Annotated in this window: 60 protein-coding genes and 6 pseudogenes (2 of these 66 running past the window's edge); 14 read left to right on the top strand and 52 right to left on the bottom strand. The window is 55.3% G+C overall.

The genetic code is table 11. From position 1 onward, the window contains the following. From tnpC to H7R56_RS19250, 9 genes and pseudogenes are all read right to left on the bottom strand, one after another. A protein-coding gene (gene tnpC, locus H7R56_RS19290) for an IS66 family transposase (protein WP_003843773.1) crosses the window boundary here: on the bottom strand, window positions 1-1517 show its 5' portion. Its footprint begins 22 nt before the window's first position; only the first 1517 of its 1539 coding nucleotides appear in the window; it begins with the start codon at window positions 1515-1517; its stop codon lies beyond the left edge, outside the window. Between the two features lie 49 nt (window positions 1518-1566). Then, window positions 1567-1914, bottom strand: coding sequence for an IS66 family insertion sequence element accessory protein TnpB (gene tnpB, locus H7R56_RS19285; protein WP_003843771.1), 348 nt, complete (start codon window positions 1912-1914; stop codon window positions 1567-1569). Continuing rightward, window positions 1911-2291 carry an IS66-like element accessory protein TnpA gene (gene tnpA / locus H7R56_RS19280; protein ID WP_032939119.1) on the bottom strand — a complete coding sequence of 127 codons (381 nt, stop codon included), beginning with the start codon at window positions 2289-2291 and terminating at the stop codon, window positions 1911-1913. Before tnpA ends, tnpB begins: the two co-directional genes overlap by 4 nt. Window positions 2292-2513: 222 nt before the next feature. Beyond that, a pseudogene (yfjT, locus tag H7R56_RS19275) lies at window positions 2514-2983 on the bottom strand (protein YfjT). Between the two features lie 23 nt (window positions 2984-3006). Beyond that, window positions 3007-3447 (bottom strand): YfjS/YafY family lipoprotein, encoded by a 441-nt coding sequence (locus H7R56_RS19270; protein WP_106930872.1) that lies wholly within the window; start codon window positions 3445-3447, stop codon window positions 3007-3009. After that, entirely contained in the window at window positions 3437-3682 is a 246-nt protein-coding gene (ypjK, locus tag H7R56_RS19265; RefSeq protein WP_106930874.1) for a protein YpjK, read from the bottom strand. The genes H7R56_RS19270 and ypjK overlap by 11 nt, the downstream gene beginning before the upstream one ends. Window positions 3683-3722: 40 nt before the next feature. Further along, window positions 3723-4424, bottom strand: coding sequence for a DeoR family transcriptional regulator (locus tag H7R56_RS19260; RefSeq protein WP_003847795.1), 702 nt, complete (start codon window positions 4422-4424; stop codon window positions 3723-3725). A 216-nt stretch (window positions 4425-4640) separates the two neighbouring features. Further along, on the bottom strand, window positions 4641-5462 hold the full coding sequence (locus H7R56_RS19255) for a DUF932 domain-containing protein (protein WP_003847794.1): 822 nt from the start codon (window positions 5460-5462) through the stop codon (window positions 4641-4643). 92 nt (window positions 5463-5554) lie between these two features. Continuing rightward, window positions 5555-6418 carry a GTPase family protein gene (locus H7R56_RS19250; protein ID WP_003847792.1) on the bottom strand — a complete coding sequence of 288 codons (864 nt, stop codon included), beginning with the start codon at window positions 6416-6418 and terminating at the stop codon, window positions 5555-5557. A gap of 429 nt (window positions 6419-6847) precedes the next feature. On the opposite strand from H7R56_RS19250, the gene H7R56_RS19245 reads away from it, so the two are divergent. Continuing rightward, window positions 6848-7099 (top strand): hypothetical protein, encoded by a 252-nt coding sequence (locus H7R56_RS19245; protein ID WP_003847791.1) that lies wholly within the window; start codon window positions 6848-6850, stop codon window positions 7097-7099. A 15-nt stretch (window positions 7100-7114) separates the two neighbouring features. Here the strand turns inward: H7R56_RS19245 and H7R56_RS19240 are convergent. After that, a protein-coding gene (locus tag H7R56_RS19240; protein ID WP_106930876.1) for an IS3 family transposase occupies window positions 7115-8262 on the bottom strand; the annotation gives its coding sequence in 2 pieces (ribosomal slippage) (window positions 7115-8025 and window positions 8025-8262; 1149 coding nt in all). A gap of 56 nt (window positions 8263-8318) precedes the next feature. On the opposite strand from H7R56_RS19240, the pseudogene H7R56_RS19235 reads away from it, so the two are divergent. After that, window positions 8319-9159, top strand: a pseudogene (locus H7R56_RS19235) (IS5 family transposase); the annotation flags it as partial. 224 nt (window positions 9160-9383) lie between these two features. On the opposite strand, the gene H7R56_RS19230 reads toward H7R56_RS19235, so the two are convergent. The 16 genes from H7R56_RS19230 to H7R56_RS19155 form a co-directional block, all read right to left on the bottom strand. Then, on the bottom strand, window positions 9384-10535 hold the full coding sequence (locus tag H7R56_RS19230; RefSeq protein ID WP_003847784.1) for a S1C family serine protease: 1152 nt from the start codon (window positions 10533-10535) through the stop codon (window positions 9384-9386). A gap of 24 nt (window positions 10536-10559) precedes the next feature. Next, window positions 10560-11525 carry a zinc metalloprotease HtpX gene (locus tag H7R56_RS19225; RefSeq protein WP_003847782.1) on the bottom strand — a complete coding sequence of 322 codons (966 nt, stop codon included), beginning with the start codon at window positions 11523-11525 and terminating at the stop codon, window positions 10560-10562. Further along, on the bottom strand, window positions 11503-12000 hold the full coding sequence (gene psiE-GI / locus H7R56_RS19220) for a heat resistance protein PsiE-GI (protein WP_003847780.1): 498 nt from the start codon (window positions 11998-12000) through the stop codon (window positions 11503-11505). The genes H7R56_RS19225 and psiE-GI overlap by 23 nt, the downstream gene beginning before the upstream one ends. Next, window positions 11997-13712, bottom strand: coding sequence for a heat resistance system K+/H+ antiporter KefB-GI (kefB-GI, locus tag H7R56_RS19215; protein WP_032948597.1), 1716 nt, complete (start codon window positions 13710-13712; stop codon window positions 11997-11999). Before kefB-GI ends, psiE-GI begins: the two co-directional genes overlap by 4 nt. 3 nt (window positions 13713-13715) lie before the next feature. Further along, on the bottom strand, window positions 13716-14156 hold the full coding sequence (trx-GI, locus tag H7R56_RS19210; RefSeq protein WP_000786814.1) for a heat resistance system thioredoxin Trx-GI: 441 nt from the start codon (window positions 14154-14156) through the stop codon (window positions 13716-13718). After that, window positions 14146-15291: a hypothetical protein gene (locus H7R56_RS19205; RefSeq protein ID WP_003847774.1), complete on the bottom strand. Its 1146-nt coding sequence runs from the start codon at window positions 15289-15291 to the stop codon at window positions 14146-14148. The genes trx-GI and H7R56_RS19205 overlap by 11 nt, the downstream gene beginning before the upstream one ends. Window positions 15292-15370: 79 nt before the next feature. Beyond that, the gene (gene hdeD-GI, locus H7R56_RS19200; RefSeq protein WP_003847772.1) at window positions 15371-15982 is read right to left on the bottom strand and encodes a heat resistance membrane protein HdeD-GI; all 612 of its coding nucleotides are present in this window, start codon (window positions 15980-15982) and stop codon (window positions 15371-15373) included. Window positions 15983-16071: 89 nt separating this feature from the next. Beyond that, the gene (gene yfdX2 / locus H7R56_RS19195; RefSeq protein ID WP_003847770.1) at window positions 16072-16959 is read right to left on the bottom strand and encodes a heat resistance protein YfdX2; all 888 of its coding nucleotides are present in this window, start codon (window positions 16957-16959) and stop codon (window positions 16072-16074) included. A gap of 102 nt (window positions 16960-17061) precedes the next feature. After that, window positions 17062-17976 (bottom strand): heat resistance protein YfdX1, encoded by a 915-nt coding sequence (gene yfdX1 / locus H7R56_RS19190; protein WP_003847769.1) that lies wholly within the window; start codon window positions 17974-17976, stop codon window positions 17062-17064. Window positions 17977-17998: 22 nt separating this feature from the next. Further along, window positions 17999-18457: a small heat shock protein sHSP20-GI gene (hsp20-GI, locus tag H7R56_RS19185; RefSeq protein WP_001275372.1), complete on the bottom strand. Its 459-nt coding sequence runs from the start codon at window positions 18455-18457 to the stop codon at window positions 17999-18001. 87 nt (window positions 18458-18544) lie between these two features. Continuing rightward, a complete protein-coding gene (gene ftsH / locus H7R56_RS19180) occupies window positions 18545-20350 on the bottom strand; it encodes an ATP-dependent zinc metalloprotease FtsH (protein ID WP_003847766.1) in 1806 nt (601 codons plus the stop codon). Between the two features lie 60 nt (window positions 20351-20410). Next, on the bottom strand, window positions 20411-20602 hold the full coding sequence (locus H7R56_RS19175) for a hypothetical protein (RefSeq protein WP_001446316.1): 192 nt from the start codon (window positions 20600-20602) through the stop codon (window positions 20411-20413). Further along, a complete protein-coding gene (gene clpK, locus H7R56_RS19170; protein WP_003847763.1) occupies window positions 20602-23451 on the bottom strand; it encodes a heat shock survival AAA family ATPase ClpK in 2850 nt (949 codons plus the stop codon). The genes H7R56_RS19175 and clpK overlap by 1 nt, the downstream gene beginning before the upstream one ends. A gap of 105 nt (window positions 23452-23556) precedes the next feature. After that, window positions 23557-24126 carry a small heat shock protein sHSP20 gene (gene hsp20, locus H7R56_RS19165; RefSeq protein ID WP_003847761.1) on the bottom strand — a complete coding sequence of 190 codons (570 nt, stop codon included), beginning with the start codon at window positions 24124-24126 and terminating at the stop codon, window positions 23557-23559. A 34-nt stretch (window positions 24127-24160) separates the two neighbouring features. Continuing rightward, a complete protein-coding gene (locus H7R56_RS19160) occupies window positions 24161-24442 on the bottom strand; it encodes a helix-turn-helix domain-containing protein (RefSeq protein ID WP_003847758.1) in 282 nt (93 codons plus the stop codon). Between the two features lie 230 nt (window positions 24443-24672). Then, window positions 24673-24936: a hypothetical protein gene (locus tag H7R56_RS19155; protein ID WP_003847756.1), complete on the bottom strand. Its 264-nt coding sequence runs from the start codon at window positions 24934-24936 to the stop codon at window positions 24673-24675. A 222-nt stretch (window positions 24937-25158) separates the two neighbouring features. On the opposite strand from H7R56_RS19155, the pseudogene H7R56_RS19150 reads away from it, so the two are divergent. From H7R56_RS19150 to H7R56_RS27735, 4 genes and pseudogenes are all read left to right on the top strand, one after another. Further along, window positions 25159-25245 (top strand): annotated as a pseudogene (locus tag H7R56_RS19150) (transposase domain-containing protein); the annotation flags it as partial. Window positions 25246-25317: 72 nt separating this feature from the next. Next, a pseudogene (locus tag H7R56_RS19145) lies at window positions 25318-26006 on the top strand (IS3 family transposase); the annotation flags it as partial. 672 nt (window positions 26007-26678) lie between these two features. Then, window positions 26679-28187 (top strand): group II intron reverse transcriptase/maturase, encoded by a 1509-nt coding sequence (ltrA, locus tag H7R56_RS19140; RefSeq protein ID WP_001189111.1) that lies wholly within the window; start codon window positions 26679-26681, stop codon window positions 28185-28187. An 80-nt stretch (window positions 28188-28267) separates the two neighbouring features. Then, window positions 28268-28455, top strand: a pseudogene (locus H7R56_RS27735) (DDE-type integrase/transposase/recombinase); the annotation flags it as partial. 165 nt (window positions 28456-28620) lie between these two features. On the opposite strand, the gene H7R56_RS19130 reads toward H7R56_RS27735, so the two are convergent. From H7R56_RS19130 to H7R56_RS28060, 6 genes are all read right to left on the bottom strand, one after another. Continuing rightward, the gene (locus H7R56_RS19130) at window positions 28621-29625 is read right to left on the bottom strand and encodes a LacI family DNA-binding transcriptional regulator (RefSeq protein ID WP_003029591.1); all 1005 of its coding nucleotides are present in this window, start codon (window positions 29623-29625) and stop codon (window positions 28621-28623) included. 29 nt (window positions 29626-29654) lie between these two features. Continuing rightward, window positions 29655-31055 (bottom strand): sucrose-6-phosphate hydrolase, encoded by a 1401-nt coding sequence (locus H7R56_RS19125; RefSeq protein ID WP_003029589.1) that lies wholly within the window; start codon window positions 31053-31055, stop codon window positions 29655-29657. After that, window positions 31055-32425 carry a sucrose-specific PTS transporter subunit IIBC gene (locus tag H7R56_RS19120; protein ID WP_000345204.1) on the bottom strand — a complete coding sequence of 457 codons (1371 nt, stop codon included), beginning with the start codon at window positions 32423-32425 and terminating at the stop codon, window positions 31055-31057. Before H7R56_RS19120 ends, H7R56_RS19125 begins: the two co-directional genes overlap by 1 nt. A gap of 137 nt (window positions 32426-32562) precedes the next feature. After that, complete coding sequence (locus H7R56_RS19115; RefSeq protein ID WP_003029587.1) at window positions 32563-34080, bottom strand: carbohydrate porin; 1518 nt, start codon at window positions 34078-34080, stop codon at window positions 32563-32565. 165 nt (window positions 34081-34245) lie between these two features. Next, window positions 34246-35169 (bottom strand): aminoimidazole riboside kinase, encoded by a 924-nt coding sequence (locus H7R56_RS19110; RefSeq protein ID WP_003029584.1) that lies wholly within the window; start codon window positions 35167-35169, stop codon window positions 34246-34248. Window positions 35170-35397: 228 nt separating this feature from the next. Next, the gene (locus H7R56_RS28060; protein ID WP_223870241.1) at window positions 35398-35541 is read right to left on the bottom strand and encodes a helix-turn-helix domain-containing protein; all 144 of its coding nucleotides are present in this window, start codon (window positions 35539-35541) and stop codon (window positions 35398-35400) included. Between the two features lie 536 nt (window positions 35542-36077). On the opposite strand from H7R56_RS28060, the gene H7R56_RS19100 reads away from it, so the two are divergent. Both H7R56_RS19100 and H7R56_RS19095 read left to right on the top strand, forming a co-directional pair. After that, window positions 36078-36386 (top strand): maltose acetyltransferase domain-containing protein, encoded by a 309-nt coding sequence (locus tag H7R56_RS19100; protein ID WP_003029582.1) that lies wholly within the window; start codon window positions 36078-36080, stop codon window positions 36384-36386. 28 nt (window positions 36387-36414) lie between these two features. Continuing rightward, window positions 36415-37071, top strand: a complete 657-nt coding sequence (locus tag H7R56_RS19095; RefSeq protein ID WP_003029581.1) for an ATP-binding protein — start codon at window positions 36415-36417, stop codon at window positions 37069-37071. Between the two features lie 55 nt (window positions 37072-37126). On the opposite strand, the gene H7R56_RS19090 is transcribed toward H7R56_RS19095, so the two are convergent. From H7R56_RS19090 to H7R56_RS18990, 20 genes and pseudogenes are all read right to left on the bottom strand, one after another. Continuing rightward, complete coding sequence (locus H7R56_RS19090; protein WP_003029579.1) at window positions 37127-37747, bottom strand: inovirus Gp2 family protein; 621 nt, start codon at window positions 37745-37747, stop codon at window positions 37127-37129. 461 nt (window positions 37748-38208) lie between these two features. Further along, complete coding sequence (locus H7R56_RS19085) at window positions 38209-38973, bottom strand: hypothetical protein (RefSeq protein WP_003029576.1); 765 nt, start codon at window positions 38971-38973, stop codon at window positions 38209-38211. A gap of 134 nt (window positions 38974-39107) precedes the next feature. Next, entirely contained in the window at window positions 39108-39329 is a 222-nt protein-coding gene (locus tag H7R56_RS19080; RefSeq protein ID WP_003847740.1) for a helix-turn-helix domain-containing protein, read from the bottom strand. Then, the gene (locus H7R56_RS19075; protein WP_032296090.1) at window positions 39326-39775 is read right to left on the bottom strand and encodes a hypothetical protein; all 450 of its coding nucleotides are present in this window, start codon (window positions 39773-39775) and stop codon (window positions 39326-39328) included. Before H7R56_RS19075 ends, H7R56_RS19080 begins: the two co-directional genes overlap by 4 nt. 105 nt (window positions 39776-39880) lie before the next feature. Continuing rightward, window positions 39881-41220: pseudogene (locus tag H7R56_RS19070) on the bottom strand (tyrosine-type recombinase/integrase). A gap of 230 nt (window positions 41221-41450) precedes the next feature. Beyond that, on the bottom strand, window positions 41451-42608 hold the full coding sequence (locus H7R56_RS19065) for a site-specific integrase (RefSeq protein ID WP_227658530.1): 1158 nt from the start codon (window positions 42606-42608) through the stop codon (window positions 41451-41453). Then, window positions 42491-42838: a helix-turn-helix domain-containing protein gene (locus H7R56_RS19060; protein ID WP_072011928.1), complete on the bottom strand. Its 348-nt coding sequence runs from the start codon at window positions 42836-42838 to the stop codon at window positions 42491-42493. Before H7R56_RS19060 ends, H7R56_RS19065 begins: the two co-directional genes overlap by 118 nt. A gap of 41 nt (window positions 42839-42879) precedes the next feature. Next, on the bottom strand, window positions 42880-43119 hold the full coding sequence (locus tag H7R56_RS19055) for a DUF4060 family protein (protein WP_063922850.1): 240 nt from the start codon (window positions 43117-43119) through the stop codon (window positions 42880-42882). 2 nt (window positions 43120-43121) lie between these two features. Continuing rightward, window positions 43122-45692 carry a Dam family site-specific DNA-(adenine-N6)-methyltransferase gene (locus H7R56_RS27565; protein ID WP_197974892.1) on the bottom strand — a complete coding sequence of 857 codons (2571 nt, stop codon included), beginning with the start codon at window positions 45690-45692 and terminating at the stop codon, window positions 43122-43124. Continuing rightward, window positions 45689-45847 (bottom strand): DUF1317 family protein, encoded by a 159-nt coding sequence (locus tag H7R56_RS19040; RefSeq protein ID WP_182928362.1) that lies wholly within the window; start codon window positions 45845-45847, stop codon window positions 45689-45691. The genes H7R56_RS27565 and H7R56_RS19040 overlap by 4 nt, the downstream gene beginning before the upstream one ends. After that, window positions 45844-46575 (bottom strand): single stranded DNA-binding domain-containing protein, encoded by a 732-nt coding sequence (locus H7R56_RS19035; RefSeq protein ID WP_182928361.1) that lies wholly within the window; start codon window positions 46573-46575, stop codon window positions 45844-45846. The genes H7R56_RS19040 and H7R56_RS19035 overlap by 4 nt, the downstream gene beginning before the upstream one ends. 16 nt (window positions 46576-46591) lie before the next feature. Beyond that, window positions 46592-47260, bottom strand: coding sequence for a DEAD/DEAH box helicase family protein (locus H7R56_RS19030; RefSeq protein ID WP_000537165.1), 669 nt, complete (start codon window positions 47258-47260; stop codon window positions 46592-46594). Beyond that, window positions 47260-47931, bottom strand: coding sequence for an exodeoxyribonuclease X (gene exoX, locus H7R56_RS19025; RefSeq protein WP_021242891.1), 672 nt, complete (start codon window positions 47929-47931; stop codon window positions 47260-47262). Before exoX ends, H7R56_RS19030 begins: the two co-directional genes overlap by 1 nt. After that, complete coding sequence (locus tag H7R56_RS19020) at window positions 47915-48079, bottom strand: hypothetical protein (protein WP_021242892.1); 165 nt, start codon at window positions 48077-48079, stop codon at window positions 47915-47917. The genes exoX and H7R56_RS19020 overlap by 17 nt, the downstream gene beginning before the upstream one ends. A gap of 53 nt (window positions 48080-48132) precedes the next feature. After that, complete coding sequence (locus H7R56_RS19015; protein WP_182928360.1) at window positions 48133-49731, bottom strand: leucine-rich repeat domain-containing protein; 1599 nt, start codon at window positions 49729-49731, stop codon at window positions 48133-48135. A gap of 107 nt (window positions 49732-49838) precedes the next feature. Beyond that, window positions 49839-50644 (bottom strand): IS5 family transposase gene (locus H7R56_RS19010; RefSeq protein ID WP_171763699.1). Its coding sequence is split into 2 segments (ribosomal slippage): window positions 49839-50291 and window positions 50294-50644, totalling 804 coding nucleotides; the frame shifts between segments, so codons are not numbered across the junction. 158 nt (window positions 50645-50802) lie between these two features. Then, window positions 50803-51063 (bottom strand): hypothetical protein, encoded by a 261-nt coding sequence (locus H7R56_RS19005; RefSeq protein WP_224776435.1) that lies wholly within the window; start codon window positions 51061-51063, stop codon window positions 50803-50805. Window positions 51064-51085: 22 nt separating this feature from the next. Then, entirely contained in the window at window positions 51086-51283 is a 198-nt protein-coding gene (locus H7R56_RS19000; RefSeq protein WP_182928359.1) for a DUF1482 family protein, read from the bottom strand. After that, the gene (locus H7R56_RS18995) at window positions 51283-51483 is read right to left on the bottom strand and encodes a hypothetical protein (protein WP_182928705.1); all 201 of its coding nucleotides are present in this window, start codon (window positions 51481-51483) and stop codon (window positions 51283-51285) included. Before H7R56_RS18995 ends, H7R56_RS19000 begins: the two co-directional genes overlap by 1 nt. A gap of 227 nt (window positions 51484-51710) precedes the next feature. Next, complete coding sequence (locus tag H7R56_RS18990) at window positions 51711-52343, bottom strand: LexA family protein (RefSeq protein WP_182928358.1); 633 nt, start codon at window positions 52341-52343, stop codon at window positions 51711-51713. 98 nt (window positions 52344-52441) lie between these two features. Here H7R56_RS18990 and H7R56_RS18985 point away from each other — a divergent pair, with 98 nt between their 5' ends. The 6 genes from H7R56_RS18985 to H7R56_RS18960 all read left to right on the top strand — a co-directional run. Further along, a complete protein-coding gene (locus H7R56_RS18985; protein WP_048219634.1) occupies window positions 52442-52657 on the top strand; it encodes a helix-turn-helix domain-containing protein in 216 nt (71 codons plus the stop codon). Between the two features lie 51 nt (window positions 52658-52708). After that, window positions 52709-53029, top strand: coding sequence for a CII family transcriptional regulator (locus H7R56_RS18980; RefSeq protein ID WP_114675778.1), 321 nt, complete (start codon window positions 52709-52711; stop codon window positions 53027-53029). A 3-nt stretch (window positions 53030-53032) separates the two neighbouring features. Beyond that, entirely contained in the window at window positions 53033-53182 is a 150-nt protein-coding gene (locus H7R56_RS18975; protein WP_182928357.1) for a hypothetical protein, read from the top strand. Window positions 53183-53366: 184 nt separating this feature from the next. Beyond that, on the top strand, window positions 53367-53531 hold the full coding sequence (locus H7R56_RS18970; protein ID WP_021241755.1) for a hypothetical protein: 165 nt from the start codon (window positions 53367-53369) through the stop codon (window positions 53529-53531). After that, on the top strand, window positions 53518-54408 hold the full coding sequence (locus H7R56_RS18965; protein ID WP_182928356.1) for a replication protein: 891 nt from the start codon (window positions 53518-53520) through the stop codon (window positions 54406-54408). Before H7R56_RS18970 ends, H7R56_RS18965 begins: the two co-directional genes overlap by 14 nt. Continuing rightward, a protein-coding gene (locus H7R56_RS18960) for a DnaB-like helicase C-terminal domain-containing protein (RefSeq protein WP_182928355.1) crosses the window boundary here: on the top strand, window positions 54405-54508 show its 5' portion. The gene runs 1294 nt beyond the window's last position; the window shows 104 of its 1398 coding nt (coding positions 1-104); the start codon lies at window positions 54405-54407; its stop codon lies beyond the right edge, outside the window. Before H7R56_RS18965 ends, H7R56_RS18960 begins: the two co-directional genes overlap by 4 nt.

Below are 54508 nucleotides of genomic sequence, written 5' to 3'. Positions count from 1 at the left end.
CGCCAGGGTAACAGTTCGCTGACCTGATTGACCGGCCAGTCAGCTATGACGTTGAGCACATGACAGAGATACCTCTCTGGCTCCACGCCGTTCAGTTTGCACGTCCCGATCAGGCTGTACAGCAGTGCTCCGCGCTCACCACCGTGGTCAGAGCCGAAGAACAAGAAGTTTTTGCGGCCCAGGCTGACCGTCCGCAGCGCATTTTCAGCGATATTGTTATCGGCTTCAGCCCAGCCATCGTCTGCATAGTACGTCAGTGCTGGCCACTGGTTCAGTGCGTACGCGAACGCCTTCGCCAGCTCTGAGTGTCGCGACAGCGTTTTCATCTTTTCACGCAGCCAGCTTTCCAGGGATTTCAGTCGCGGTTTAGCTTTCTGCTGACGCTCACCAAGACGCTGCTCTGCCGGCATTCCCCGTATTTCAGCCTCGATAGCATACAGTTCGCCTATCCGTTTCAGGGCTTCCTCCGTCAGCACTGATGGAGTACGAACGTGCACATCATGGATCTTGCGGCGGGCGTGAGCCCAGCAGGCTGCTTCAGTTATCTGTCCATTGCGGTACAGCTCGTTGAACCCGGCGTACGCATCCGCCTGCAGAACACCGCTGAAGCCCGCAAGATGGCTCTGCGGATGGATGCCTTTTCTGTCCGGGCTGTAAGCGAACCACACGGCCGGCGCCAGCGCTGACCCGGCGTTGCGGTCGTCGCGAACGTACGTCCACAACCGCCCGGTCTTCGTCTTTTTATTACCTGGTAACAGTACCGGGACGGGCGTGTCATCGGCGTGGAGTTTGCCACCCATCAGGACATAGTCCTGAAGCGCCTCTTCCAGCGGCGACAGTAGCCGGCAGCATGCATCCACCCAGCCCGACAGCAGTGAGCGACTCAGTTCCACGCCCTGGCGGCCGTATATTTCAGACTGGCGGTACAGTGGTGTGTGCTCTGCATACTTTGAGGTCAGCACGCGGGCCAGCAACCCCGGGCCGGCGATACCCCGCTCAATGGGCCGTGAAGGCGCCGCTGCCTGCACGATCGCATCGCACTGAGTACAGGCATGTTTTTCACGTACTGTCCGGATAACCCGGAAGGCGCTGCGCATCAGCTCCAGCTGTTCGGCGGCATCTTCACCCAGGTAACTCAGCGAACCACCGCACTCCGGGCAACAGGATTCTGCCGGAAGCATACGCTTTTCATCACGCGGGAGTGATTCGGGGAACGGTCTGCGGGTGCGGGTCTGACGCAGCGAGCGCTGCACTTCCGGGTCATCCACACGACCGGTCAGCGTATCGCTTTCTTTCTGAAGCACCTTCAGGTCAGCTTCCATCTGTGCGATACGACGGGATACTTTTTCGGAACGGCTGCCGAAGTTCATCCGGCGGAGTTTATCCAGCTGCGCCTGCAGGTGGTCTATTTCGCGCTCACGGTCGGCCAGCTTTTCCAGCAGGGCGCGGTTCAGCGCTTCCTGTTCGGCAAGCCGCTGTTTCAGCAGAAGGATTTCGTCAGAAGAGGTGTCGTTCATAAGCCCGTATTTTACCAGGCTTATTCAGCAACAACCAGGATAAAGAGGCCTACAACATGGTCAGAGATGTCAGCAACCGTTTAGGTTGTCGCCAGTCGATGCCTTCCATCAGCATCGCCAGCTGGGCCGGGGTCAGGAACACTTTGCCATCACGGGCAGAGGGCCAGGCGAAGCGACCACGCTCCAGCCGTTTGGTCAGCAGGCACAGCCCGTCGCCGGTGGACCACAGCAGTTTGACCTGGTTGCCGCTGCGACCCCGGAAGATGAAGACGTGGCCGGACATCGGATCGTCTTTCAGCGCCGTCTGTACTTTTGCGGCAAGACCGTTGAAGCCATTTCTCATATCAGTGGTACCGGCAACCAGCCAGATTTTGGTACCTGTTGGTAACGGGATCATCGCTTCAGCTCCTGTATCAGCAGAGCCAGGAACTTTTCGCTGACAGTGCCGTTGAGGCGGAGCGTCCCGTGCCGGAACGTTATCTCACAGCTGATACTGAGGGCTTCCGGGCTCTCAGTGGGCGGCTCTGGCTGTACGTCAGCGGCATCGAGAGTCACAGGAAGTAGCTGCGGGTTCTCTGAAGAAGGTAATAGCAGCTTTCCCTCGCGCCATTGTTGGCGCCATTTGAACAGCAGATTGGCGTTAATGCCATTTTCAAGCGCCAGTTTTGAGATGGATGTTCCTGGTTCGCAGGAGGCAGCAACGAGTTGTTGCTTAAACTCAGGAGAATAATTAGGGCAGCCTTTTCGCCTGCCGGGAGTCACATTTTTCTGCATATCTGACACTTTGGTTCCCACTACTTATTTGGTGGACACCACTTTGTCGGATGCTTCGGATTATGACCAGACGGTTCACGCTGTACGCTTACAACTAAAACTGGCCACTGCGCTCATTATTCGGAAGTGCCTGGACTAATCGGTGGAAATAAAAAATGAAAAAAATAAACCCTGACTGCTCCTGGCAGTCAGGTATGTTGTTATGGATGGAAAGCACAACTGTCACTCGTTAGTGCAGTCTGCTAATGTTGGCAGTGCCTTCGTAGCGTTCGTCAGGTCAACGCTGAAGGTCCCCGCTTTGCGGTCATTGACGTAGACGTCGAACTGCCTGGCCTTACGGATATCCATGATGAAACTAAACCAGGCATTATCCCCGTTACGCCAGCCAAGGGTTGAGGGAATGGCGTATTGCTTATGGGGCCCATCACCACTGTGATGTCGGTACTGTCATCATGCGAGCTGATCGTTTTATCCCCTGCGAGGGTCAGAAAAACCGATTGCTGGTAAATACCGTTCTGGTCCGGATTTTCCGTGCAGTTGATGGTAAACATCTTTCCGCTGCTATCCGTCACACTGTATTCCGCATTGCCCTGACCGTACCCCTGTTGCCAGAGTCCCGAAACCGCAGAGGCATTGAAGCTGACAAGCAGCACGCCAGCGAGCATGAGCCGACTTAAAGAATTTATTTTCATTTCTGTCTCCTTTGTCTTTGTATTTATTCCCGGTTATCAGGATTTGAGGGTATCAGCAGCCGTCCCATCAGTTTGCCGTCATGGGAATATTCAAGGAAACGCTCCCGGGTGCGCGGGGCCGTTTTCTCGTGGTATTCCAGGCTGATGTTGTCGGCAATACACAGCGCATTCATCAGCGGCTGCACGGTTTTCTCCTCCATATCCACGAGGTAGTAGTAACAGCCACCCTCGCAGCCATCGGGCGACTGACGGGTACGTAAGACCTGCATAGTGGGACCAGAAAGAGCAATCTGCGACCACTCTTCCCTGACATCATCCTGACGGCTCACCACATCGCTGAAGCGCGGAGGCGTGAGGTCCTTAAATTTACTGATAGCTTTCAGGTCATCACTCCTGTCATCGCAAGCGCTCAGAAACAGAGTGGAGGCAACCAGCGCCAGTAGAGGTAGTGTTTTACGTTTCATTATTTTTTCCTGAAATCAGACGAACCACTTTGGTAAAGACATAAATCCCCACGAAAATACCCACCGGCACGCCGACGAACGGCGTCAGCGCGACACTGGCAGCACCGGCTGCGCCACCTCCCGTCAGTAGTGCGGCAACGGTTGCAAGTGTCAGGGCCGTGAGGCTGTCGGACACTCCAGTTTTGTTCAGAATGATGGCGATGATAACAATGGCGATAATGGCAATAACAGGCACTGGGCTCCTCCCTGTTGCCGGGTTGATAACAACGCCTGCGCTATTCCGGTGGGCTGTCAGCCGGAACAAACGTAAGCAGTGAATGCTGGATAAAGCGAAAATGGGGTAAGGCCTGAATGAAGACCGGGTCTTCAGTCAGGCGGCACAGACTGTCATTCCGGCGAAAAGTCTCCTGCAAAGGCTGAATCAGATGGATTTCATCAAGTGTGAATAAGGCGATATGCCCTTCGTGTTCAGCCACCAGATACCAGGTCTGCTGGTGGATGAGTAACCGGCAGGGAGCCAGGCGCTCACAGCGTCGCCCCTCCGCAATCAGCGTCACCCGCCTGCGCCCGGTAATGGCCTGAATCAGTCTCCAGAAAGACAATGCTCCTGAAGGCGAAGGCACCGGATTGGCTGGTGCTATCATGCAGGGAGACTCATCGCACATCAGCAGAGCATTCACCAGACGGCGGTCAAGGCCGGGAAAAAGCCCGGCCAGCCCGCTGCGGTGGGCAAAGATAAGCACGTCGGGCACCATCTGCATCTCGCTGCCAGCAGTGCGTAAGCGGCAGTATCCGGATTGATACTCCAGGTCCAGATACATCAGCCGCTCACGAAAATCACGCCGCAGCGTGCGCACCGACACACCAAACTCAGCGGCCAGTTTGCGCACACTCAACGTTTCACCCGCCACCAGACGGCTGATTATCAGTGACAGCCTGACAGCCAGCCGGTCATGGCGGCGTTCTGCCTGTGTCATGAGAGGTTCTCCAGGAAAGTTAACTGACTGAAAATGATGTGATTACTTTAAAGAGGGGGGCGGACAGGGTATGGACAACGCAGAAACTATTTTTTATTTCTGCAAAAGCCAGATGTAATGGGGGTTAAAGGCTATAACCGGAGGATTGAGGCACACGAGCACATAGCGATGCGGACAGGTGGTGTCCGATATTAACAACGCGGTAACATCAAGCAGCTACTGCAGCTGCGTGAGCAGCGTTTCCGCCATCACCCACAGTGCCCGGTTAAGCTTCACGTCCCCGTCAATGCCACGCACAGCACGGGTATGCGACCGTCCGCCTTTGGCATTACGGCCACTGAGCCCACCTTTAATCAGGTTCTCCTGAATACGCTGCCAGGTAGTCCACAGGTCGTTGCTTTCGTCCTGCCAGCGGCGCGGGGAGAGTATCTGCGATTCAGTAACCGGCTGGTGGTCCTCACCAAAGCGATACGTCAGCGCGGCTTTTGCCAGTGCCTGCTGCGCAGGTGGTGGTAACAGCAACGACTGCATGGCATCCCGCTTTTCTTCCACGCGATCAAAAATCCCCAGCACTTCATACGCTCCCTCAATCACCTGGCTCACCACATCCCCCTTGTGCGGCACCCGTACCTCGCCAAAGGATTCGCCGCAGACAAGACCGTTTTGGCACACAGCCCTGAACAGGCCCGGCAACATCTGGTAAGAACTTGTGCCATCATGGGAGTTAAGCAGGATAATTTCAGGCACCTGTTTACCGGTAATCTGTCCCTCCCGACGCAGGCGCAACATATGCTTCGTATGTTCACGACGACCAGGGTCACGAACACGGGTCTGACAGGCAAAGAACGGCTGAAAGCCCTCCCGATGCAGACTGTCCAGCAGAGAGATGGTGGGAATATATGTGTAACGTTCACTACGGGATTCGTGTTTGTCCTCGCTGAATACGCTGGGTACCACGCGAAACAGCTCTTCACGGGTTAACGGACGGTCACGACGAATAAGATTTGCAGCGCCAAAGCGCGAAGCCAGACGGGTCATAAGCAGATTCCTCATAATGGGGAAAACAAACAAAAGAAAGCCCTGTCGCACTAGCGACAGGGCTCGGGAAAGAACAGACAGGCGTTAAACGTTCAGAAGAAGAAATTCCAGACAGCCCGGGCAACGGACACCACGGTGTCACGGACGGCCTGTATTACGGCCCGTACCGGAGCCGGTATCAGTGGGAAAGCACTTACCGTGTCCAGTACCGCGCCGACCGTTTCACCAAAATCGTCACGTGCTTTTTCCTGGACTGTCGTTGTGCGAAAGGGAGACTGCAGTTGCGCCACCACCGGGCTACTGGCTTCACGTGGCAGACACTTTATCATCCGCTCGGCCATCACCCGTAACCCCCACTGCAGACGGACCGACACCGCACACACCGGATGTACAGGTTGAAACAGCTCGTGCAGCAGGCAGATTTTGCGGCTGAGATTCTGCTTCTGCGCCGTGGACAATTGACCACTACCGCTGGTGGGTTCAGTCTTGTCCGACTGGCTGATAACAAACAGCACCTTATGCCGGTATGACTCACCAATTACCTGATGATAAAAATGCTCATCCACCGCCAGCGCCCGATCATCGGCCTTGATCAGCCACAATACCAGGTCAAGTCGGGGAAGTTGCTGACGGTAAAGTGCAGCGTATTCCGCATCCCTGCGTTCACTTTCACCGACACCCGGCAAATCAACCAACGTCATAAAACGCTCGCCCAGTTGCAGCCGAAAACTCAGCGGATTACGGGTGCAGGCTGTGACATCGCTGACCGGGGATACATCACCAGCAAAAAGGGCATTGCAAAGGCTACTCTTTCCCGCTCCGGTTTTACCCAGAATACCTATCACTGGCTCGTAGTCTGTTAACTGGTTTATTTGCTGTAGAATCCGCTCTGATGCCCATTGTGGCAGACCAGAAAGCGATTGCTGAAATGACTTCAAACCTTCAGAATTGTTCATTACTACTCCTCTGAAAAATAATACAAAAACGGCAGAATCGTGAGATTCTGCCGTTAACCAGGTATGTTCAGAAGAATGATATCTATCTGAAAATAATTTGAATTAAGGTAGATGACGAGCCACTGCCGCCTGTGCTCTCGGTCCCTGAGTCGTTAGGTAATTCTGGTATCGCTCATCCCCAGACCAGAACAGTAGATAAGGGCAAATTGCCTGAGGGGGCTATATGGCATTGGGCAGCAAGGTTTTATAGTTGGATGGCATAAATATAACGGTATAGAAGCATCAGCCTATACGATGACTGCCTACGTTTAAGCCATAAATTCTAGCTGTTACATAAGTATTAATGCTGATTATCATCAATTTGATTATAACCATGGCATTTTATGGATTATCATATTAAATATTCATTTTTTCCTATAGTGATAATTCATGCTTGGTTCCCCTTCTAAGCGGCTTGAGGACTTGAGTCTGGTCCAGCGCGATCGGCTGGCCTACATAGATTTTCGGCTCTACTTCTTCGGTGAGATCGGTCGCCCAGATCTGATTGAGCGCTTCGGCGTGGCTCCAGCAGGGGCGACTCGCGATTTGGCTTTGTATCGGGAAATCGTGCCGCATAACATCACCTTCGATGGTAGCAACAAGATCTATCGCATCGGGCAGGCGTTTTCCCCGTTGTTCTGAATCGCCACGGATAATCTAGACACTTCCGAGCCGTTGATAATACTGGTTTTCATATTCTGTCGGTGACATCTGATCGCTGGAACCATGCCGACGCTTACTGTTATAAAACATTTCGATGTAATCAAAAATATCGCTGCGGGCTTCCTCCCGCGTTCCGTAGATCTTTTTCTTTATCCGTTCGCGTTTCAACAACTTGAAAAAGCTTTCTGCAACCGCATTATCGTGGCAGTTACCGCGACGGCTCATGCTGCCCTCCAGTCCGTGTGATTTCAGGAACGACTGCCACTCATGGCTTGTGTACTGACTGCCCTGATCCGAATGAACCAGCACCTGTTTTTGGGGATTACGCCGCCATACAGCCATCAGCAGTGCGTTCAGGACAATGTCCTTTGTCATCCGGGATTGCATGGACCAGCCGATAATTTTGCGTGAGAACAGATCAACAACCACAGCAAGATACAGCCAGCCTTCTTGGGTCCTGATATAGGTTATGTCGGTTACCCAACGCTCATCCGGAGCATCCGGATTGAACTGTCGCTGGAGCCTGTTGGGCGACACGATACTGGCCTCGCCTTTACGTGCCCACGGGCTCCGGTATCCGACCTGAGCCTTTATCCCGACACGTTTCATCAGTCGCCAGACTCTGTTGACTCCGCACTGTTGCCCGCTGTCCCGCAGATCCAGATGGATCTTGCGATAACCATAGACGCATCCCGATTCCAGCCAGAACTGTTTAATCTGTCCTGTCAGTCTCAGGTCTGCCCGATGGCGTTGTGACTGCGGCTGCTGAAGCCATGCGTAAAAGCCACTGGGATGAACATCCAGCACCCGACAGAGCAGGCGAACAGGCCAGCAACGGGCGTTGTCACGGATAAAGGCGTACCTCAGTCGGACAGTTTTGCGAAGTACGCCGCGGCTTTTTTTAATATGTCCCGTTCGTCAGTAACCCGCTTCAGCTCTTTCTGGAGACGGCGGATCTCGGTCTGAGCATCTGACTGTTCTTTATGAGTGGAGGAATCCGGCCCGTACTTCTTTATCCAGGCGTAAAGGCTGTGGGTGGTGATATCGAGACGTGTTGCAACGCTGGAAACAGAATAACCACGATCAACAACCTGTTTGACTGCTTCAATTTTAAACTCTTCGGGATAACGCTTACCGCTCATGGCACCTCTCTTTAAGCCATCTTAAATGACTCTGAGGTGTCTGTTAAACCCGTGTCGATTCAGGTCGCCCGGCGTATCCCTTGATGGCGATGCTGCGTATCCATCTGATGCAGAACTGGTTCGGCTACAGCGATCCGGCCATGGAAGAAGCGCTGTACGAGACGACCATCCTACGTCCGTTAGCCGGGCTGAGCATGGAGCGTATTCCTGACGAAACCACCATCCTCAACTTCCGTCGTCTGCTGGAGAAACATGAGCTGGCAGCCGGCATCCTCTGCGTGATCAATGGCTACCTGGGGGATCGCGGTCTGTCGCTGCGCCAGGGCACTATCGTCGATGCCACGCTGATCCACGCGCCCAGTTCAACCAAGAACCAGGACGGCAAGCGCGACCCGGAAATGCACCAGACCAAGAAGGGGAACCAGTATTACTTTGGCATGAAGGCGCACATCGGCGTTGATGATGAATCGGGGCTGGTACACAGCGTGGTGGGCACGGCAGCCACCGTGGCGGATGTCACCCACGTCGACAAGCTGCTGCACGGCGACGAGAACGTCGTCTGCGCCGATGCCGGCTACACCGGCGTCGAAAAGCGCTCCGAGCATGCCGACCGAGAAGTGATCTGGCAGGTCGCAGCACGCCGCAGCACCTACAAGATGCTCGATAAACGCAGCGCCCTGTACAAAGCCAAGCGCAAGATCGAGAAGGCCAAGGCGCAAGTGCGAGCGAAGGTAGAGCCCCCGTTTCGCGTGATCAAGCGGCAGTTTCGGCTACACCAAGGTACGTTTCCGAGGGCTGGTGAGGAACACTGCACAACTGGTGACGCTGTTTGCCCTGTCGAACCTATGGATGGCCCGCCGACATTTGCTGGCAAGCGCAGGAGAGGTGCGCCTGTAATGCGGAAAATGGCCGTCGCAAGGTGCTCGCGACGGCTGAAAGCACCGAAATGAGCGGGTGATCCGATCGTTTTTGATCGGTTCACCGCTTTCAAAATCAGCAGTGGCTGAAGTCAGCCGGAAATACAGGGCTACTTCAGACCATCCCTAGCTAGGGCTCGTAGTTCGGCGCAAGGCTGAAGTCGCTTGGCTGCTTCGCTGTGCAGATCCATGACCCACTTTCCATCAAACTCCCGGTTGTAGTTCCACAAGCATCTCGCGAGTCTTGCCGGCCCGCTCCACTAACAAGACCACAACATCTCCAACGTTCTTGTCGTCTAGCCGGGCCTGTAATGTGGTGACGTCGTCGACGGCGATACCGTCGATGCTGATAACGCGATCGCCGGGCACGATGCCGCCTGCGGTGACCTCGACGCCGACGAGCCCGGCCCTGTGCGCCGCCGAGCCCGGCGTCACGCGCAATACGAATACGCCCTTACTGCCGGTCAGCGCCTGCAGACGCGCGTTGAGCTGCTCATCCACCTCGATGCCCAGCGCCGGACGGATGTACTTGCCGGTCTTTATGAGTTGCGGCACCACGCGCATGACGGTATCGACCGGCACCGCAAAGCCTATGCCGGCCGAGGCGCCAGACGGACTGTAGATGGCGGTATTGATTCCGATCAGCCGCCCAGCCGAATCGAGCAGCGGGCCACCGGAATTGCCGGGGTTGATGGCGGCGTCGGTCTGGATCAGGTGATCGATGGCCGGGCCGCCCGCTTCTCCCGGCAACGAGCGGTCGAGCGCGGAGACGATACCAGTTGTGAGCGTCCAGTCCAGGCCGAAGGGGTTGCCGATAGCGAACACCTTCTGACCCACCTTGAGGTCGGCACTGGTGCCGACCGGCACGGCCGGCGGGCGCTTGAAACCGACGCCGATCTTGAGCACGGCGATGTCGTGCGCGGGGCTCGTCCCCACCAGCGCGGCCTGGTAGTCGCGGCCGTCGGCCAGTTTGACGGTGGCTTCGGACGCGCCCTGGATGACGTGGAAGTTGGTGACGACGTGGCCGGCGTCGTCCCAGATGAAGCCCGATCCAGTGCCGCGCGGCACGGAGAACACGTTGCGCGTCCAGACATCGCGTACTAATTGCGCGGTGGTGATGTAGACCACCGAGGCGCGCGATTTTTCGAACAGTTCGATGGTGGTTTTCTCGTCCGCCGCCAGATCGCCACGCGCCATCACGGTGCGTTCTGCTGCCTCGCGCGGACTGAACCATGCTTCGATGGCGGGCAGAAACTGCCACAGCAGCATGAGCGCGGCAATGCAGGCGGTGATGAAGAGCCCGCGCCGGACGAAGCGGTCCGGCGCGGGGCGTTGGTACGGGTCGAGATAGGCCATGAGACGTCTCCTGTTGATGGGCAATCAGCGCCACAGCCCGCTCGGGCGCCAGCGCGGTGGGCGCGTCGCCAAAGCGGATTCCGGCAAAAAATGGGGCGCGCGGAGTGGCAACGCTGATGCTGGCCCAGGCGCCAACGTCAGCAGGCGTGCGATGCGCTCTTGCGTTGCCGGACGCGTGCGCAAGCAGGAGGGCTCGGGATTGCCCCATCCCGGCCATAGCCAGGCACGCCAGGAGCGGCTGACCCGCTCGATTTTCGCCAGCGCGGACGCCAGCCCCTGCGGGTCGCCAGTCAGTTCCGCCGCAAGGCGGTCAGCGTCGAACTCACGCACGCGAGACAAGCCGAGCAGTGCGAGCAGAGCCAGCTGGGGCGATGCGGCCAATAACAATAGACCAGGCCAATAGACCTCCGCCGCGCCAACCAGCTGCGCGGGCAGGCTGAGCAGGATCGCGATCTGTCCCATAAGGGCCAGTAGGCTCGTGAGGCGACTGTCGGAATCCGCCAGCCCCATGACACGCAGATCCTCATTAGCGATGTGCGCGACCTCGTGCACGAGCACACCCGCCAGCTCGCGTGGGCTCAGGCTGCGCAGCAGGCCATCGGTGAGGGCGATCGATGCCTCCTGCTTCGATCCGGTGGCGAAGGCGTTGACGACGGCACTGGGCACATAGTGCGGCACCGGCGTGGCGGGCAAACCGGCACGGGCGGGCAGCTCGCGCAACCGGGCCCACATCTCGTGGGCTTCTTGCGGGTGCAAGGCCCGTACGCGGTACAGGCGCAAGCTCAGCGCCGACGCGGCTACCGGTTCCAGCAGCAACGCACCTGCAACGGCAAACAGCGCGAGCCACAGGCAGCCTTCCCCAAACGGCAGTCTCCCTGCTGCGGCTGCGATCCCGACCAGGGTCAGGACCAACAGCCCGGTCTGCAGGCGGTTGAGCCAGCGGTGTTGCAAGAGCGCCGTGCGCGGATCACTGGGATGATGACGGGTCATGCTCAGAGGTCTCGGCGGCGCGGTCGCCGCGCTTGCGCAGCAGCCAGTAGGTCGCACCCAGAGCCAGCGTGGCGCTTGCCAGCGCGGCTATCTTTGCGGGGCTCGCGTCGGAGTCGAGGACCACGAACTTGCGGGAGAGTGCGATCAGCGCGATCAGGACCACTGTCTTGACCTGGATGATGCTGTCCCGACGCAGCGCCACGCGCACGATGGAATGCTTGAACTCCATCGCGATCAAGAGCGTCATGATCATACCGAACACGCTCTGGAATACCTTGTGGTCCAGGGGATTGAAGGCATCGAGAACCAGCAGCGTGAAGACGATGGAGATGAGCTGGAACAGCGACACCACGATGATGACGGCGATCACCGCCGACAGCACGAGCGCGACGACCTGCTCGAAGCGCTCGTAAAAACTCATGATGGCTAATTGGTCACGCAAGACCTGAAATGGGTTAAGGCGTGTTGATTTCATGACGATGAACTCCCTGGAAAACGGCTGCTGTCGAGACGGCGGCGCATTGCGTTGATGTGTCCTTCAATCAGCTCGGTCGACATGCCAAGCGTCGACATCACCTGTTCCGCCAGCCCAATAGCTGCGGCAAAGGATTGCTGATACACGCGCACGTTGGGCATGGCGCGAAATGCATCGGCCGCGGTCGTACTTCTGCATGACACCCACAAGGTCAGCGCCGGACGGCGCTCGGCAATCGCCTGGGCGATGCGCAACGCTTGCTGGGCATGGGCGAACGTCAGCACCACCAAGTGCGCATGCGTCAAGCCGGCAGCCAGCAAGGTATCGGGCCGACTGGCATCGCCATGGAACACCGGCGCGCCGGCGGCACGCGCGGCCTCGACCTTCTGCGCGTCCGCCTCCAGCAGCAGATGCGCCACGCCGGCGTGGCGAAGAATCTCGCTGACTGTAAGGCCAAGCTCGCCCGCGCCGCAAACGATGACATGGTCTCGATATCGCGTCGTCTGCGCGGCGATCTCGACTTCTTCAGCCTGGGGTGGCTGAATGACGCCGCCGGTGCGGCTCAAGAACCGGGCAAGTACATCGTGATGGCGGATCAGTAGCGGTGCCAGAGCCATGCTGAGCACCAGCGCGACCAGCATGGGTTGGACGACGGTCGCGGGGATCAGATGCTGCTGCAAGACCGTGCCCAACAACAGCAGGGCGAACTCGCCGCCGTGCCCCAACGCTATGCCCGCGCGCCAGGCATCGAGGGCGGACAGGCGCGTCGCCCGCAAGGCCAGCGTATTGAGCAGGATCTTGACTGGTACCAGCACCACCAGCCACGCCAGCACCGCCAGCGGTGCCGAAATAATCTGTGCTGCGTCCAGTTGCAGGCCGATGGTCACGAAGAACACGCCCGACAACACATCGCGAAAGGGCCTGAGGTGGCTTTCCATGTGGTGCCGGAAGTCGCTCTCGCCCAGGACCATCCCGGCGAGGAAGGCCCCCAGGGCGGCGGATACGCCGACCGCGTGCGCAGCGGCGGCGGCAGCCACCACCACGCACAAGGAGACGAGCACGAACGATTCCTCGTGGCCCCGCCGCGCCACCCAGCCCAGCAGGCCATGCAACAGACGGCGCGAGGCGAGGGCCGCTGCCGCGAACAGCAGCAGCACACCGAATACTTCGAGCAGCACATGCTCGATCTTCGGCGACTCGCCGCGCGCCCAGATCGCCAGCAAGGCCAGCAGGGGCACGCTGGCCAGGTCCTGAAAGACCAGCACGGCGATGGCACTGCGGCCGTGGCGGGTGGTGAGCTCGCCTTGGTCGGCCAGTTGTCGGCTGACCAGCGCCGTGGACGACATGGCCGCCGCAGTGCCGAGCAGCGCGGCGCTCTGGCCGGGCTGCCCCAGCCACATCAATAGCAGGATCAGCGGCGGGGCCACGGCGATCATCTGCAGAGCGCCCGCCATCAGCACCGTCCTGCGGGCGAGCCAGAAGTGTCCGAGGGAGAATTCCAGTCCGACCATGAACAACAGCAGCGCCACGCCCAGCTCGGACAGAAAGCTCAGCGTCTCCCCCGGCGCGATCACGCTGATGACTGAGGGGCCCAGTACAACGCCGACAGAGAGATACCCCAGCAAGGCGGGCACTCTGAACGCCGCCGTCGCCATCGACGCCAGGCTGCAAGCCGCCAGCAGGATTAGCGTATCGCCGAGTAAGGCCTGCATCGGTCAGCGTCCCACTTGCGTCGACGTCCAGCGCACGATGTCCTGCGCGCCCATCGCGCCGGCCTGACGGGCGATCTCCCGCCCACCCTGGAACAGGGCGAGCGTCGGGATGCTGCGGATACCGAACTGCGCGGCCAGGTGGGGCTCAGCCTCGGTATTCACCTTCGCCAGCCGGATCCTCGGTTCGAGCTGGTGCGCCGCTTGCTGGAACTGTGGCGCCATCATCTTGCACGGCCCGCACCATGGCGCCCAGAAATCGACCAGTAGCGGCAGATCGCTGCGCTCCACGTGGCGCGAGAACGTCGCCGTGGTCAACTCGATGGGCTCGCCCGTGAACAAGGGCTGCTGGCAGCGGCCACAGTTGGGATGTTCCGATAGCTTCGCAGTCGGTACGCGGTTGATGGACTGGCAATGCGGGCAGACGAGGTGAAGATCATTCTTCATGGTTCGCCTCCTTGGACCACAGTGAGGCTGCCTCGCTTCGGGTCACAGACAATGCCGACCAATCAACGCCTTGGAGCCAATCGTTCCCGTTTTTGCTTACTCCGGCCTCTTCCAGATGAGCAGCGATGAATGCTTCGGCCTGCATGAGCCACCTTCGGACAGCATCTTCCTTACTAGGAATCAGCAGGATTTCAGAGACGCTGCTGGCATTCAGCCCGTCCACACGGATAAGCAGAAAAATGCGCCGCCACAAACGCGGCATGTCCTTCAGCAGGTCAAATGCAAAAGCGAGCTCGCTCGACCGATCAATCAGCTCCTCCTGTTCCGCGATCGTTGCGACATCGGGATGCTGACTGCCAGCGAAGATATCGGCCAGCTTGAGTGTGTCATCGGGCTGATAAAATTCGAAGATTTCCTCTTCCACCATGGCCTCGGCCACGTCTTGGGCATCCGGTTCGACCGGCGCGTCCAGAGAAACGAATTCGCCAAATTGCCGGCTGCTTGCCACTTCGTTATCCAGGACGGCGAACAGATGCTTCAAAAGATCGGTGTAAGCCTCTTTTTCCCCCGGCACGGATTGCCATTCCACCTCAGCTCGGACAATCGCTTCATCCACCACGTCGCGCAGCGTCGGATAATCGCGCGGTAAATCGCCGACGGCCCGCAGATAAGCCAGCTCACGCCTTGCGACAGCCTCAAGTTTCGACAGTAGAGGCATTCGGGTCACCTCGGCCTCATGGGCGGCTGATGCGGGTTTTGCGGCAATCCGCACCTTGAGCTCGCGCAAGCGCTCGCGTCGTGCTTTGCGCTTGATTTGATCCTGAGCATGCAGTCGGTCAAAATGCTTCCTGGCCTGACGGAACAACGACTGTGCGAGCATCTTCGCGAGGGGCGTCAGCTCGTCATGTGATGCAGTAACGCTGACAATCTTTTTGCCGGGCAGGTGCATATAGCCACTGGCCAGAAATTGCCGCTTGATCTTGTCGCGATCAAGGACGATTTGAAGTTGCGCTGAATCTTTAGTGTGTTTGTCGAGCAATGGCTTGAGGGCGTGCTCGATCACATTTCCCAAAGTTCTCTGCCAAGGTTCATGAAACTCTTTGTCGATAGCTCGATAGCTATATTGCATCTGCATGTATGACTCCTTCGATGTCATTTCTATGGAGGTATGAATCGAGGATGCTCATATCCATAGATTTTGGTTTGGCACGCTCTTACCCCAGGCGCGTTTTGCGAAGACTCCAACTCAAGAACAAAAGCGTGACGCCATAGACTGCCGCATGGAAACCCAACAGCCAGCCTGCGGCCACGAATGACTCGACCGGACGGGTAAAAAATATCCACAAGACGATAGCGCCAAGGATAATCGAGAGCAGTCCACTGAGGGCAAGCCAGATTTCACCCTTGATTTCCCGACGCAGCCGAACGGCGGCGGATATCTCCAGCACACCGGTGAAAATCGCCCAGAAGCCCACGCTAGCCCATAAAAAAGAAGCCAAGACTATCGTGGCGGCCCAAGGAGCAACCAGGACGACGACGCCCGTAAGTATGCCGACAATGCCGCTGAACAGCAGCCAGCCCCAGCGCTCTTTTTTCTGTATATGGCGCACCGCTGCAAACAAGTTGAACGCGCCATTGACCAAGGAAAATGCGCCGAACATGATGGTCATGGCCAACAGAGCCGATTGTGGCATCCAGAACGCGAGGGCTGCAAAAATCAATGCCAAGACACCGCGCAGCACAAAAAGCCACCAATTTTGGCTCAGCGAACACAGTGCTTTGGTGGGGTCATCCGCATTGGAATTAGCGATGGTGTCTGTGTTCATGCAATATCTCCTAAAGATCTATACAGAATAAAAAATCAAACACTCATGGAACAAGAGAGGGGGCGCTATGCGCCCCCTATCCAGGGGTTTCAGAACAACTTGGACAGTTTTGCCTTGACTTCATCGAGCCAGCCTTTTCCGCAGCCTCCCCCTCCCGTCTTTTCCTTGATTTTCTTGAGTTCAGCGTACAGGGGCTCAAAGTCCTTCCTTTTTCCATAGCCCAGCAGTTCTGCCATTTCCAATTGCTGCCGGGCTTCGTTCAACAATGTCTCCAGGCGCTCATTGGATGCTTCGCTGCGCTGACCATCTTCTACCAGGGGCTCGGCGCGCTTCAGGAGCAGCTTCGCACGCAGGACGGGCAGCGGAAGCACGCTGCGCTCCTCGACCAGCGTGCTGAGCGCTGACTGCAGCGCGGCTTTGGCTTCTTCGATCTTGCCCTGATCGATCAGCGGCACGACTGCCTTCACGGCTGCGGGATAGGACGCCAAAGGGATGCTGGTGACCGTGATCACGATTTCACTGGCCAGCAAAGCCAGCACGTGGCGAGCCTGTTGCACCTCGCCATGTTTGAGGGCATCCAGCGCCTCGTCGGTCATCGCCTCAATGGTTTCCGTGTTGGCGAACAAGTCGTGCACGATGGTGCGCACATCAACGCCGGCCAGGGCGAGCGTGGGTTCGCGCGCGACGATCAGCTCCAGCTTTCCCGTCACTTCGGCCAGCGTTGCCAATGCGCGTGCAGTGTCCTTGCCGTCAAGTGCGGCCAGCGCGGATTTGGTCAGCGACAAGGCCGAGACTGCCTCATCGAGGACTTGTTTACGTTTGTCTTCCGCCTGCGAGTCCGTTTCTTTCTGAACCTCAGGCTGTACCTCCGTGACGACTTCAGGCTTGGACTCTGGACTGACAGGAAGGCTGCTTACCGCGGCCTGTTCGTTTATTCCTTCGTTCGTCGCATTGGGATTCGGTGTTTGCTCATTCATGGTGATATGCCTCGTATGAGATAGTGAAAATAGGCGAATCTATTGGGGCTGAATGCGAACATCGCGAGACTGACCGACAGAGCAGTCAGCCCCTTCATCACCTCAAAACAGCTTTTGGATGCGCGTCTTCAACTCGTCGAACCATCCCTTGCCGCTTTTGCCACCAGCCGACTTTTGCTCAATGGACTTCACCTGATCGAAGATGGGTTTGAAGTCCGCCTTCTTGCCATAACCCAGGATCTGCGCCATCTCGATCTCCGTGCGCACGGACGACAGCAAGGTGCTGAGCTCCTCGTTCTGCTTGGCATCGCGCCTGTCGGTCTCGGCCAGCTTTTCAGCTTTTGCCATCGCGGCTTCGGCCCGTAGCACGGGCAGAGGAAAGGCGACCGAGGTCACCACCAGCGTGTTCAGTGCTCGGGCGAGTTCCGCTTTGGCGTTGTCGATCTTGCCGCTGTCGATGAGCCGTGCGGCCGACTTGATCGCTGCCGGGTACGTTGCCATCGGAAGGTTGTCGGTTTGGATTACGATTTCGCTGGCCAGATTGGCAACGATGGGCCGGGCCTTTTGCACCTCGCCATCACCCAACAACTCCCGAGACAACTTGACCGCTTTCTTTACCGATTCCACGTTGGCGTGGATATCGTGGGTGATGACGCGTACATCGACCGGCGCCAAAGCAAGTTTGGCGTCGCGTGCCAATACCAGTTCCATCTTTCCGCTGGCCAGTTCCAGCGCAGCAAGCGCCTCCTTGGTCTTATTTGCATCAAGGAGGGTCAAAGCCTCCTGGGTCTTGGTGAGCGCCGTGATGGCGTCTTGAGTGAGCTCGGCACGCTTTTTATCGGCTTCCCGGGCGGCCTTGTCATCTACCTGTGGCTGTGCCGCCTTGGATGCGGCAGAGGGTGCTGCAGCACCTGGGCTAGAACCTGCCGCCGATTGGGCCAGAGCCGGTCCGCTCAGTCCGACGACGACCGCCAGGGCAAGTGCGGAGAAGGTGTATTGTGGCTGTTTGATATTCATGATCTTGGGCTCTTGATTGAAGTTAGTTGACTGAGATTTCAATCTGTTTCGGTTTGGCTTGCTCGGCCTTGACAAGCCGCACTTCCAGCACGCCGTCTTTCATGGAAGCCGTCACCTTGGTCGGATCAACGTTGTCAGGCAAGACAAAGCTGCGCACAAAGCGGCCATACGCACGTTCGATGCGGTGGAACTTCTTGCCCTGCTCCTCTTTTTCCAGTTTGCGCTCGCCGCTGATGGTGAGCACACCGTTTTCCGCGCTGACGCGCACGGCATCCTTGGGGACCTCCGGCAGATCCAGCTTGAGGAGGAATGCGTTCTCATCCTCGCTGATGTCCGCCATTGGTGCCCAGTCCGCCGTGGTCATGGCTTCGTTGCCGGTACGGGCGCCCTGTCGCTGGGGTATTCGTCCGAACATCGTCGCCAGGCGGTTTTGCAATTCATCCAGTTCCCGGAAGGGGTCCCACGGTGTCAATGCAGACATATCGGTTCTCCTTGAACAATGCCGACGAATTGGATGACGCACTGAACAGAGCCGTCGGTTTACTCTGAATGGCACCTACTACTGTTTTCAGTTCCGAACAAGTCCTTGAGTCAATTGACGGATATCGCTTTCGTCGAGCGTTTCCCGCGCCAGCAGCTCGCGCGCACAGCGCTCCAGCACCGCGCGGTTGATGTCGAGAATCCGGTAGGCGCGCTCGAACACGCCCATCACGATGTCGCGGATAGCCTGATCGATGCGCGCCTGGGTCGATTCGGCCAACCGGCAACCGCCGTGGGCCAGTTCAGGTGTATCGAGAAAGCGGGGCCGCTGCGCCTCGAAGGCGATGTAGCCCAGGCCCTCGTCCATGCCAAAGCGGGTGATCATGTCGCGGGCGATGTCGGTGGCTCGCGCCAGATCGTCCGCCGTCCCGGTAGACAACTCGCCGAACACCAGCTTTTCGGCGGCACGCCCGCCCAGCAGTACGGCGATCTTGTGCTCGAGATCGGTACGCGTCATCAGGAAGCGGTCTTCGGTGGGGCGCTGCAAGGTGTAGCCCAGCGCGCCGATGCCGCGCGGGATGATCGAGATCTTGTGTACGGGGTCGGTTTCGGGCAGCGCCAGCGCCACCAGCGCATGGCCCATCTCGTGATGGGCCACGGTTTCCCGCTCCTTGGGGTTGAGCACGCGGCTCTTCTTTTCCAGGCCCGCCACGATGCGCTCGATGGTCGCGGTGAAGTCCTGCAATTCCACGGCGGACGCACGGCGTCTCCTCGCCGCCAGCGCCGCCTCGTTGACCAGATTGGCGAGGTCCGCGCCGGAAAAGCCCGTGGTCAGTGCGGCTACCTGTTCGAGGTCTACATCCTGGGCCAGCGTCACCTTCTTGACATGAACCTTCAGGATGTCCAGCCGCCCCTTCTTGATGTCGGGCCGGTCCACCAGCACCTGGCGGTCGAAGCGGCCGGCACGCAGCAGCGCCTGGTCGAGGATTTCGGGGCGGTTGGTGGCGGTGAGGATGATCAGCCCGACCGAGCTGTCGAAGCCGTCCATCTCCGTGAGCAGCTGGTTGAGGGTCTGCTCGCGCTCGTCGTGGCCGCCGACGCCGCGCGCGCGGCCCAGCGCATCGAGCTCGTCGATAAATATGATGGCCGGTGCCTGCCCGCGGGCCAGCTCGCACACACGGACCGCACCCACGCCGACGAACATCTCGACAAACTCTGAGCCGGAGATGGAGATGGAGAAGCAGGGCACCGCCGCCTCGCCGGCAACAGCCTTGGCCAGCAATGTCTTGCCGGTGCCCGGTGGGCCGACCAGCAACACGCCCTTGGTAATGCGCGCCCCGAGACGGCCATAGTCCTGCGAATTCTTCAGGAAATCGACGATCTCGACCAGCTCCGCCTTGGCCTCATCCCCCCCCGCGACATCGGCGAACGTCACACCGGTGTTCTTTTCCACGAACACCTTGGCGCGGCTCTTACCGATGTTGAGAAACCCGCCCATGCCCTGCTTCTCGGCGAAGCGGCGGAACAGGAAGAACCAGACGCCAAAGAAGGCTACCGCTGGCAGGATCCACGACAGCACATCGCGCAGCCAGGTGCTCTCCAACACGCGGGCATAGGGCACGTCGTACTTCGACAGGCGATCGGCAAGATCGGGTTCGACCCTCGTTGCAACGATCGTCGTCTTGCCCCGGCTGTCCGGCGACTTCAGGCGCCCGGTCACCGTACGATCCGACACCAGCACTTCGGCCACGCGCCCCTCGGCTAGCGCCTTCTCGAACTCGCTGTAGGGCACCGGCTCGACGGTTTTCGCCGTCTGCCAGTAGCTCTGCAAACTCAACAACAGCAGGAGTGCAACGATCCAGTAGCCGGTATTCCATTGATTCTTTTTTTCCATGGGCCGTGTTCCTCGAAAGTCGAGTTGCCAGAGGATCAGGTGAACAGACGGGCCGCACCGTCACGCAAACGGATGGCCAGCGAGCGGGAGAGCAGTGCCGCCGCTGATGAGCAGCCCCCACGGCGTGGCCGACCGCGGATCACGCTTGTAGACGACCGCGTGACCCGCGGCCACGACCGCCACCGCGATCGAGGCCAGGGAGGCTGCCCATGCCAGGCCGATGGGGTCGGACACGGCAGCCTCGCCCGCCATCAAGATGCGTCGCTCGCCGACTTCTTCTTGCGCGAGCCTTTGCCAGCGTCGCCGTGCGGCGTCTCGGTCGCCTTCGCGGCATCCGGCAGCTCCGGCTCGGCCGGGGTCTGCGGTGGCTCTTTGCGTTCGAACACCACGCGTTCGGCCTTGTCGTCCCAGCGTGCGCTGGCGTGATCGCCCTTGCCGATGCCGCCACCGAGCATCTCGCGCGCCAGCGCAGTTTCCAGCTCGCTACGGATCAGGCGCTTGAGTTCACGCGCACCGAACTCGGGCTTGTAGCCTTCTTCCGCGAAATGGTCGATCAGCGTCTGATCGAAAGTGAGCGTCACGCCCTGGCTGGCGGCGCTGCGCGCCACGCGATCGAGCTGCAGGCCGACGATGTGGCGGATCTCCTCCTTGCCCAGCGCATGGAAGACGATTATCTCGTCGATGCGGTTGAGGAACTCGGGCCGGAAGTGGCCGCGCAGCACGTCCATGACCTCGGCCTTGGTCTTTTCGTACTCCTCGCCAGCCGCCTCACGCGCCTTCAGCCGTCGCTGGATGATGTCCGAACCCAGGTTGGACGTGGCGATGATGATGGTGTTGGTGAAATCCACCACCCGGCCCTTGCCGTCGGTGAGGCGACCGTCGTCGAACACTTGCAGCAGGATGTTGTAGACGTCAGGGTGTGCCTTCTCGATCTCGTCGAGCAGCAGCACGCTGTAGGGCTTGCGCCGCACCTTCTCGGTGAGCTGACCGCCTTCGTCGTAACCGACATAGCCCGGAGGCGCGCCCACCAGCCGCGCCACGGTATGGCGTTCGCCATATTCCGACATGTCGATGCGCAACAGGGCGTGCTCATCGCCGTAGATAGATTCGGCCAATGCCTTGGCGAGCTCGGTCTTGCCCACCCCGGTCGGGCCCAGAAACAGGAAGGTAGCCACCGGTTTGCTGCCTTCGCGCAGGCCGGCGCGGGACAGCCGCACGGCATCGGCCACGGCACGGACCGCCTCGTCTTGTCCCACCAGGCGCTCGTGCAGCCGTTGTTCCAAGTGCAGCAGCTTTTCGCGCTCTTCCACCGTCAACTCGTTGACCGGGATGCCGGTCAGGCGCGAGACGATCTGCGCCACGTGTTCCGCCTTTACCTCGGCACTGCCGGAGGCCCGCTCCCGCTCCCAGTCCTCGACGAGCTTCTTGAGCTCGGCCTCCTTGGCTTCGATGCGCTTGCCGAGCTCGGCGGCCTGGTCGTACTGCTTGCGCGCGGCCACGTAATCCTGTTCACGCCGCAGCTGGTGCAGTTCGGACTCCAGCTCCTGCACGGCCACCGGCCGGGCCGTGGCCGACAGCTTCACGCGCGCGGCCGCCTGGTCGAGCAGGTCGATCGCCTTGTCCGGCAGGAAGCGCGCCGTGATGTAGCGGTCGGACAACTCGGCCGCCGCGATGATCGCGTCCTCGGAGATGCTGACCTTGTGGTGCGCCTCGAAGGTGTCGCGCAGGCCGCGCAGAATCATGATGGTCTGGGCCACCGTCGGCTCGGGCACCGTCACCGGCTGGAAGCGCCGCTCCAGTGCGGCATCCTTCTCGATGTATTTCTGGTACTCGTTCAGCGTCGTGGCGCCGATCAGGTTGAGTTCACCGCGCGCCATCATCGGTTTGAACACGTTGGCCACGTCCAGCCCGCCTTCGCCACCGCCCTGGCCGGCACCGACGATGGTGTGCACCTCGTCGATGAACAAAATCAGCTCGCCCTGGTGCTCGGTCACCTCCTTCAGCACCTTCTGCACGCGCTCCTCGAACTCGCCGCGATATTTGGCGCCGGCCACCATGGCGTTGATGTTGAGTTCCACCAGGCGCTTGTCGCGCAAGGTCTCGGGCACTTCACCCGCCACCATGCGCTGCGCCAGCCCTTCGACGATGGCGGTCTTACCCACACCCGGCTCGCCGATCAGCACCGGGTTGTTCTTCTTGCGCCGGGCCAGCACCTCGATGGTGGTTTCGATCTCCTGCGCGCGGCCGATCACCGGGTCGAGCTTGCCGTCGCGCGCCATCTTGGTCAGGTCGCGCGAGTACTTGTCGAGTTCTGGCGTGTTGGTCGGCGTCTCAGCGCGTCCATCCTCGGCGCCCTTGCCGACCACCTTGCTGACCTGTTGGCGCAGCGCCTGCGGCGTCAGGCCGTAGCGGCGCAGCAGGTTGGCGGCCAGCCCTTCGCCTTCCTCGGCCAGACCGATCAGGAAATGCTCTGGACCGACATAAGAATGGCCGAGTTCATTGGAGGCCACGAAGGCGCGGCTGAGCGCATCCTTCACGCGCGGCGACACGCCGATCTCGCCCTCGAAGGGCTTGTCCCCGCGCTTGGCCTCAGACTCGATCTGCCGCTTGAGGTCATCGACCTTGATCTTGAACTGACCCAGGATGGTCTTGACCACGTCGCTGTCGGCCAGCGCCAGCAGCAGATGTTCGGTATCCACCTCGGAGCGGCCAAATTCGGCAGCGTGTTTGGCGGCCTCCTGCAACAAGGCTTCCGACTGTTCGCTGATGCGGCTGGCCAGCCCACTGCCGCGACGGCGCGGCGCACCCGAACCTGCGGCGGCGGGCTCGCCAAACGAGGCATCGACCACGTCATCGGTATCGGCGGCAACTGGCGTCGCGTCGTCGCCGATGCGGAAGAAGTCACTGCCGAGGAAGTCCTCGAACAGGCCACTGCGCGAACCGAACAAGGCTTCCAGCGGCGAAACGGTGCGCTTTTGCTGGCGCACTAATTGCCGGTAATGGTCGTCGCACAACAGCATGGTGCTGTGACGACCGTTGAGATTGGCTTCCACCCGCACGGTGGCGGGTTGGCCGCAGACCTGGCATTGTTTTCTGGCCATGCTGATGCTCCTGAGAAGGTTGACAAGGTTGAGGCGACGAGGCATCGCGAGCCGCGACACCTCGTCTCGGGCCGGGTTTTTCTTGTGACGAACGAGCCGGCGACGTCAGCCGTTGATCGGGATCGAGCGTCCCTGCTTCGGCGCACTGACCTCGCGCTTGTCGATCGTGACCGTGAGCACCCCGTTCTTGAACGATGCCTTGATCGAATCCTGGTTGGCGTCGTCAGGCAGGTTCAAGGCACGCTGAAAGCTGCCGTAGGAGCGCTCCACACGGTGGAAGCCACCTTCCTTCTTCTCCTGTTCCTGGCGCTTCTCGCCACGCACCATCAGCACGTCGTTGTCGAGGGTGATCTGGATGTCCTTCTCCTCGACACCGGGCACTTCCAGGGCAATCTTGTACTGCTTGTCGGTTTCCTGGATGTCCAGGGCCGGCTTCAGCATGCCCGACCAATCGGATGGCCACTGCGGCATGTTCAACGCCGAAAAACCGAAGCCCCGGAATGCGTCATCGAACAGCCGGTCGATTTCCCGATGCAGTTGCAGGATCGGGCTGACTGGCCCGCTAGCCGCTGGCAGGTCATTGCGCTGCACTGGCAGGGAAGAGGCGGTCTGCTGCTCTTGCTGCTCGTTCTTGAACCAGTTCCAGGGAGCCAACTTCTTGAAATCGATGTCCATGTCATACCTCCAGAAAAATTGGAAAACGAGTTACTCAAGCCCTTTGCCTGCTGCGACGGGCACTGCGCCCAGGCGACACGGGCTGCTCGGATGACTTCTGCTGTTCACGCTTGCGCATCACCTCCTTCTTTGCTCCGGCTCGGGTCTGATCATTGAGCCACTGATCGATTTCACTTTGACGAAACCGCCACGTCCCGTCCACCTTGAAAGCCGGAATTTCCCCGTGCGCGGCGAGCCGATAAAGCGTCCGCTTGCCGACTTTCAAGTACGCAGCCAATTCATCGAGCGTGAAAATCACCTGTAGGTGCGCTTTCATCTCACCCTCTCCAATCGCGTCGCTTTGCGGTTCCGGCCAAGGAAATCCTTGCAATACTTTGTAAAATATTACACCTACCATGACAAACTTCAAGAGTCAAGAGTCAATGTACAGCGTTCTCCCGCCCCATTGATGCAGGTCAACTGCTCAGGCAAGGCGCAGGGGGGCGGCCTGATCAGGCAATGGACAGCGCCTGGCTCGTCAGCCTGCGTGTGCCACAGGCGCCTCGATCAAACACCGATCCTCACGTTGTAGTCGAGTGCCCGCAGCCCCTTGCTTGTCTGCATGTTCCTTGGCGGAAACTCGTCTGGGCGCGCCCAGACGACGATTTCCCCGAGGCTGCTCAGGCCAACGTGCGGAATTGCCCAGTCGTCGCTGCGGATCGCGTTCCAGAGTCGGGCCGAAACACTTCCGTTGCCCCAGACAACGTAGTTCAACAGTATCCGTCCGGCCAACACACCTTCCCGATACCGCCGCCGAAGGCCATGGCCCATCAAGCGGATTTTCCATGCGCCCTCAGCGCCGTACCAACAGCAAATCTTTCAAGGCCCAGGTCATTCAGGAGTGTTCTGAACCCGATGCCTCCATCGCAAACATCGCCTTGGGCTACAGCCTCAATGCCAACCTCGTCCACAAATGGATTCGCCTGCTTACCCAGAAAACCACGGCTATCCAGCCAGCGTTCATCCCGTTGCCTTCTCAAATGCTCGGCGCGGGTTCGCATGCTCAAGCGCGCTGCTGCGATCATGAGTTTGATCCAGTCGGCCCGTAATAATGGGCACGATCCGTATGCCTATCTCAAGTGAAGTGGTTTACTGAATTTGGCCACCTGAACAGAGGTGATATGCTCACCTCAGAACATTACAGGTGCCTCAATGAAAAAAAGAAATTTCAGCGCAGAGTTTAAACGCGAATCCGCTCAACTGGTCCTTGATCAGAACTACACCGTTGCAGCTGCGGCCAGTGCTATGGATGTCGGCCTTTCTACCATGACGCGATGGGTAAAGCAGTTGCGGGATGAACGACAGGGCAAAATACCTAAAGCCTTTCCTATAACCCCGGAGCAGATTGAAATACGTGAGCTGAAGAAAAAAATACAACGCATTGAAATGGAAAACGACATATTAAAAAAGGCTACCGCGCTCTTGATGCCAGACTCCCTGAACAATTCTCGTTAATCGGGAAACTCAGAGCGCAGTATCCTGTGGTCACACTTTGCCACGTGTTCGGGGTTCATCGCAGCAGCTACAAATACTGGGGAAAAAGCCCCGAAAAGCCAGACGGCAGGCGAGCTGTGTTACGCAGTCAGGTTCTGGAACTGCATAACATCAGCCATGGCTCTGCTGGCGCAAGAAGTATCGCGATTATGGCAACCCTGAAAGGCTTCAGAATGGGACGCTGGCTTGCCGGAAGGCTCATGAAAGAACCGGGTCTGGTGAGTTGTCAGCAGCCAACTCACCGGTATAAACGTGGTGGTCATGAACACACCGCTATCCCGAATTGCCTTGAGCGACAGTTTGCAGTGACAGAACCGAATCAGGTGTGGTGCGGCGATGTGACGTATAGTGTGCCCGGAGTTCAGGGCGGGCATGGATGCTTAAATGAACCGCGAGTCTGTCTGGAATATTGAACCGGTAACTCACGATGAGAAACCCAACAATCCCACCGGGTGTGACGGTGGAGAACCTGAGCGGCAGTGACCTGCGGCATGCCCGCAGGGTGATGTAACCCGCTGACAACGGGGATTGAGGCGAGATCACTAAGCCGAGATGATCCTCAAGGTTAAGTACTGAAAGGCTGAAGAACATGAACCCGTTAATCCGCCTCTGTGGGTTGAAAACGTCACCACGGCCTACGTGATCTGACAGGCCGTGCAGGAGGAACTGGCAGTGATACGTAAGCACTGCCGGTCGAAGGTGTTTTGACATGTATGCGAAACACCGGGGCAGCAGCGTCTATCACGCTTGCGTTGCTGACTTCTGCCAACTTGCGGCAAGCAAGGATAAAGAGTGCGACGGGCAGCCTCCTCAGTATGCCTGAGTCCAGGCAGGTAAACCGGGGAAGGTCAGCGACGGATGTTAAGGGGGCATGGCTCCGATGACGCGCTGGCTGGCGGAGCTTCCGTAGTAGTCCGCGATGGGGAAAGCCCATTACATGGCGAAGGGAAGCAGTTTGAATGTGTTTGCGACGTGAATTAACTGACCTAACGAGGTGAAGACCTTTGATAATCAGCGAAATGCAACGCAAGCTTGCCACATGGGCAGCCACCGATCCGTCCCTACGGATTCAACGGCTGCTGCGTCTGATAACACAACCAGAATGGCTGGCTGAAGCGGCGCGGATCACGCTTTCATCAAAGGGGGCGCATACCCCCGGCGTTGATGGCGTGAACAAAACAATGCTACAGGCCAGACTGGCTGTTGAGCTGCAAATCCTCAGGGATGAATTACTCTCAGGCCACTACCAGCCCTTGCCCGCCAGACGGGTTTACATCCCTAAAAGCAACGGCAAACTGCGACCACTGGGTATCCCCGCGTTGCGGGATCGTATTGTTCAGCGGGCCATGCTGATGGCGATGGAGCCGATATGGGAGAGTGATTTTCATACGCTCTCATATGGCTTCCGGCCTGAGCGCAGTGTCCACCACGCGATCCGCACGGTGAAATTACAGCTCACAGACTGCGGTGAAACCCGGGGACGCTGGGTGATTGAAGGCGACCTGTCCAGTTACTTCGACACCGTACATCATCGACTGCTGATGAAGGCTGTACGCCGCAGGATCAGTGACGCACGTTTCATGACTCTGCTGTGGAAAACCATCAAGGCGGGACATATCGATGTCGGTCTCTTTCGGGCGGCCAGTGAAGGTGTGCCACAGGGCGGTGTTATATCGCCGCTATTATCGAACATCATGCTGAATGAGTTCGATCAATACCTGCATGAGCGCTACCTGAGCGGGAAAGCCAGAAAAGATCGGTGGTACTGGAATAACAGTATCCAACGGGGCCGAAGTACGGCGGTCAGAGAAAACTGGCAGTGGAAACCCGCGGTGGCGTACTGCCGCTATGCCGATGATTTTGTCCTCATCGTCAAAGGCACCAAAGCACAGGCGGAAGCCATCAGGGAGGAGTGTCGGGGTGTGCTCGAAGGCAGTCTGAAACTCAGGCTGAACATGGATAAGACTAAAATCACCCATGTTAATGACGGCTTTATCTTTCTGGGGCACAGGATCATTCGCAAACGCAGTCGTTATGGCGAGATGCGAGTGGTCTCAACGATCCCGCAGGAGAAAGCCAGAAACTTCGCCGCATCGCTGACAGCACTGTTATCAGGCAACTACAGTGAAAGCAAAGTCGATATGGCTGAACAACTCAACCGAAAACTGAAAGGCTGGGCCATGTTCTATCAGTTCGTTGATTTTAAGGCCAAAGTCTTCAGTTATATCGACCGTGTCGTGTTCTGGAAGCTGGCTCACTGGCTGGCCCGCAAATACCGTACAGGTATCGCTTCCCTGATGAGGTGGTGGTGTAAATCACCGAAACCGGGTCAGAGCAAAACGTGGGTTTTATTTGGTAAAACCAATCACGGCAAGCTCAGCGGCGAAATACTGTACCGGTTGGTGGGGCAAGGCAAGAAGCTGTTCCGCTGGCGGCTACCCGAAGGTAATCCCTATCTGAGGACGGAGACCAGAAACACGTATACATCGCGCTTTACAGAAGTGGCAATGGCGTTCGCCAGCATTTAAATGGAGAGCCGGATGCGCTGAAAGGTGCACGTCCGGTTCGGGGAGGAGAGGCAGGGAAATAGTCCGACTACGCCCTGCCTCTTACTCTACTCTGGACAGGCAAGCGTTGGGCTTACCTTGCTGTTGTTCTCGATCTGTTCGCAAGGAAACCTGAGGGTTGGGCAATGTCATTCTCACCGGACAGCAAGCTGACATCAAAGCGCTGGAAATTGCGTGGGAAGCTTGCGGTAAACCCGCCGGAGTGATGTTCCACAGTGACAGTAATAATGCCGGTGTCAGTCTTTACCACCACTCAGTTTGCCGTTTAACCCGATTGGTGTGATTACTGATGCAGTGAAGACCTTTCCGCATCACATCACTACAAATATTGATTTTTGATTGTTGGATTCGCACCAGATTTCACCTCTGTAGGGTATTCAAAAATGCTCAGTTATTACTGATGCCTAAACTGCAGCGTTGCGGGCAGGTAGCGTTGTAGCGTTTCGGGCGTATCGCCCTCGATCAATTGGCTTATCAGATCATAGCAGTGCCAGGCCAACTGGCGGTTATCCTGCTGTACGGTATCGATACGCAGCGACAGCGAATCATAAAGATAGTGATCGTCAAAGCTCGTCAGATGGATATCTGAGTCGAGTAAATGGTGCTGGCTCATATAGCGCAGTACCCCTTCGAGCAGTCCACAGGCGGCAGTGAACAGCGCCTTAGGCGGCCGCCCAAGTCGCGCGCAGAGTGCGGCGAACATCTCATAGCCTGAGCTCGGGTGGTAGTTACCGTTAATCACCCATTCCGGGCGCAGTGCAATACCCGCCTGAGCCAAACCCTGCGTGAAGCCGGTCAGACGATCGCGTGAAGGCGACAGACGCGACTGACCGCCTAAAAACCAGAACTCATCGCTATGCTTAGGTGCAATGCGGGAAATCAGTTCCGCCGTTGGGGTAATCGAATCAGTCATCACCAGCGGCAGCAGGCTTTCATTAGGACAACGGTCAAACAGCACTACTGGCAGTTGTTGGCTGAGCTTAAGATAGTCGGCATCGTTGTGCATACATGAAGCGACGATCAGACCGTCAACCTGGCGGGAAATCATGTTATTGACCACCACGCTCTCCTGACCGGGGTTTTCATCAGTACAAGAGATCAATAGCTGGACGCCTGCTTCGCGGCACAGCATTTCCAGCTCATGTGAAAAGACCGCAAAGCCGTGGTTGGTGATCTCCGGCACCACCAGTCCGATGGTGTGGCTGCGGTTGTCGCGCAGCGAGCGGGCGTGAATGCTTGGCTGATAGTGCTGCTCACGGGCAATCGCCAGTACTCGCTCACGCGTTTCCTGCGCCACACGCAGCTCCTTACCACGACCGTTCAGTACTAGGCTGGCGGTCGCTTTTGAGACGCCAGCCTGTTCGGCGATATCTTTAATGGTTACGCGTTTAGTTTTCATTACGACGCCATGAGCTTGAGGCAAAACGCTTATTCTACCATGCAAGTTCGCAGCGGCCAGTAGCAGAATGCGTCCGGTGTGATGCCAGAGAACATTAGCTGCCCTGAACAGGCCGGGAAGTAGCGGCAGCTCATCACTCCTTCGCCGCCGTTGATGAAAATCTCCACGCTAGACTGGTCGATGAAAATATGCAGCGAGCGGACGTCTCCGCGCCAGTAACGATAATGCTTCTCGTCGCTGGCCAGACTGGGTCGGGCCAGGCGGATCCCGCTGGCATCGCGTTCAAGGATTAATGCGCCGTCAAAATCGAGGCTCAAAATATCGTCCCCAGTGGTTTGTAGAACGATTTCCATCGGTGCCAGCGGCAGGGAGTTCCCTGCCCAGCCGTGCGCTTCGCCGCGCAGGGCGCTCAGCTCTCGTAGAGGACGTTGGTATAGCTGACCATCGATAAACTCCAGCTCACGCAGGCAGGTCATCTGATGGATCCAGCCGTTGGTGAGGGTCGGTTGAAGCATCTCTTCGCCCTCCGGCACGCCCATCCAGCCGACCAGCAGACGGCGGCCATCACTGGTAAGCATGGTTTGCGGGGCGTAGAACTCAAACCCTGCGTCCAATTCGTGCAGTTCGCCATGCTCGAAGGCCGCGCGGTGGTAGTCGAAATCGCCGCTCATCCACACTGCCGGGTAGGTGTTGAGATAGCGCTCTTTCTCACGAGGCACGCCCTGCGGGCAGCAAATCAGGACATGCTGGTCGCCGAGGGCAAACAGGTCCGGGCATTCCCACATATAGCCCGCGTCGTCCAGGCCATTGATGCCATAACCGGCGATTTCGCCCTGACTCGTCCACTCATGAAGGTCCGCTGAGCTGAATAACAACACCTTGCCACGCTTTTGCAAATCCTGTGCGCCCAGCACCATGTACCAGCGACCTTCGTGCTGCCAGACTTTCGGGTCACGCACGTGGCCGGTATAGCCCTCCGGCAGCGGTAATACCGGGCCGAGTTTGGTAAACGTGCCGTCGGCATTTTCCGTCGCCAGGCACTGCCACGCGGTTCGGCTGCCGTCGTCAAATTTTACGTTGCCGGTATAGCACAGGGTGAGCGTGCCCTGACTATCCACGGCGCTTCCGGAGTAGCAGCCGTTGCGGTCATACTCTTCATCCGGCATGAGCGCGATCGGCTCATGTTGCCAGTGCAGCAGGTCGGCAGAGCTCCAGTGCCCCCAGCACTTGAACTTATGATCGCAGGCGAGCGGGTTCCACTGATAAAACAGGTGATAACGTCCGGCAAATTCAATAAAGCCGTTGGGATCGTTCATCAGCCCGGTCACCGGCGCATGGTGCCAGCGGGGATAGTGGCTGTCGGCCAGCGCGCGCGGCTGGCCCTGCATAACAGCCTGCAAAATCGCAGGCAGGCGTGATGGATGTGACATTATTCAGCGTCCGTTTTGTATTTCAGTACCAGGGAGACGACAAAGGCGACGCCAAAGGCGATAACCATCCCGATAATGTAGTTCAGCAGCGAGCTGGCCTGCACGATAGCCATGCCAGGGATAGCCGTCAGGCCCACCGCGGTCATGTAAACATGCATGGATACCACCCACGCGCCGCCCACCGCGCCGCCAATCAGGGCTGCGATAAACGGTTTTACAAAGCGTAAGTTAATACCAAAAATCGCCGCTTCGGTGATGCCGAGCATGGCAGAAAACGCCGAGGGCAGGGTAATGGCTTTGATTTTGGCATCTTTCGTTTTGAACCACACCGCCAGACAAGCACCGCCCTGAGCGACGTTGGCCATCGCCCAAATCGGCAGCAGGAAGTTGACGCCGATGGATGGGTTGCCCAGCAGTCCCGCTTCGATGGCGTGGAAGCTGTGGTGAATACCGGTAATGACGATAACCGAATAGAGACCGCCAAACAGCAGTCCGGCCAGCCAACCGGCGTGGGTAATCAGGGTGCTAAGGACAAACGAAATACCGTCGCCAAGCGCGCGACCAGCCGGGCCGATAATCAGCAGGGCGATAAAACCGGAAATGATCACCGTCAGGAACGGCGTCAGGATCAGATCCAGTGCATCGGGGATCACGCGACGCAGCTGTTTCTCAACGATGCTCATAAACCACACCGCCAGCAGCACCGGGAACACCGTGCCCTGATAGCCGATCATGGCAATCTCAAGGCCGAAGAAGTTCATGGTGTGGAAACCGGCGGCCACACCCCAGGCGTTGGTGAGCGCCGGGTGAGTCAGGATGCCGCCAAGCGTCGCGCCAAGATAAGGATTACCACCGAACTCGCGGGCGGCGGTGAAGCCAATCAGGATCGGCAGAATAATAAACGCCGCTGAGCTGCACATATCCAGCATGATGTAGATGGCGTTACCCGGGTCGACCCAGCCGTACGTTTTAACCATCCCCAGAAGGCCCATCAACAGGCCGGAGGCGACGATAGCCGGGATGATCGGCACAAAGATGTTCGACAACAGGCGGGCAATGCGCTGGAAAGGATTCAGTTTTTTCGCCGCAATGTCGGCAGCTTCCGATTTGCTGGATTCGCCAATCCCTGCCGCCTGGATAAAGGCGGCGTAGACTTTGTTCACCACCCCGGTGCCGAAGATAATCTGCATCTGTCCGGCGTTACGGAAACAGCCCTTCACCCCATCAATTTTGCCGATGGCCTGCTGATCGGCCAGTGAGTCATCGACCAGCACCAGGCGCAGGCGTGTGGCACAGTGCGCGGCGCTGGCGATATTTTCCTTGCCTCCCAGAAGCGGAAGTAGCGAGCGGGAAATCTGTTCAAAATCCATAGTACCCTCTGAATGCGTATTGATTTTCGAGTTGTCGTCCCGTGGTAGCCGGAGCGCATTCTCTTCGTTGTTATTGTGTCCGGGGCGACGAAACGTATTTTGTCGCCCCGGCGGTTACTGTCGCCAGGTGTTAACCATCAAAACCAGGTTTCCATCTGCATCCCGAACGACCATTCGCCGCCCGATTTAAAACCACTGCTGCCCAGCGCGTCATCGCTGGCGTAATTATTGAGTTTTTTGCTCCAGTCCATCCACGAGGTGTAAAGACGGATTTCAGGACGGCTGAAGAAATCGCCGATGTCGCCAACCTTAAAGGTCGGGGCGAAGGTGAGCTTGTAGAAGCTGCCGTTTACCGCATGGCGATCGTTATAACCTTCAGGTTTGAGATCCATATACTGGTAACTGCCTTCATAAGCGAGGGCGAAGTTTTGATTGATCTCCTGGATCAGACGCATGTTGAGGGTTGCCCACTGGTAGCTGTCGCCATCGACATAACGGTCTTTACTGGTTTGTGCCAGTATCGCCGGGGCGATAAACCAGTTCTTGCTCAGTGGCGTGGTGCCGTAGCTGGCGAAGCGCCAGGTGTTAGCCCCCGAGCGTAACGCGCCGTCAGAGCCGACACCTTTAACTTCGGCACCCAGTCCGTGACCGTAGAGCAGGGCGGTTTTGCTGGCACCTTCACGCAGGCCGTAAAAACTGTCGTTGTGCAACCCGAGCAGCGCATGTACACCGGTATTTGCCGCATCGCCTTTGACCGGATTACCGTTGGTATCCTGGCGTTCGTCGTTGTCTTTTGCCCGCATCCCGCTGACCATCATCTGCACCGGCCCGATGAAATTGTTCATGCTGACGATGTAGTTCTGCACACTGTTGCTGGTATCAGCAATATCGCCGAAGTTACGCCCGTAAAGAGAGAAGTTGCTGCGAACGCTGTCGTTCCACCTGACATCGTAAATACCGCCGCCGGTACCGGCGAGGAACACGACATCCGAGTCGATCCAGTGAATGTCAAAGTTATCCCGGTCAAAGCGTTTCCCGGCCCACAGGGTGGAGCCTTTAAACGGCCCGTCGAAGGTGGGCAAGTTGCCCAGTTCAACAAAGGCCTGACGCACGTTCAAATCACTGGTGCTCGCCGTCCAGTCGTTATAAGTGGTTTGACCGTCGGCGACCATGACTTTGAAGCGGGTCGTTGCCCCGTTATCCAGGGTCTGCTTATGTTCAAGATTCATTTCAACATAGGTATCGGCCTGGTTTCCCAGGCGGCCAATAGCCCCACCGGTTTCCCCTGCTGGCGTCATGTAGGCTCCGGATTTGGTGCTGGCGCCGGAGTCATTCATTATCACGCCGGAGCGGGCGTAGCCGTGGAACTCAAACCCGCTTTTCTCATCGGCTTTTTTCTCCAGTTTGGCGGTACGCTGAGCCACTTCCTGAGTGCTGTCCTGGGTTTTTTGTTGCTGTGTCGTGAGCTGCTGTACTTTCTTCTCTGCCGACTCTGCGCGGGTTTCTGCCGTTTGCGCTCTGTTTTCGGCATCCTGTAAGCGTTTTTCCAGCGCAATTAAACGGGCTTCGATACTGCTGAGATCCGTTTGTGCATGGGCTGAGGCGGCGCCGGTTAGCAAAGCGATAAGAACCGCGAGTGTGCTTTTTCTGAACATATTGATTGCATCCCAAAAGGAAAATAAAAAATTGTGTGTTTTTGCTAAACCGGTTTAGTTGCAATGTTAAGCACGACATTTAACATTTTGAAATTGATTTTGCTAAACCGGTTTAATAAGTGTGATGGATGCAACAAAGTGGACCGCGTACGACGGTATTTAGGATCAAATCTGGCGGTGTAGATCGCGCTGGTATGGCAGGGCAGTCATCGCGCCTTTCGCCAGGGTTGCCAGGGCACCGCAGGTTTGCGCCAGAGCGAGCGTTGGCTCCAGGGCATTGATATCCGCCGGCATCCCGTTGGCAGCAAGGCTGGCAAGCAGTCCGGCGACAAACGCATCGCCCGCACCGGTGGTATCCACGCTGACAACCGGTTTAGCGCTGAAATGGATAAACTGCTGCTGGAATGCGGCGATGACGCCCGCTTTACCCTGAGTCACCAGCAGTAATTCAGGCTGATAACGCTCAGTGATGCTGGCGATCCCCTGCGCGATATCATTACTCCCGCTGATGAGTATCAGCTCTTCTTCGGACAGTTTCACCACGTTCGCCAGACGCAGGGCGCGGTCGAGACAGGCGTGCAACAGGTTCTGATCTTGCCAGAGATCCAGGCGGATATTAGGGTCAAAGCTCACCCGGCCACCGGCACGTTTGATGTTCTCCATAGCCGCGAAGGTAGCACTGCGGCTGGGCTCGGCGCTGAGCGCGATGGAGCAGATGTGCAACCACTGTCCGGCGGCAAACTGTGGCAGGTCTTCTTCAGCCAGGAACAGGTCAGCGCTGGGGCGTACCATAAAGGTAAAGGTGCGTTCACCTTGGTCATCAAGGTCGACCACCACAGTGGACGTGCGGTGATGATCGTCAAGATACATATGGCTGACGTCGACCTGCTCCTGTTGCAGAGTATGACGCATGTAGCGGCCAAACGGGTCACCGCCGACGCGGCCGATAAATCCGCTGTTGCCGCCAAGGCGGGCAACCCCTACCGCCACGTTAGCCGGCGCGCCTCCAGGGCACTGTAGCAAGCGCCCTTCACTCTCCGGTAGCAGGTCCACCACTGCGTCGCCCAGAACCCAAACTTTTGCTTTCATGCTAAAACCCTCCAAGGCTAAACTTAATTAAACCGGTTTAGCATATTAAATCACAGTGAATGAGTGGGGGAAAGTTCCAGCCGGAAAAGCACTGCTCAGGGCATAAAAACGTGAGCCGCCTTACGAAATAGAATTGATTCGACAGCTGTGAAGACTTACGTCCTGGACACAAATGGATCCTGGATAAATTACCATGCAACTTGATGAAATTATCATGTTTTATCTTATTTACAGATAAATCAAAGGGCTTTTAACACCACACTTCTTGGCATAATGGTTAAGTGTAGTAATGCTCGCTCTGGATGGGTTTGCTTCTATGCTGCGCAGGTATTTGTAAGAAATACCCATTCTACTGGCGAGTTGTTGTCGCATCAGGCCAGCGAAACTGCGCAATTTCATCAGCGTTTCTGGAGGGTTTCCTTTAAAACTTCATCGACAAAACCGCTTTTTACCGTAGATACAGTAAGTGCCTCTTCTCTGCCATTATCCCAGCATCCAAGGTTACCGGGTTCTGATGTAGTCTGCCGATATGCAAGAAATGCAACGGCATCATGCTGGTTATGATGCTGTTTAATCTTCATTGTCACATGGACTATTCAGGGAGCGACAAGCGCTCCCACATGAAAACAGAACCACTCGTTTCATTTACGTGCTTCCTCAAAAGTAATCTCATACCCAATACTTCTGATTTAGTAGGGTTCTGATCATATCATGCAGCTCGATTGCGCTCAATTTGACGGTTTTCATCTTTACACAATGCTCGGTTATGATACTTTGTGATAGGCATGACAAGATCTGGCCGTAATTTTTTAGAAGTGAGTTTGCCCGCCACTTCACGGGACAGCATACATCCGGATAAAACCGGTAACAGGAAAGGCTCCACGCTGCATACGGAGGAAACAGAATTAATGAATGATAAATTGCCGCCCTGCGCTGATACCAGGGTGGAACGTGTCCGTCTTAAAGATGGGGATTACTTTTTCCCTGCTGAACCCGCCATAAAAGCGGATTCTTTGCGGACAAAATCGCTCCTTCATCGTTTTAACCACACCGATCCTGCTCATATTGATTCCCGCCTGCTACTGATGAAAGAGTTGCTGCCTGAATGTGGGGAAGGGGTATCTGTCACCACGTCTTTCCACTGCAGCAGGGGGTATAACATTCGTAAGCGTCGTCTCAGCACCGTCTGGCAGATCCTGAAATTCCTGAGAGGATAGTGGACACCAAATATGGTGGACACTATCCATGAAATCATTAACCACAGTGCGTAAAAAAAGCCCTAATTATCCCGTTGAGTTCAAAATCAAAATGGTTGAACTCTCGCATCGACCAGATATCCGAGTCTTTGCGTTTGCCAGCGAGGATAAGGAGTACCAACCGTTACTCGATGATATTCTGGATGGTCCAATGGTTGGGCGTTTTGATACTGAGGAAGCCGGAAAGGCTTTGATCGATGGTGGATTGATTGAGCGTTTGATGTCAACTATCATGCCCTTTATCACTTCAGAGGCCCCTCTACCCGATACGCATCTACGTCGGGAAACAACCTGGTATTATCCACTGGAAGCTATTCGCGAAACTGTTGTAAATGCACTGGCTCATCGTGACTGGACACGCTTTGTTGAGATAGAGATTGGCTTGTATAGCAATCGATTTGAAGTTATTAGCCCAGGGGCGCTGAATAATTCGATGTCGATTGAAAAGATGGTTACAGGTCAGCGATCACCACGCAATACGATTATTATGGAAGTCTTACGTGATTATGGTTACGTTGATTTCAGGGGGATGGGAGTCAGGACAAAGATTATTCCACTAACACAGGCCATGAGTGGCCAACTCCCTGAGTTTACTGCAACAGATGATTACTTGAAAACAATACTTTATCGCTCACCATCTTCTTGATATATAAGGTCTGGCCTTTCCATCCATAAGAAAGGCCATTGCTGTAAAAAATAAATTACCCGCGACTGCAGCCGAAGCTACGGTCGCCATCTCCATATGCTTTTGTATCGAGTTTAGCTAGGTAGTCGAAGCGATTCAGTAATTTATTGTATTCTCCTTCAAAGTTAAAATCATTGACGTCTAAAATATAACGACAATTTTCAGGGTAGTGAACCAATCCCGGATAATCATCCAGTTCCAATCCCAGTGCGCTATACCATGCTCTTACAATCATCATCCTTAAATTTCTTTCAGCCTCATAATCACCTAAATGGTAATAAGCATCTTTATTAAAAAAAAGACCAAGGTGAAAGTGACATTTTCCTTCTTCGGAAAACTCCCGTGCCCAAACATGACGAACACGGTTTGGATATATTCTTTTGCCGTTAGCTGCTCTGGTTCTCTCATTGGCCTCCAACATGGCATTTAATGCATTACGGAAACGGGATATGGCACCAGGCTCTAGATTAGGAAAACAGCAAACAGTGTCACCTCTGTCTAAAATGGGTGGATAATGAACATCAACACGTAACGCCATTGTTCTGGGGAATTCACTGATAGCATCATTGACGACTCGTTCAATATGTTTTTTATAGGCGAGCACATGCTCACCATGGGAACCATGATATAATTCCATGTTTCGATCCTGTCGTTAGCCCTACGGCTTTGGATAGCCGTATATAGTAATATGATCAGACATAGCTGAATGTCTGTGGTTAGTTATATTAATTAACTGTTAATAGTAATGACTGTTATATAATACCTTTCCAACAATAAAACTTGTTATCAACCCATTACCCATGCAGTAAAATAATTAAAAAGCAACTCTGCAATTATAATCACCCAAAGATGCCGTTATCCCAGTGTCTTTTTACCGTGGAAATACTTATTCCTAAGATCTTTGCCACCTTGGATTGAGAGTAATGCTTAGCCTTCTCACTCTGAATTAAATGGGAATATTTACTTCCTTCAGGCCTTCCTAGAATTTTCTTTGATTTTGCTTTGTTAGTAGGCATCTTTTACCCTCATCAAGCTATTAGGTACTAACTCCATACTGTCGAGATGTATACAACTAAGTGGTTATGCTTAACATTGGTATCAGAAAGTATGGCTTACTTCACCGTTAAAGGGGTTAATAATGATGGCATCTCCTCCTTTCATCGCCTTTTGAGGTGTATCGCCTTCGGCAATCACAGGGACCATTACCGCTAGATCATTTGTGTAATAAATTGGTATCCAGCAATAGCATGATTGTTTAGGGGGAGTTTTATTTCTTTTCAATACTGCTTCAACTCCAAATGTAATAAGTTCAAAGATTGGCATAATCACAATGCTGCTCAAATCAAAAAAACAACCATCGTAGACTGTTTCCTTTATCAGTATGATATTAGATAACCCTCCTGCAATGAGATGTTTGTGGTTCACGCGCCGATCTGTGTAAATAAAAATTGCTTTTTTTACATTGAAACTTTTTATAATGTATGAGAGCTTTTCATGAATTAATTTTTTTTCGCTCTTACCCATCTTATCATGAGGTATTTTGTGCGCATAAAAATCTTGATCGACAACCTCGTTCCGGTGTCGAATGTGAGTGTTCCAGACGGAATAAAAAAACTCTTCGTAAGTTAATTTTGGCTCACCCCGTGCGATTGAGGGGGCCTTCTCTTCAAAAATACAGCCTAATGTTGACTCCAAAGTTTGAGCTATATGATATTGCGATGTTATTTTATTCAATGCTGGGGCTGTGGCGTTTAACAAAAATGATATCACCTCTGACCTAGAATATCCTTTTGCATTGCTATAGTCGTCAATTGCATCAATAGTTGATTTTTTGTTTGCGCTGAAAGTGATGCGTTTTTTCATATGTATCCTTGACTTTCGTTAATGTAAAATGTGATAAACGGTGTGATTTAGTATCTTTTATCGACGGATTGTTTCTGTTAATTAACCCAGCTATTCTTTAGAATAGCTGGGGAGTTATGATTTTGATGCTGCTGTTAATTACAATATACTGAGAAGGTTAATAGGAACCTATCAATGTCTTTGCGTAACCAATAATGTCGGCTGTTAATTTTCTTTGGGCGTGGTAAACCATTAGGCAGCTTGTCTTGGCAAAGCCATTTTCGAATTGTTTGGGCTTTAAGGTTTAATAGATGTGCTAACTCACTTGTGGAAACAAGTTCAGATAGAGATGTTCTGGATTGCTCATATATGCTCATGCTACCACCTCAATGATTGAGATGCAGGCATATACAAAAAGTAATGAAATTAGAAGGGAAAGAAAGGACCAAAAAGAAAACAAAAAAGCCAAGCTTGAATAAGCTTCAGGGTCAGGATCACTACCTTCGCTTGAGCCGGATGAGGTACTTTTAGTTGATTTAGACGCATTACCTTGCGAGTTTTCGGCCTGATTTTTGTGCGAGATGATACGTGCAAAAAAAACGCCCAAAGTTTTATGTCGATTGTTTTTATTGTATAAAGAGTTTTTTTCACTGAGGTGTCCAAGAGCAGCTCGAATCCTGATGTTCACCTGTCTTTCCTGAAATATGGACTCAGCACAGGTTTGTCGCTGCTTACTAGAACGAACAACTTTGATCTTACCCACGACCCGTACTATTCGAGCCTTTGAGCTGGTTTGCGCAGAACTCATCAAAGAATTAGACATAATGCTTTATCTCCTGATTTAAAAGTGGACGATGGAATTTAAACCTTAAAATACACTTATGTCAACGATGGATGTTGTTCTGTAATCTATTGATATTAAATGAAATCAACGCATATCAACGGTTATTTTTTTACAATATTTGCTTGCTGTAAGATCCACCTCTCAATTTTTTCATGCCATTTGCGCAACAGATCTAACGGACGACGGCGGTAGTGTTTTTCCGCCAGTGCACTTGGTTTGTGTCCCATAATTTGAGCAACAATACCTGTTGGCACTTCAACCCATTCAGCAAGAGTGCCAAAACTACGGCGTAAGCCGTGAAGGCTGATATGTGGTAACTCAGCTCGAGCTAACGCTCTGTTGTGTGCTGAACGCGGTTCAATAATTTTGCCACTTTTACTGTTACTTCTGAAAACCCAACCCTCCTTATTTACGTCAGAATTTGGGAATTGCGCTAGCGCACTTAACAGCTCAGAAACATAAGGAGTGAGAGGGATGATACGTTCGCCTTCGATCTTGTCTTTAATCCTCATGCTTGACCATTTGAAATCTACGTCAGACCACCGAAGTGACGCAATTTCTTCACGCCGTGCACCGGTGAGCAAAAGTACCTGGAGATAGGCCGATGCAATGGGATTATTGAGGCTACGTACGGCACTGAACCAGATTTTTAACTGTTCTTTTTGTAAGCAATCTCCCGCTTTACTCGCTGATACTGGAACCACTTTTCTCACGTTATGATCTTGTGCAATATCGCCATGGATTATTCCCTGATATTTTTTCTGGTAATTAGCCCATTTGATAAATGCACGCAACAGACGGTAGGCATGAGCAGTGACGGTAGGCCGATTTTGTCTCTCTGTACTTAGCCATGCGGCAATGTTCTCTGGTGTTAGTTCCGATAACGGTAGGTCGAGTAAGCTAGCCAATGGTCCAGCCGAGGTTGGGCCCCGGCCTCTTTTTTTACTTTCGCCTCCACGGCTGGACAAGTTAATGTGATCGGCAATGTATCGAGTAGAATATGGGCGTTTAGTTTTTGCGCTGATTCCGGCTCTCAATTCTTCAAGGTAATCTTCCCAAGCGCTTGTGAAGGTTACCTTCGTTTTACGAGATTCAGCCTGCTGTGATTCCGCTTCAGCAATTTTTTCTGCCTTAGCTATACGCGGATCTATCCCTGTATCGATTAATGTTTGCAGCCGCCTGGCTTCGGCCCTGGCATCATCAATTCTCCAATCGTTAATGTTGCCAATGGTCATGCGAAGGGTTTTTCCCGCATATACGCTTTGGAACACAAAAGCTTTTGTTCCGCGAGTTGCCCTACATGCCAGGGAAGTTACGTCCGCATCCCAAAGAAATGCCTGGGTTTTTCCTTCAGATAAAGCAAATTTTCGAATGCGCTCGAAGGTGAGTTTTTGTCTTGGAAGTGCCATTTTGGGGCTCCAGATGAGAAATGTTACATCACCATAATGTAACGGCTAGTGTAAGTAAAATGGGGGAATAAACATCAACGCGTGTCAATTTTTATCAACAGGTGTTTTTCATAACACAATGTTTTATAATGAATTGCTTGTTTTAATAGTAGGTTTTTAAAGGGGTGAAAATATAATAACATCGCATTCGTAATGCGAAGGTCGTAGGTTCGACTCCTATTATCGGCACCAATAACCACGCGGGTTCACGCGATATTCACCAGTTCAGCAAAAGCGCCTTGTGCCATATTTGTGCCATTCCCCGCCAGGAATGAGTCGATTTGCATGGCATGCTGCGTCAGGTGATTTGGTGCCAGATGTGCATAACGCTGCACCATCTCAATACTTTCCCACCCGCCCATTTCCTGTAGCGCACTGAGTGGCACGCCGGACTGTACAAGCCAGCTCGCCCAGGTGTGCCGCAGGTCATGGAAGCGGAAATTTTCTATTCCAGCCCGCCTTAACGCTGCGCGCCATGCCGTGTTAGCATCAGACCGCATTTTGCGCACCGCCTTTGTTCTCGTTCCATCCGGGCGAACGGATGATTCAGTATGAACAAAGACCCACCGGTTATGTTTCCCCAGTTGATCCCGCAGCACCTTACAGGCCGATTCGTTCAGGGCGACCCCAATCGCCCTTCCTGCTTTCGCGTCCTCGGGGTGAATCCACGCGACCTTCCTCTGCATATCAATTTGCGACCACTCCAGATCTGTGATGTTCGACCTGCGCAGCCCCGTCGCCAGTGCAAAAATAACAACTGGCTTCATATGCTCTGGAAGCTCCCGGATCAGGTTCGCCGCTTCCTCTTTGGTTAGCCAGCGAATACGCTTATTTTTCGGCACCGGGCATTTGATATTCGGCGCTTTGGCTATCCATCGCCATTCGTTGGCCGCGCATCGTAACAGCGCCCGGATGAAAGCAAGGTGCGTCGCCTTGGTGGCCGCCGCTGCTGGTTTGTCCTTAAATTCGGGAACCGGCTTCCCTCTTCGCAGCAGGCTGTCGCGCTTAGCCTCCCAGTTCATTCGATGCTTGCGATTAACCATCGAACTCACCGCAGACAAGATCCTGTCTTCCGTGATTGCTGACAGGTCCATTCCTTTGAAGTGCATCCTCCAGAATCCTATCCGGCTTTTGTCATCGTCCAGGCTTTTCTTGTGCTGCTTTTCGTTAAGCCAGCGAACGCACGCTTCATCGAACGTTCTCGGCTTAAACTCCCCCATCTTATCAACTCGCCATGCTTCAGCTTTCAGCTGATCATAGAGCTCCTGCGCTTGCCTTTTGTCCGTTGTCCCAAGAGACCGTCTAATTCGACTTCCACCAGGCGTAACGAAGTCGCAGTGCCACGTACCGGCACGTTGTTTGATTGACATGCTTTATCCTCCTGCACATCAACCGCATTCACGGGTTGATTGTGGATCGGGTTCTTCACTGCCGCAATACAGTCTGTTTTGCAGATCAGGTATGGGCTTTTTTTCTTATGTGGATTTTTTCGGGTAGCAGCCAGGCGACCGGACTTTATCCACTGGGCAATCGTGCCTTTATCCACTTTAAGGAAGGCGGCGGCCTCATCTCTGGTAAATACTTCTTCGTCCATCGATGTTCTCCAGTGGCCCCAGCCGGGGCCGTCATTGTTATTCAGTGTGCCTGTGCTGGCAGGTTTCGAAGTTTGCGAACGCCGATCATTGCTGTGGCGACATAGCTGGTGGCCCGGTTGACGACTTCGACGGTAACCTTCATGCCATCCACCTCAACGGTGTAATTTGTCTGGTGTTTCTGCCTGCCGTAATCGCCATATTTAGCGTGGTGAGCCGCCAGCGCCACATCGCAAGCGCGGCGACCAATAGGTGATTGCTTACTGCGATTAATCAGCCTCATCATCACTTCACTCCCAAAGTGGCTACGACATCACTCGCTGTTTCGCGGGTGCTGCCTTTGCTGGATATAGCCCGGCGAGCACTGACGCGGTGCAGCGTAAAGCCGTGCTGTTCGTAAAGTTCAATTACGCGCGGTGCGGTAGAATTGCTGATTACCACTTTTGCCCCCCGCTGGTGGGCTGCCACACAGCTTTCCGCAAGCTCTACCTGGCTATCCCATGAGAACCCACCAGCCGCGAAGTTAGTGAAACTAGCGGTGCCGGGAAGCGGTTCATAAGGCGGATCGCAGTAAACGACGTCACCATCACCTGCCAGCGCGAGCGTGCGCCTGAAGCCTGCATTCATGAATACGCATGCGCGAGCCTTCCGCTTAAATGCCCTGATCTCTTCTTCCGGGAAATATGGCGCTTTATATTTCCCAAATCCGACGTTAAAAAAACCATCCAGGTTGTAACGGATCAGGCCGTTGAAACAGTGCCGATTGAGGTAAAGGAATGCTGCTGCACGCTCGACGGCATCCAGCTGCTGCGCATTGAATGCTTCACGAATTACCGTGTAGTTTTCGGCATCATTCAGATGCCTGAATGCTTTCATTGCCTCATAGATCACCGAATCGGGGACCACCGCCAGCATCTGATACAGGTTAATCAGGTCAGCGTTGACGTCAGCCAGAAGGAAGCGTTCGTGCTTGTCCGAGTTTAGGAACACCGAGCCGCCACCCACAAAAGGCTCAATAAGGCGTTTCCCTGCGGGGATCAGGCGATCCAGTTCCGGCAGAAGCGAATATTTGCCGCCAGCCCATTTAAGGAAGGGCCGCTGCCAGATGCGCGGCGTAGGTTCTTCAATCTGGAGCGCCGCAGCGATACGCTCACCGATCCAGCGCATAACTGGCACAGCCATAGAATTGCCGATCGCCTTATAGCGCGGTCCGTCCGGGCAATCAGCCGCGGCTTTTCCTCGCCACGAAATCAGAGTGTGGTTATCGGGAAATCCCTGGAGTCTCTCGCATTCAACCGGTGTAAGGCGGCGAACCTGCATGCCAAACTGAACAACGTCAGCAGATGCGCGTGAATCCTGAGTAAAGGCCACATCTTCCTGATAGCCTTTGCCTTGCGGGCCAGCAGCATCCTGCCGACCTATAGACGCATGCTGGATGCAAATGGCAGGTGGCTGACCGCTGTTTGCATGGCTGGTATCGTGATTACCGGCTCTCAGCGTTGGTGACATATCCACGGTCGCATCGGCACCATGGTCTTTGTAGCTGAAAGCTATTGTCGGGAAGCCTTCTCCTGGTTTACCTCCGCCAGTGGATAGAGGGCCTGCTATTTGCCCGTCGCCGCCCTGCAAACGAATTTCACCACGACTGTTCTCCGCGAAAGCAATGGCTGGGGCCAGATTGGTGCCTGATTGTGCCGAAGTCAGCGTAGGGGCTTGTTCTTCAGCCCAACCAATGCCACCGGCTTTACTGCCCTGGCCGGGTTTAAACCCATAACACACGGCGTTTTCCTGACCATGATTACGTCCCAACGTATGAGCCAACTCGTGATTAGTGTCAGGATCTTGCGTGCCATGGACAGCGAAAGTCTCTGTGTCAAAGTCCATTCTCACACCATGGGCAGTGCATGCTGTTGCTACATCGATACTTCCGCCAGTATTGCCTCCGCCATATGCCAAAATGTAGGTGTCCAAATCTTCTGCGGTGCTGTCGTTTTCTTTCGCCAACAATGTGCGAGAAATATCGGAATAAGCGTCTGATACAAGCCCAGATCCGCGCTGGCTGAAAATTTCCTGATTGCTGGCGCCAATACCACCAATATTGTTGGACTGGTTCAGGGTTGTGTGTGGATTTGCTGGGTTGTCCCAGTGACTACCGCCATCAGAGCGTTTTCCAGCATAGCTGGCAATTTCCGGTTGCGTTTCTCGGCGCGGCGGAGTATCCCGGCGCACGCTGTTGAGCTCAAAAAGTACCGCTGTGGGATCGAAGTCTTTTCGAGAACTTGCGACAACGAACACACGGCGGCGGCGTTGGGCCACTCCGAAAAATTGAGCATCAAGGACGCGCCAGGCGATAATCCTTTGTGGTCCAGACACACAACCTGCGTGCGTCCATTTTCCCCCTGCTGGCTGCAACTCGCTGCTTTCTCCGGCAAGTCCTGCCAAAAAGCAACCAAAGGCGTTGTCTTTGCTGCTGAGGACGCCCGGGACGTTTTCCCAGACGATGATCGCTTCATCTTCTCCGCGCTCGCGGCGTTTGTCGTCGATTGCATTCGCTAATTCCACGTAAGAAAGGGTTAACTGTCCGCGCTCGTCGTCCAGACCATTGCGCAGGCCAGCAATACTGAAAGCCTGACACGGCGTGCCGCCCACCAGCACATCTGGTGCCGCAACATCACCAGTTCGCACCGCAGCGGCGATTTTTGTCATGTCGCCGAGGTTCGCCACCTGCGGCCAGTGATGAGCCAGGACAGCAGACGGAAACGCTTCAATCTCAGCAAACCATGCTGGTTGCCATCCCTGCGACTCCCATGCGACGCTGGCGGCTTCAATCCCACTGCAAACAGATCCGTATCTCATGCTGCCACCTGCTTTTCGTTAAGTTCTTCAGCCAGTCGTTGCGCCTTTAGTGGGTTGGTTACGACTTCACCCCACGGCAGCAACCATCCGTTTTTCTCTTTGAGCCAGGGAAGGCGCACCGCGCCAACCCTGATTTCGTCATGTGTGTGTGTCATAGCGCATAGATAGAGTGAGAAGGGAACGGAAGACCGATCGGCGCGAACGGGATATCGTCGTAAAAGTCTACCGGTGGTTGACCGCTGTTCTGCTGCAAACGAGATTGTGGCGCGCCGCCAGTCTGATTTGCATAAGGGTTACCGCCATGTTGGGTATTGCGTGGTCCAGAGAACTGCGCGCCGCCGTGAATACGTTCGTCCTTATCCTTCATCGACATTTCAAGCGCGGCGATCGCTTCTGCTGGGGCGTTCTCAGCGTGTTCGGCGTAGGTCTTACGCGTTCCCGGCTGGAAAACGTGGCGCACTTCGAACTTGTAGCCGTCGCCGCCGTCGTTTTTGGTGTACAGCACCTTCTGGAGGAACAGGCCCACCTTTTTGCCAACCAGTGCCGGGCAGTGCCATTCGATGCCGTTTTGGCCCTGTACCTGCTGCGGTTGCGCCTGTTTGACCTGGGCGACCCACATCAGCGCTGATACCAGCCCCATGCCGAAAGTCTGCTGGCCGTCTTTGCCGAGGAAGTTAATGCGCAGGAAATTCGCCTTGAGCCCGTTGGAATCCAGGCTCAGTTCGAGCGCCTGGGACTGGCTGCCATCTTTCCCGAAGGTGTACACCGCAGAAACGATTTCGCCCTCGTAAGCGCCGGTTTCGCTGATCCCGCCTGTTGCGCCAGCTTTCTTCGCCATCTCAGCAGTTTCGTTGTTCCACATAAAAGTCATTGGTTGGTTCATCGTTAATTCCTCAGAGTTACAATTCGGTCATAAATTCGGTGATAGCCACGTCTACGGCGTGGAGGTCGTTGTCCATTTCCGTCTGATCAGGGAACAGGTCAGGCGGTGCTTTGGCGGTGTCGTTGTCATCGCCTTTGATGAGAAAGACGTGTTTGCCGTCCTTCTTGATGGCGCGCAGCACGATGGAGAAATAGCCCTCTGGCGTCAGCTTTTCGTTGAGCATCTTTCCGGTAGTCTTCATGCGGATCTTTCCCTCGGTCTCTTCGGTGTGAGCCAGGAAATAAACGCGGAAGTCGTCCGGCAGTTCGGTGGCCGCCATGATGATTCGCCAGATGTGATCTGCCATTTCGGTGAACTTGGCATAGCCGGTCTGGTACGCGCGGTTCATGTTTTCGTGCTGCATGACCACCTGGAAATCGTCGATGATCAGGACGCGGCGCGTTTTCGACTGCACCATGCGATAGATGGTATCCAGCACCGTTTCCCAGTTATCCGAGCGCAGAACGTTACCGCGCTGTTTGCTTCCGTCTGGCAGCAGCTTGCCGTGAAGTTTCCAGCCCGCAGACTTGAACGGCAGCATTTTGGGGATGCACTGGAGCAGCATCACATCGTCCGGATTGAAGTTGCGCAGGCTGTAGGACTTGCCCGCGCCAGAATCACCGAGGATCAGCACTGGAGTACCCATCATTTACCCCCGCTCAGCCAGTGTTCAGCCGTAAACAGCACGTCTTCGTCGTCGCTGTTGGCAACGAGCCAGCGCAGGTAACCCGGTTCTGTTTTTGCCAGCTCTGCGAACGGGACGCCTTTATGCTTACCGAAGCGGAGCGCATGCAGCAGGGAAGGGTTATTGGAGATGGCCCGCATTTCGCCCATCGTCCATTTCGCCAGGCGGCCCATATAGAGCAACAATTCGGCGGTGACGTAGCAGTCATACAGCGCGCGGTGGGCGTAAAGCCCTTCCGGTACTTCCGGTTTCAGCCCGAGGCTGTAACGCAGGTACTGGTTACTGTGGCTCTTGTGCTCCGGCAGGAGCGAACGCGCCAGCTTGGCGGTGCAGATCCACGGCGCATCAATCTGCGGCAGCTTGGATTTGTCGAACTTCGCGTTGTGAGCGACGTAGGCATCAGCCCCCAGATAGCGGCCAATTACTTCACTGAGCAGCGGCGCGCCTTCCACCATGTCTTCGGTGATATGGTGAATAGCCATGGCCTCAAAACCGATCGCCACGCCTGGCTTAACGAGGTCGCTCATTGGGTTGCAGATCACACCATCGACAATATCGACGCTGGCGATTTCCACCACGGTTTCCGGGCCGCCTTCCAGCCCTGTCGTTTCGGTATCAATGACACGCAGCATTATTAATCCCCTGTGTTCTGTAATCACAAACTGCATCGAAGTGCGCGAGCTGGTGGGCGATGGCCTCAAGGTCAGCTGGCGATAAGTGGTACATCAGGCACAGCAGCGCGATAAGGTTCATGGCTTGCTGTTGGTTTTCGGAGCGCATCGCTTTTTCTCCTGTTCTGGAAGCCCGGCACCGTGGAGGCTGCCGGAATCAATTCAGTCTTTCGGATTGAGCTTTTCTGTCAGTTCTGCCACACAATCACGCCCGGCCTTTTTGTATGCTTCGGCTGCATTGCCGTCATACTTGTCGTCTACTGCCTGTTCGAACTGCTCGATGGAACCGAAGAAGTAACCAGCGGCGATCCGAAACTCTTTGCCGGTCCACATAGCGAAGATGGTACGGCTGGAGTAACCGCAGTTTTCACGGTAAGAAACGTTCGTGATCTTCTCCGGGCGCAGGTAGAGCGAGCCGCCCACGGTCAGATTGTCCGGCAGCGCGGTGATGCTGGTGCCGCGCAGGTCGAGCCAGCCGCCCACGGTCAGATTGTCCGGCAGCGCGGTGATGCTGGTGCCTTCCAGGTCGAGCGAGCCGCCCACGGTCAGATTGTCCGGCAGCGCGGTGATGCTGGTGCCGCGCAGGTCGAGCGAGCCGCCCACGGTCAGATTGTCCGGCAGCGCGGTGATGCTGGTGCCGCGCAGGTAGAGCGAGCCGCCCACGGTCAGATTGTCCGGCAGCGCGGTGATGCTGGTGCCGCGCAGGTCGAGCGAGCCGCCCACGGTCAGATTGTCCGGCAGCGCGGTGATGCTGGTGCCGCGCAGGTAGAGCGAGCCGCCCACGGTCAGATTGTCCGGCAGCGCGGTGATGCTGGTGCCTTCCAGGTCGAGCCAGCCGCCCACGGTCAGATTGTCCGGCAGCGCGGTGATGCTGGTGCCGCGCAGGTAGAGCGAGCCGCCCACGGTCAGATTGTCCGGCAGCGCGGTGATGCTGGTGCCTTCCAGGTCGAGCCAGCCGCCCACGGTCAGATTGTCCGGCAGCGCGGTGATGCTGGTGCCGCGCAGGTCGAGCGAGCCGCCCACGGTCAGATTGTCCGGCAGCGCGGTGATGCTGGTGCCGCGCAGGTCGAGCCAGCCGCCCACGGTCAGATTGTCCGGCAGCGCGGTGATGCTGGTGCCGCGCAGGTCGAGCGAGCCGCCCACGGTCAGATTGTCCGGCAGCGCGGTGATGCTGGTGCCGCGCAGGTAGAGCGAGCCGCCCACGGTCAGATTGTCCGGCAGCGCGGTGATGCTGGTGCCGCGCAGGTCGAGCCAGCCGCCCACGGTCAGATTGTCCGGCAGCGCGGTGATGCTGGTGCCGCGCAGGAAGAGCGAGCCGCCCACGGTCAGATTGTCCGGCAGCGCGGTGATGCTGGTGCCGCGCAGGTCGAGCGAGCCGCCCACGGTCAGATTGTCCGGCAGCGCGGTGATGCTGGTGCCGCGCAGGTCGAGCCAGCCGCCCACGGTCAGATTGTCCGGCAGCGCGGTGATGCTGGTGCCGCGCAGGTCGAGCCAGCCGCCCACGGTCAGATTGTCCGGCAGCGCGGTGATGCTGGTGCCTTCCAGGTCGAGCCAGCCGCCCACGGTCAGATTGTCCGGCAGCGCGGTGATGCTGGTGCCGCGCAGGTAGAGCGAGCCGCCCACGGTCAGATTGTCCGGCAGCGCGGTGATGCTGGTGCCGCGCAGGTAGAGCGAGCCGCCCACGGTCAGATTGTCCGGCAGCGCGGTGATGCTGGTGCCGCGCAGGTAGAGCGAGCCGCCCACGGTCAGATTGTCCGGCAAGGCGTCGACGCCGCTAACATCTTCCAGATCCAGGTTGTTGGTGACGGTGATATTTCCGTTATCAGAAACGGTGTGCTGAATATCGTTTTTAACGAGGTGCTTAGAGCCTATCCCAATAGGGTTTTGTTCCAGACAATGACACCACAGGCAAAATGCAGCATCGCCTCATAATTCTCGACCTTCTTCTCCCAACGAGTCAGGACACGGCGGTAGCGATTCATCCAACTGTGTGTTCTCTCTACAACCCAGCGGTGAGCCTTAAAATCCGTGTATTTGATGGCCTCTGACTCATCCTTTCGTGACTGGATATGAGGTTCATAGCGACGACTTTTCAGATACGATTCCAGCCATTCCGCTTCATACCCTTTGTCCATGCACAACCGGAGCCTCTTGCCCGGTCTGCCCGTCTGGAGGGCATCGAGCGTATCCGTAACCAACTTTATGTCGTGCGTATTTGCTCCGGCAACAACCAGTGCAAGCGGTAGCCCGTTCCCGTCAGTCATCAGACTGCGCTTTACGCCCTGTTTCCCCCGGTCTGTAGGGTTCCTGCCTGTTTTTTTGAGCCTGCCAGCGGTGATTTGGTTATACAACCATCCATCGACAGCCACGACCAGTCAATAGAGTCCAACTGTTCGCAAGCAAGCAACCCATTTTGCCAGAAGCGTTCAAATACTCCAGCATCTCGCCACTCCTGAAATCGGCGATGAGCAGAGCTTGACGAGCATATACCGGTGGCATTCAGCGCATTCCATTGGCAGCCCGTCCTGAGTACGAAGAAAATGGCGTTCATTGCAGCGCGATTATCAACCCGCTTGCGGTGCGTACCCAGCGGGTGTTGAGTTTTATGCTCCGGGATGAGTGGAGCCATTTTCTCCCAGAGTCCATCACTGATCTGCCACTTGTTGCCCGCCACGCTTCGCCCTCAGAAATTATCATATTTTATTATCTGACAATTCCTTTTGGGATAGGTTCTTAATTAAGTCGAACATTGCTGATCCTTAAATTTTGGGTGTAGAAGTCCTGTCGCTTGATTAGCCGACCATTCGGTTAAATTCGGTTTTGCTGGTGGTGTTAGCCCTGAGATTCGCCGCAGAACGGGCAGAAACTCATTTTCACGTTGGTTTCCAGGCGATTAAGGTTTTTAGCCATTTCGCCGTTTTTCTTTTTGGCCCGGTACGCCAGTTTGTATTTCAGCGTGACGTGTGAGCCGCCATCAGAAAGAGAAAGAACCTGATTTTCCCAACCGCGATCAAGAATGCTTTCACTCACTTCAGCGCCCTCCGGAACCTTCTCTTTAAGCCGTGCTTCGATTTGAGCGCCGACTTCATTCATGCAGTTGCACATCCCTTATCCCTCAAAATTTCGCGTCATACCCTGCTGGCGTTTCGTCAGCGTGGATGATGCCTTCGACTGGATAGCAGCTCGTGACGCCCATTTGCTCACTCGCTGCCGCTTCACATTGCTGCTGGTTGTCGAAAATACCGACGACAGCATCCTGGTAATCACCGTTCGTCATGGTGATGGTAAGCACTAATGCGTACAGGGCTCCCATCAGTGAGTCCCCGCAGGCACAAGATTTGGTTCGATGGTGCGTGAGGCATAAGGGCGGCGAATGTTGCGCAGGTTGCCCTGCGGTTCGTGCCAGTAGGTGCCGTCGCGGTAGTCGTAGGAAACCTGCCATGCTGCGCCGGTGCGGCTGTTGCGCATGGCGACCGCACGACCGTTGTTTGGTACTGCGTGGTTAGTTTTCATCTCATCCCCTTGCCGTCTTCCCGGCTGCCAGAACTTTTACCCGGGCATTCGCGTCTGAATGCGTTGTTTGGATGAGGTAAATGTACAGATAAAACTGTATTTTCGTCAACAGACAAAACTGTATTAATTGGTGTGTTTTACATATGTGACTGTAATTTATGTTGATTTAATTTTATATATGCGAAAAAAAACCGACTTAATAGTCGGTTTAGGTTGGGAATGAAGGGTTAACGTTTTCTGCGGTAGATACGGTGTTCGATCATTACACCGATGATAGTGAGAGGCTGATAGTCACTATTAATCACTGGGTAATCATCGTTCAGCGGAACAAGTTCGAAATGCTGACAACCCATAATGTCTGTGTAGGTTGGCCGATACTTTTTGAAAGTTGCTTGTTGTCCGCCATTTTTAGCAACAACAAACTCGCCTGGAGTAGGTTCTAATTCTGGGTCAACAATGATCACATCGCCAGCTTTGAAATCTGGTTCCATGGAATCGCCTTCAATGCGAAGTGCAAATGTAAAGTCAGAAACATCAAGGTCTGTCAGAATGTATTCGAGATTTCCATCAAACGCCTCAATAGGACTCTTCTCTGCAAGCGCACCGGCTTGAACATAGCTGATCAAAGGAACCCTCCTGGAACTAACTTCAGCCATAGGCATAAACGCGCCGCCATTCATAAGCCAGCTAGCATCGCATTTTAATGCTTTTGCTATACCAACAATATTTCGAGGTTTAAGGGTTTTTCCATCCTCTATGCTCTGCCAGGACTGCTGTCTAATACCTGCTATTTCTGCCGCTTCTGTCTGGGTCAATCCCAACTCTATTCTTTTTTGTTTTACGCGATCTGCAAGGCTCATAAATCCCTCTCTCTGTATGCCCTGATAATCACAGTTAAAACTGTAATTGACAAACAGAAATAACTGTCACAGAATACAGATAAAACTGTGGAGGTAATATGGAAACAATTTCGCAGCGCATCAAGCAAAAGCGAGAGGAGTTGAATCTTTCTCAAGCCCAGCTCGCCGAGAGAGCCGGAATGAAGCAGCAATCACTTCAAGCTATTGAGGCTGGAACAACCAAGCGCCCTCGTTTTTTGTTTGAGTTAGCCAGTGCTCTGCACTGCGACCCAAAATGGTTGCTGTACGGTGAAAAACCTAACCATTCTCAATAATTACGCCGCGATAACGCGGTGTTTCAAACAACACCCAGAGGATTATTAACAATGGAGAACGCAATCGCACGAAAGTTAGACCCACCAGTTATCAATCCGGTTGAGATAGAGAGCGTTCTGCTCACCCGGCTTGCATCAGTGGGCCAGAAGTCTTACGCCGAGCATATGGGCATCAGCGAGTCGACAGCCAGCAGGCGCAAAGCTGAGGGGCATTTCAGCACCATGGCGAAAGAGCTGGCCTTCCTGGGTATACAGGCTGCGCCACCGGAAGCCGTTCTGGTGTCGCGGGAATATCTGGCATCAGTGGAAACGCTCGCTGATATCGGGCTGAAAGCTGAACGGGCAAGGCCGGGGCCGCTGGGGTGGGATTAAGCCATGAACCATATCGAATTCATCGAAAAGCATGTGCGTGAAGAGCTGCAGAAGCTCGGTTTCTCTCTGTGTGTGGCTCAGGGGGGGGGCGTTCCAGGCTATCGACATGTACAAGCGCATGAGCCAGGCAAGCAGAAAGGGGAAGATTTTTGATGATGTTTTACGGCACGCAAAACTGTGGGCGGAGAAGCAGCAGTTACCCGCTGACCGCTTTGAGAAGCGAAAAGTTAAACGGAACGCCCAGCCGGGCCTGTTCTGAAAAGGCGAAAGCCGCTGTGCACGAACACAAGCGGCTCTCAGGTGCAACAAACGTCAGTAAATTGCGAGGTTAATTCTAATGCCAAAGCGCAAAAAGTACCAGGAAAATGAGGAACGACGCCTTCAGGATTCCCCTGACGGGCTGGTGGTTGCCGCGTCAAAAAACAGGGCGTTCGCCGAACGTCTTGTTGGCGTGATCCGTCTGGCTCTCGCTACGTCGGGAGTGAAAAATGGGCGTCGTTAAGTTAGCAGACTACAGGCCGCCGCTGGAGGTCGTGGAGCATCGCGTGGCGCAGCTGGAAGATGGTTTTACTCGTGTTGCTAATGAGCTTCTCGATGCTGTTATGGCATCCGGACTAAGCGAAACAGAGCTGTGTGTCGTCCTTGCCGTTTGGCGCAAGACGTATGGTTACAACAAGAAGATGGACTGGGTTAGCAATGACCAGCTTGAGCAGATGATTGCCAAGCATCACACACATTGTTCTACAGCAAAAAGTCAGCTTGTTGCCAAAAAAGTCTTGGTCCAGGAGGGGCGTAATGTGGGTATGAATACCAGCATCATCGAGTGGAAAACAAAGATTAACGGATTCTGCAAAACATTAGCTAAACCTGCTAAGGATTCTTTAGCGGAAGTTGCTAATAAAACTTTAGCTGAAAGTGCTAAGGAAATATTAGCGGAAGTTGCTAATGGTGATGTCGAAACCTTAGCAGAATCTGCTTTTGAAACTAAGCAGGATCTGCTAACCACAAAAGACAATATACAAAAGACAATAAACAATACCCCCCAACCCCCAGAGGGGGAGTGTGTCGGGCAGGAAGAAAAATCTGTCTCAAAGAAAACCCCGATCGACTACCAGGCAGTGCTGTCTGCATACAACACCACCCTGGGAGACCGCCTTCCTCAGGCAGAGGCACTAAACGACAAACGTCGCCGTGCTATCAAACGCCTGCTGACCGAACTGAAAGAGCCAACCGTCGAGGCGGTGGAGAATTACTTCGCCGCTTTCGCTGAACGAGCACCAAAGTTTTATTTCGGTGAGAACGACAGAGGATGGCGCGCCAGTTTCGATTATCTGCTGCGTTCTGACACCCTGCTGAAAACCAGGGAGAAGGCGCTATGACAGACATGAACATGATCCCGCAGAACATCGAAGCCGAACAAAGCGTGCTGGGCGGAATGATGCTGGATAGCGGTAGTGATCGCTGCCAGACCGCCATGTC

The sequence above is a fragment of the Klebsiella sp. WP3-W18-ESBL-02 genome (assembly GCF_014168815.1).
In the GTDB taxonomy this organism is placed as follows: domain Bacteria; phylum Pseudomonadota; class Gammaproteobacteria; order Enterobacterales; family Enterobacteriaceae; genus Kluyvera; species Kluyvera ascorbata_B.
The sequence above is the reverse complement of the archived record's forward strand: the minus strand, read 5'-3'. Positions and strand labels throughout refer to the sequence as shown.

What these genes read in the sequence shown, in the direction of transcription:
- tnpB (WP_003843771.1), bottom strand. Translation starts at nt 1,914, where the DNA reads ATGATCCCGTTACCAACAGGTACCAAAATCTGGCTGGTTGCCGGTACC.
- tnpA (WP_032939119.1), bottom strand. Translation starts at nt 2,291, where the DNA reads ATGCAGAAAAATGTGACTCCCGGCAGGCGAAAAGGCTGCCCTAATTAT.
- H7R56_RS19270 (WP_106930872.1), bottom strand. Translation starts at nt 3,447, where the DNA reads ATGAAACGTAAAACACTACCTCTACTGGCGCTGGTTGCCTCCACTCTG.
- H7R56_RS19260 (WP_003847795.1), bottom strand. Translation starts at nt 4,424, where the DNA reads ATGACACAGGCAGAACGCCGCCATGACCGGCTGGCTGTCAGGCTGTCA.
- H7R56_RS19255 (WP_003847794.1), bottom strand. Translation starts at nt 5,462, where the DNA reads ATGACCCGTCTGGCTTCGCGCTTTGGCGCTGCAAATCTTATTCGTCGT.
- H7R56_RS19250 (WP_003847792.1), bottom strand. Translation starts at nt 6,418, where the DNA reads ATGAACAATTCTGAAGGTTTGAAGTCATTTCAGCAATCGCTTTCTGGT.
- H7R56_RS19245 (WP_003847791.1), top strand. Translation starts at nt 6,848, where the DNA reads ATGCTTGGTTCCCCTTCTAAGCGGCTTGAGGACTTGAGTCTGGTCCAG.
- H7R56_RS19230 (WP_003847784.1), bottom strand. Translation starts at nt 10,535, where the DNA reads ATGGCCTATCTCGACCCGTACCAACGCCCCGCGCCGGACCGCTTCGTC.
- H7R56_RS19225 (WP_003847782.1), bottom strand. Translation starts at nt 11,525, where the DNA reads ATGACCCGTCATCATCCCAGTGATCCGCGCACGGCGCTCTTGCAACAC.
- psiE-GI (WP_003847780.1), bottom strand. Translation starts at nt 12,000, where the DNA reads ATGAAATCAACACGCCTTAACCCATTTCAGGTCTTGCGTGACCAATTA.
- kefB-GI (WP_032948597.1), bottom strand. Translation starts at nt 13,712, where the DNA reads ATGCAGGCCTTACTCGGCGATACGCTAATCCTGCTGGCGGCTTGCAGC.
- trx-GI (WP_000786814.1), bottom strand. Translation starts at nt 14,156, where the DNA reads ATGAAGAATGATCTTCACCTCGTCTGCCCGCATTGCCAGTCCATCAAC.
- H7R56_RS19205 (WP_003847774.1), bottom strand. Translation starts at nt 15,291, where the DNA reads ATGCAGATGCAATATAGCTATCGAGCTATCGACAAAGAGTTTCATGAA.
- hdeD-GI (WP_003847772.1), bottom strand. Translation starts at nt 15,982, where the DNA reads ATGAACACAGACACCATCGCTAATTCCAATGCGGATGACCCCACCAAA.
- yfdX2 (WP_003847770.1), bottom strand. Translation starts at nt 16,959, where the DNA reads ATGAATGAGCAAACACCGAATCCCAATGCGACGAACGAAGGAATAAAC.
- yfdX1 (WP_003847769.1), bottom strand. Translation starts at nt 17,976, where the DNA reads ATGAATATCAAACAGCCACAATACACCTTCTCCGCACTTGCCCTGGCG.
- hsp20-GI (WP_001275372.1), bottom strand. Translation starts at nt 18,457, where the DNA reads ATGTCTGCATTGACACCGTGGGACCCCTTCCGGGAACTGGATGAATTG.
- ftsH (WP_003847766.1), bottom strand. Translation starts at nt 20,350, where the DNA reads ATGGAAAAAAAGAATCAATGGAATACCGGCTACTGGATCGTTGCACTC.
- H7R56_RS19175 (WP_001446316.1), bottom strand. Translation starts at nt 20,602, where the DNA reads ATGGCGGGCGAGGCTGCCGTGTCCGACCCCATCGGCCTGGCATGGGCA.
- clpK (WP_003847763.1), bottom strand. Translation starts at nt 23,451, where the DNA reads ATGGCCAGAAAACAATGCCAGGTCTGCGGCCAACCCGCCACCGTGCGG.
- hsp20 (WP_003847761.1), bottom strand. Translation starts at nt 24,126, where the DNA reads ATGGACATCGATTTCAAGAAGTTGGCTCCCTGGAACTGGTTCAAGAAC.
- H7R56_RS19160 (WP_003847758.1), bottom strand. Translation starts at nt 24,442, where the DNA reads ATGAAAGCGCACCTACAGGTGATTTTCACGCTCGATGAATTGGCTGCG.
- H7R56_RS19155 (WP_003847756.1), bottom strand. Translation starts at nt 24,936, where the DNA reads ATGGGCCATGGCCTTCGGCGGCGGTATCGGGAAGGTGTGTTGGCCGGA.
- ltrA (WP_001189111.1), top strand. Translation starts at nt 26,679, where the DNA reads ATGCAACGCAAGCTTGCCACATGGGCAGCCACCGATCCGTCCCTACGG.
- H7R56_RS19130 (WP_003029591.1), bottom strand. Translation starts at nt 29,625, where the DNA reads ATGAAAACTAAACGCGTAACCATTAAAGATATCGCCGAACAGGCTGGC.
- H7R56_RS19125 (WP_003029589.1), bottom strand. Translation starts at nt 31,055, where the DNA reads ATGTCACATCCATCACGCCTGCCTGCGATTTTGCAGGCTGTTATGCAG.
- H7R56_RS19120 (WP_000345204.1), bottom strand. Translation starts at nt 32,425, where the DNA reads ATGGATTTTGAACAGATTTCCCGCTCGCTACTTCCGCTTCTGGGAGGC.
- H7R56_RS19115 (WP_003029587.1), bottom strand. Translation starts at nt 34,080, where the DNA reads ATGTTCAGAAAAAGCACACTCGCGGTTCTTATCGCTTTGCTAACCGGC.
- H7R56_RS19110 (WP_003029584.1), bottom strand. Translation starts at nt 35,169, where the DNA reads ATGAAAGCAAAAGTTTGGGTTCTGGGCGACGCAGTGGTGGACCTGCTA.
- H7R56_RS28060 (WP_223870241.1), bottom strand. Translation starts at nt 35,541, where the DNA reads ATGCGACAACAACTCGCCAGTAGAATGGGTATTTCTTACAAATACCTG.
- H7R56_RS19100 (WP_003029582.1), top strand. Translation starts at nt 36,078, where the DNA reads ATGAATGATAAATTGCCGCCCTGCGCTGATACCAGGGTGGAACGTGTC.
- H7R56_RS19095 (WP_003029581.1), top strand. Translation starts at nt 36,415, where the DNA reads ATGAAATCATTAACCACAGTGCGTAAAAAAAGCCCTAATTATCCCGTT.
- H7R56_RS19090 (WP_003029579.1), bottom strand. Translation starts at nt 37,747, where the DNA reads ATGGAATTATATCATGGTTCCCATGGTGAGCATGTGCTCGCCTATAAA.
- H7R56_RS19085 (WP_003029576.1), bottom strand. Translation starts at nt 38,973, where the DNA reads ATGAAAAAACGCATCACTTTCAGCGCAAACAAAAAATCAACTATTGAT.
- H7R56_RS19080 (WP_003847740.1), bottom strand. Translation starts at nt 39,329, where the DNA reads ATGAGCATATATGAGCAATCCAGAACATCTCTATCTGAACTTGTTTCC.
- H7R56_RS19075 (WP_032296090.1), bottom strand. Translation starts at nt 39,775, where the DNA reads ATGTCTAATTCTTTGATGAGTTCTGCGCAAACCAGCTCAAAGGCTCGA.
- H7R56_RS19060 (WP_072011928.1), bottom strand. Translation starts at nt 42,838, where the DNA reads ATGGACGAAGAAGTATTTACCAGAGATGAGGCCGCCGCCTTCCTTAAA.
- H7R56_RS19055 (WP_063922850.1), bottom strand. Translation starts at nt 43,119, where the DNA reads ATGAGGCTGATTAATCGCAGTAAGCAATCACCTATTGGTCGCCGCGCT.
- H7R56_RS27565 (WP_197974892.1), bottom strand. Translation starts at nt 45,692, where the DNA reads ATGAGATACGGATCTGTTTGCAGTGGGATTGAAGCCGCCAGCGTCGCA.
- H7R56_RS19040 (WP_182928362.1), bottom strand. Translation starts at nt 45,847, where the DNA reads ATGACACACACACATGACGAAATCAGGGTTGGCGCGGTGCGCCTTCCC.
- H7R56_RS19035 (WP_182928361.1), bottom strand. Translation starts at nt 46,575, where the DNA reads ATGAACCAACCAATGACTTTTATGTGGAACAACGAAACTGCTGAGATG.
- H7R56_RS19030 (WP_000537165.1), bottom strand. Translation starts at nt 47,260, where the DNA reads ATGGGTACTCCAGTGCTGATCCTCGGTGATTCTGGCGCGGGCAAGTCC.
- exoX (WP_021242891.1), bottom strand. Translation starts at nt 47,931, where the DNA reads ATGCTGCGTGTCATTGATACCGAAACGACAGGGCTGGAAGGCGGCCCG.
- H7R56_RS19020 (WP_021242892.1), bottom strand. Translation starts at nt 48,079, where the DNA reads ATGCGCTCCGAAAACCAACAGCAAGCCATGAACCTTATCGCGCTGCTG.
- H7R56_RS19005 (WP_224776435.1), bottom strand. Translation starts at nt 51,063, where the DNA reads ATGAATGAAGTCGGCGCTCAAATCGAAGCACGGCTTAAAGAGAAGGTT.
- H7R56_RS19000 (WP_182928359.1), bottom strand. Translation starts at nt 51,283, where the DNA reads ATGGGAGCCCTGTACGCATTAGTGCTTACCATCACCATGACGAACGGT.
- H7R56_RS18995 (WP_182928705.1), bottom strand. Translation starts at nt 51,483, where the DNA reads ATGAAAACTAACCACGCAGTACCAAACAACGGTCGTGCGGTCGCCATG.
- H7R56_RS18990 (WP_182928358.1), bottom strand. Translation starts at nt 52,343, where the DNA reads ATGAGCCTTGCAGATCGCGTAAAACAAAAAAGAATAGAGTTGGGATTG.
- H7R56_RS18985 (WP_048219634.1), top strand. Translation starts at nt 52,442, where the DNA reads ATGGAAACAATTTCGCAGCGCATCAAGCAAAAGCGAGAGGAGTTGAAT.
- H7R56_RS18980 (WP_114675778.1), top strand. Translation starts at nt 52,709, where the DNA reads ATGGAGAACGCAATCGCACGAAAGTTAGACCCACCAGTTATCAATCCG.
- H7R56_RS18975 (WP_182928357.1), top strand. Translation starts at nt 53,033, where the DNA reads ATGAACCATATCGAATTCATCGAAAAGCATGTGCGTGAAGAGCTGCAG.
- H7R56_RS18970 (WP_021241755.1), top strand. Translation starts at nt 53,367, where the DNA reads ATGCCAAAGCGCAAAAAGTACCAGGAAAATGAGGAACGACGCCTTCAG.
- H7R56_RS18965 (WP_182928356.1), top strand. Translation starts at nt 53,518, where the DNA reads ATGGGCGTCGTTAAGTTAGCAGACTACAGGCCGCCGCTGGAGGTCGTG.